General features: G+C 35.7%; 43 protein-coding genes and 1 tRNA gene (1 of these 44 running past the window's edge). 26 read left to right on the forward strand and 18 right to left on the reverse strand.

Annotated features, from left to right (window positions below):
* Both EGI24_RS14630 and EGI24_RS14635 read left to right on the forward strand, forming a co-directional pair.
* The coding region (locus EGI24_RS14630; protein WP_255049207.1) for a gliding motility-associated C-terminal domain-containing protein at positions 1-3,725 on the forward strand (3,725 nt) is incomplete at its 5' end.
* 55 nt (positions 3,726-3,780) lie between these two features.
* A complete protein-coding gene (locus tag EGI24_RS14635; RefSeq protein ID WP_255049209.1) occupies positions 3,781-5,850 on the forward strand; it encodes a gliding motility-associated C-terminal domain-containing protein in 2,070 nt (689 codons plus the stop codon).
* 353 nt (positions 5,851-6,203) lie between these two features.
* On the opposite strand, the gene EGI24_RS14640 is transcribed toward EGI24_RS14635, so the two are convergent.
* The 3 genes from EGI24_RS14640 to ileS all read right to left on the reverse strand — a co-directional run bounded on the left by EGI24_RS14640 (position 6,204) and on the right by ileS (position 14,800).
* Positions 6,204-10,388 carry a hybrid sensor histidine kinase/response regulator gene (locus tag EGI24_RS14640; protein WP_255049211.1) on the reverse strand — a complete coding sequence of 1,395 codons (4,185 nt, stop codon included), beginning with the start codon at positions 10,386-10,388 and terminating at the stop codon, positions 6,204-6,206.
* Positions 10,389-11,165: 777 nt separating this feature from the next.
* A tRNA-Asp gene (locus EGI24_RS14645) sits at positions 11,166-11,239 on the reverse strand.
* Positions 11,240-11,368: 129 nt separating this feature from the next.
* Entirely contained in the window at positions 11,369-14,800 is a 3,432-nt protein-coding gene (gene ileS / locus EGI24_RS14650; RefSeq protein ID WP_255049214.1) for an isoleucine--tRNA ligase, read from the reverse strand.
* Between the two features lie 159 nt (positions 14,801-14,959).
* Here ileS and EGI24_RS14655 point away from each other — a divergent pair, with 159 nt between their 5' ends.
* From EGI24_RS14655 to EGI24_RS14690, 8 genes are all read left to right on the forward strand, one after another.
* The gene (locus EGI24_RS14655; protein WP_255049215.1) at positions 14,960-15,565 is read left to right on the forward strand and encodes a trimeric intracellular cation channel family protein; all 606 of its coding nucleotides are present in this window, start codon (positions 14,960-14,962) and stop codon (positions 15,563-15,565) included.
* A gap of 27 nt (positions 15,566-15,592) precedes the next feature.
* Positions 15,593-16,849 (forward strand): 3-deoxy-D-manno-octulosonic acid transferase, encoded by a 1,257-nt coding sequence (locus EGI24_RS14660; protein ID WP_255049217.1) that lies wholly within the window; start codon positions 15,593-15,595, stop codon positions 16,847-16,849.
* A gap of 55 nt (positions 16,850-16,904) precedes the next feature.
* A complete protein-coding gene (locus EGI24_RS14665; RefSeq protein ID WP_255049218.1) occupies positions 16,905-17,699 on the forward strand; it encodes a Rossmann-like and DUF2520 domain-containing protein in 795 nt (264 codons plus the stop codon).
* Between the two features lie 379 nt (positions 17,700-18,078).
* Positions 18,079-18,576 (forward strand): hypothetical protein, encoded by a 498-nt coding sequence (locus EGI24_RS14670; protein ID WP_255049219.1) that lies wholly within the window; start codon positions 18,079-18,081, stop codon positions 18,574-18,576.
* A 207-nt stretch (positions 18,577-18,783) separates the two neighbouring features.
* Positions 18,784-19,275 (forward strand): hypothetical protein, encoded by a 492-nt coding sequence (locus tag EGI24_RS14675; protein ID WP_255049220.1) that lies wholly within the window; start codon positions 18,784-18,786, stop codon positions 19,273-19,275.
* 217 nt (positions 19,276-19,492) lie between these two features.
* Entirely contained in the window at positions 19,493-19,987 is a 495-nt protein-coding gene (locus EGI24_RS14680; RefSeq protein ID WP_255049222.1) for a hypothetical protein, read from the forward strand.
* A gap of 60 nt (positions 19,988-20,047) precedes the next feature.
* A complete protein-coding gene (locus EGI24_RS14685; RefSeq protein WP_255049223.1) occupies positions 20,048-20,542 on the forward strand; it encodes a hypothetical protein in 495 nt (164 codons plus the stop codon).
* A 59-nt stretch (positions 20,543-20,601) separates the two neighbouring features.
* Positions 20,602-23,334, forward strand: coding sequence for a hypothetical protein (locus tag EGI24_RS14690; protein WP_255049224.1), 2,733 nt, complete (start codon positions 20,602-20,604; stop codon positions 23,332-23,334).
* Positions 23,335-23,336: 2 nt separating this feature from the next.
* Here EGI24_RS14690 and EGI24_RS14695 read toward each other — a convergent pair whose 3' ends face one another.
* On the reverse strand, positions 23,337-23,843 hold the full coding sequence (locus tag EGI24_RS14695) for a hypothetical protein (protein WP_255049225.1): 507 nt from the start codon (positions 23,841-23,843) through the stop codon (positions 23,337-23,339).
* A gap of 4 nt (positions 23,844-23,847) precedes the next feature.
* Positions 23,848-24,294, reverse strand: a complete 447-nt coding sequence (locus tag EGI24_RS14700) for a hypothetical protein (RefSeq protein WP_255049226.1) — start codon at positions 24,292-24,294, stop codon at positions 23,848-23,850.
* A gap of 92 nt (positions 24,295-24,386) precedes the next feature.
* On the opposite strand from EGI24_RS14700, the gene EGI24_RS14705 reads away from it, so the two are divergent.
* Both EGI24_RS14705 and EGI24_RS14710 read left to right on the forward strand, forming a co-directional pair.
* Positions 24,387-25,190, forward strand: coding sequence for a molecular chaperone (locus EGI24_RS14705; RefSeq protein ID WP_255049227.1), 804 nt, complete (start codon positions 24,387-24,389; stop codon positions 25,188-25,190).
* 148 nt (positions 25,191-25,338) lie between these two features.
* The gene (locus EGI24_RS14710; RefSeq protein ID WP_255049228.1) at positions 25,339-26,124 is read left to right on the forward strand and encodes a ParA family protein; all 786 of its coding nucleotides are present in this window, start codon (positions 25,339-25,341) and stop codon (positions 26,122-26,124) included.
* A 10-nt stretch (positions 26,125-26,134) separates the two neighbouring features.
* Here the strand turns inward: EGI24_RS14710 and EGI24_RS14715 are convergent, their stop codons facing one another.
* The 6 genes from EGI24_RS14715 to mce form a co-directional block, all read right to left on the reverse strand.
* Positions 26,135-28,567 carry a DUF5686 family protein gene (locus EGI24_RS14715; RefSeq protein ID WP_255049229.1) on the reverse strand — a complete coding sequence of 811 codons (2,433 nt, stop codon included), beginning with the start codon at positions 28,565-28,567 and terminating at the stop codon, positions 26,135-26,137.
* A gap of 37 nt (positions 28,568-28,604) precedes the next feature.
* A complete protein-coding gene (locus EGI24_RS14720; protein WP_255049230.1) occupies positions 28,605-29,621 on the reverse strand; it encodes a glycosyltransferase in 1,017 nt (338 codons plus the stop codon).
* 1 nt (position 29,622) lies between these two features.
* Positions 29,623-30,501 carry a glycosyltransferase family 2 protein gene (locus EGI24_RS14725; protein WP_255049231.1) on the reverse strand — a complete coding sequence of 293 codons (879 nt, stop codon included), beginning with the start codon at positions 30,499-30,501 and terminating at the stop codon, positions 29,623-29,625.
* Positions 30,502-30,627: 126 nt separating this feature from the next.
* The gene (locus EGI24_RS14730) at positions 30,628-31,365 is read right to left on the reverse strand and encodes an FkbM family methyltransferase (protein WP_255049232.1); all 738 of its coding nucleotides are present in this window, start codon (positions 31,363-31,365) and stop codon (positions 30,628-30,630) included.
* The gene (locus EGI24_RS14735) at positions 31,362-32,444 is read right to left on the reverse strand and encodes a glycoside hydrolase family 99-like domain-containing protein (protein WP_255049233.1); all 1,083 of its coding nucleotides are present in this window, start codon (positions 32,442-32,444) and stop codon (positions 31,362-31,364) included. The genes EGI24_RS14730 and EGI24_RS14735 overlap by 4 nt, the downstream gene beginning before the upstream one ends.
* A gap of 76 nt (positions 32,445-32,520) precedes the next feature.
* Entirely contained in the window at positions 32,521-32,928 is a 408-nt protein-coding gene (gene mce / locus EGI24_RS14740) for a methylmalonyl-CoA epimerase (protein ID WP_255049234.1), read from the reverse strand.
* A gap of 102 nt (positions 32,929-33,030) precedes the next feature.
* Here mce and mutS point away from each other — a divergent pair, with 102 nt between their 5' ends.
* A complete protein-coding gene (gene mutS / locus EGI24_RS14745) occupies positions 33,031-35,646 on the forward strand; it encodes a DNA mismatch repair protein MutS (RefSeq protein ID WP_255049235.1) in 2,616 nt (871 codons plus the stop codon).
* Between the two features lie 266 nt (positions 35,647-35,912).
* On the opposite strand, the gene EGI24_RS14750 is transcribed toward mutS, so the two are convergent.
* The 4 genes from EGI24_RS14750 to EGI24_RS14765 form a co-directional block, all read right to left on the reverse strand.
* Positions 35,913-37,835 (reverse strand): M1 family aminopeptidase, encoded by a 1,923-nt coding sequence (locus EGI24_RS14750; protein WP_255049236.1) that lies wholly within the window; start codon positions 37,833-37,835, stop codon positions 35,913-35,915.
* Between the two features lie 252 nt (positions 37,836-38,087).
* Positions 38,088-38,648 (reverse strand): ribosome recycling factor, encoded by a 561-nt coding sequence (gene frr, locus EGI24_RS14755; protein ID WP_255049237.1) that lies wholly within the window; start codon positions 38,646-38,648, stop codon positions 38,088-38,090.
* 21 nt (positions 38,649-38,669) lie between these two features.
* A complete protein-coding gene (pyrH, locus tag EGI24_RS14760) occupies positions 38,670-39,380 on the reverse strand; it encodes a UMP kinase (RefSeq protein WP_255049238.1) in 711 nt (236 codons plus the stop codon).
* A 58-nt stretch (positions 39,381-39,438) separates the two neighbouring features.
* Positions 39,439-40,332: a DMT family transporter gene (locus tag EGI24_RS14765; protein WP_255049239.1), complete on the reverse strand. Its 894-nt coding sequence runs from the start codon at positions 40,330-40,332 to the stop codon at positions 39,439-39,441.
* Between the two features lie 83 nt (positions 40,333-40,415).
* Between EGI24_RS14765 and EGI24_RS14770 the strand changes: the two genes are divergently transcribed.
* On the forward strand, positions 40,416-41,522 hold the full coding sequence (locus EGI24_RS14770) for a redoxin family protein (protein ID WP_255049240.1): 1,107 nt from the start codon (positions 40,416-40,418) through the stop codon (positions 41,520-41,522).
* A 415-nt stretch (positions 41,523-41,937) separates the two neighbouring features.
* Here EGI24_RS14770 and EGI24_RS14775 read toward each other — a convergent pair whose 3' ends face one another.
* A complete protein-coding gene (locus EGI24_RS14775; protein ID WP_255049241.1) occupies positions 41,938-42,759 on the reverse strand; it encodes an alpha/beta hydrolase in 822 nt (273 codons plus the stop codon).
* 2 nt (positions 42,760-42,761) lie between these two features.
* Positions 42,762-43,325, reverse strand: a complete 564-nt coding sequence (locus EGI24_RS14780) for a thioredoxin family protein (protein WP_255049242.1) — start codon at positions 43,323-43,325, stop codon at positions 42,762-42,764.
* Positions 43,326-43,396: 71 nt separating this feature from the next.
* Between EGI24_RS14780 and EGI24_RS14785 the strand changes: the two genes are divergently transcribed.
* The 4 genes from EGI24_RS14785 to EGI24_RS14800 all read left to right on the forward strand — a co-directional run bounded on the left by EGI24_RS14785 (position 43,397) and on the right by EGI24_RS14800 (position 47,837).
* Positions 43,397-43,900, forward strand: a complete 504-nt coding sequence (locus EGI24_RS14785) for a mechanosensitive ion channel domain-containing protein (RefSeq protein WP_255049243.1) — start codon at positions 43,397-43,399, stop codon at positions 43,898-43,900.
* 58 nt (positions 43,901-43,958) lie between these two features.
* Positions 43,959-45,311: a methyltransferase RsmF C-terminal domain-like protein gene (locus tag EGI24_RS14790; RefSeq protein ID WP_255049244.1), complete on the forward strand. Its 1,353-nt coding sequence runs from the start codon at positions 43,959-43,961 to the stop codon at positions 45,309-45,311.
* 286 nt (positions 45,312-45,597) lie between these two features.
* Positions 45,598-46,593, forward strand: coding sequence for a glycosyl transferase (locus tag EGI24_RS14795; RefSeq protein WP_255049245.1), 996 nt, complete (start codon positions 45,598-45,600; stop codon positions 46,591-46,593).
* 5 nt (positions 46,594-46,598) lie between these two features.
* Positions 46,599-47,837, forward strand: coding sequence for a glycosyltransferase (locus EGI24_RS14800; protein ID WP_255049246.1), 1,239 nt, complete (start codon positions 46,599-46,601; stop codon positions 47,835-47,837).
* Here the strand turns inward: EGI24_RS14800 and EGI24_RS14805 are convergent.
* Positions 47,827-48,897, reverse strand: a complete 1,071-nt coding sequence (locus EGI24_RS14805; protein WP_255049247.1) for a glycoside hydrolase family 99-like domain-containing protein — start codon at positions 48,895-48,897, stop codon at positions 47,827-47,829. The genes EGI24_RS14800 and EGI24_RS14805 overlap by 11 nt on opposite strands.
* Positions 48,898-49,177: 280 nt before the next feature.
* On the opposite strand from EGI24_RS14805, the gene EGI24_RS14810 reads away from it, so the two are divergent.
* The 8 genes from EGI24_RS14810 to EGI24_RS14845 all read left to right on the forward strand — a co-directional run.
* The gene (locus EGI24_RS14810; RefSeq protein ID WP_255049248.1) at positions 49,178-50,332 is read left to right on the forward strand and encodes a thiolase family protein; all 1,155 of its coding nucleotides are present in this window, start codon (positions 49,178-49,180) and stop codon (positions 50,330-50,332) included.
* Position 50,333: 1 nt separating this feature from the next.
* The gene (locus EGI24_RS14815; RefSeq protein ID WP_255049249.1) at positions 50,334-51,641 is read left to right on the forward strand and encodes an AMP-binding protein; all 1,308 of its coding nucleotides are present in this window, start codon (positions 50,334-50,336) and stop codon (positions 51,639-51,641) included.
* A 45-nt stretch (positions 51,642-51,686) separates the two neighbouring features.
* Positions 51,687-53,597, forward strand: coding sequence for a TonB-dependent siderophore receptor (locus EGI24_RS14820; RefSeq protein ID WP_255049250.1), 1,911 nt, complete (start codon positions 51,687-51,689; stop codon positions 53,595-53,597).
* Between the two features lie 53 nt (positions 53,598-53,650).
* Positions 53,651-54,061, forward strand: coding sequence for a 6-carboxytetrahydropterin synthase (locus tag EGI24_RS14825; RefSeq protein WP_255049251.1), 411 nt, complete (start codon positions 53,651-53,653; stop codon positions 54,059-54,061).
* Positions 54,062-54,070: 9 nt separating this feature from the next.
* Positions 54,071-55,165 carry a lipid-A-disaccharide synthase gene (gene lpxB, locus EGI24_RS14830; protein WP_255049252.1) on the forward strand — a complete coding sequence of 365 codons (1,095 nt, stop codon included), beginning with the start codon at positions 54,071-54,073 and terminating at the stop codon, positions 55,163-55,165.
* An 8-nt stretch (positions 55,166-55,173) separates the two neighbouring features.
* A complete protein-coding gene (locus EGI24_RS14835) occupies positions 55,174-55,653 on the forward strand; it encodes a hypothetical protein (RefSeq protein WP_255049253.1) in 480 nt (159 codons plus the stop codon).
* A gap of 83 nt (positions 55,654-55,736) precedes the next feature.
* Complete coding sequence (gene sufB / locus EGI24_RS14840; RefSeq protein WP_255049254.1) at positions 55,737-57,182, forward strand: Fe-S cluster assembly protein SufB; 1,446 nt, start codon at positions 55,737-55,739, stop codon at positions 57,180-57,182.
* Positions 57,183-57,245: 63 nt separating this feature from the next.
* A protein-coding gene (locus EGI24_RS14845; protein ID WP_255049255.1) for a DUF5694 domain-containing protein crosses the window boundary here: on the forward strand, positions 57,246-57,671 show its beginning. It continues 441 nt past the right edge of the window; 426 of the gene's 867 nt are visible here — the first part of the coding sequence; the start codon lies at positions 57,246-57,248; the stop codon falls past the right edge of the window.

Here is a 57,671-nt window from a genome sequence, read left to right on the forward strand (position 1 = left end):
TCAGCAACGGCACAGCCCCAGCAGCCCCAGTAATTTCATCTAACAAAACGACTGTATGTGGAACTGATAAAGCGACACTTACAGCAACAGGTTGTGTTGGAGGAACGATTACATGGTCAGGTGGCGGAGTAGGCACAACCAAAGAAGTAGGAGCAGGAACATACACGGCAACGTGTACGACAAGCTGTGGAACATCTGGAAACTCAAACACGATAACAATCGGAACGAGTCCATCACCAGTAGCACCAGTGATTTCTGCTAACAAAACTGAGATTTGTGGAAATGAGGAAATCACTTTGACAGCTACCAACTGCTCAGGTACAGTTAAATGGTCTAACAATGCAACTGGTGCTTCAATAAAAATTACGCAAGCTGGAGATTATGCGGCTGTTTGCCAAAACTCATGTGGAGAAAGTCCAAACAGTAATATTGTTAAAATTACTATAGGAGGCGTTCCAAATGCTCCATTGATTACTACAGATAAAGTTACAGTTTGTGATACCGCAAAAGCAAGATTGGTTGCGGTTGGTTGTAATTCAACGGTAGAGTGGAGCAATGGATCAACTGGAAATGTGATATTCGTAGGTGTTGGTGCATATACCGCAAAATGTAAAAACTCTTGTGGTACTAGTTTAGCATCGAATTTTATTAATATAGAAATTGGCGTTTTACCAAAGGCTCCAGTTATTACTTCAAACAAGTTGACAGTTTGTGGAACGGATAAAGTTATTTTAACTGCATCAGTTTGCGAAGGAGGTACTATTACTTGGTCAATGGGGGGAACTGGTACTTCGAAAGAAGTTGGTACTGGAACTTACACCGCGACTTGTACCAACGCTTGTGGCACTTCAGGTAATTCAAATGTTATTATTATCCAAAATGGCTCAGCACCTGTAGCACCGCTCCTAACTTCAAATAAGTTGACGGTTTGTGGAACAGACAAAGCTACTTTAATTGCTGCAGGTTGTGAAAGTGGTACAATTACTTGGTCTGCAGGTGGAACCGGAACAACAATACAAGTTCATGCTGGAACTTACTCTGCAACTTGTACAAATGCTTGTGGGACATCTGGTAATTCAAATGTAATCTTGATCGTAGAAAAAGTAGCGGAAGCTCCAATAATTACAGCATCTAAAACACAAATTTGTAGTCCAGAAGATATAACACTAAAGGCTACAGGATGTTTAACTGGAGTTTTACAATGGTCAAACGGTAAAACTGGAAGACAAATTATAGTAAAACCTCAGTTTTCGACTATCTATTCTGCCATATGTATAGAAGAAGGTTCTTGCCAAAGTTCGGTTTCAAATTATCTTAATATAAGACTAATAGAGATTGATAAACCAATTGTTGCTTGTATAAAAAATATAATTTGTGAAGGTGAGAAGGTTACAATTTCTGTAGAAAATTGTATTGGAGAGGTAAAATGGTCCAATGGAATGGTAGGACATAGCATTAACATAGTACCATCTTCGAATACTGAATATACGGCAGTTTGTACCGAGGGAGAATGTGTAAGTGAAGTTTCTGAACCAATTTGTATAACCGTTGGCAGTCCAAATCAACCATTCGTTACATGTGCTAAAAACACAATATGTTTGGGTGAAACAACTACGCTTACTGCACAAGGATGCTTAGGCAATGTGATTTGGTCAAATGGGTTTTTAGGTTCGACATTAAAAGTATCTTCTCAAGAAGTAGGAACGTTCAACTATTCAGCAATTTGTAAATCAATTAGCGGGAATTGTCAAAGCCTTCCATCTAAAACAATAAAAGTTATTGTTGGTGGAATTGTAAGAACCCCAACTGTAATTTCTGAAATAAGTAATATTTGCCCGTTTGAAAGTTTGGATTTAAATAATTCAATTTTAGGTAATCCTAGTTCAGCCGGTGGCTCTTTTGAATTCCACATTAGTAATTCCCCTAATTCAGCGATAGTTACATCGCCTGGCTTGGTAACTGGTGGAGAATATTATTTATTCGAAAGAAGTAAAGAAGGCTGTTATAGTATTCCTGCAAAAGTTACAGCGAAAATTGTAAAATGTGGAGTAAATGGTATTATACCAGACTCCACGCATAAAGTTGATATTGAGGTGTCTAAAACTGCAAATCTTACCAATGCACTAATAGGTGGTTTTGTTTACTATAAGATTCAAGTTAAAAACAACAAGAATGTAAAAGCTACAAATTTGGTGATTAGGGACATCGTTCCTTCAGGTTTGCAAATCGATTCAATTAGTACAAATGCTAAAATTGAAAATGGAGTAATTTTCGCCAAAATTGATTCATTGAGTAAAAATGATGTGACTACAATAACTTATAAAGCTAAAGTGACTTCTACAGGCAAAATTGTAAATAAAGCTGAGGTATTATCGGTAGATCAAATGGATCCAATTCTTTCAAACAATGTGAGTTATTTTACAATAAATGACGACCTTTTTGAAAGAGAAAAGGTAATTGGTTTAAGTAAACACGTTGGTCAAATATTGAAATTAGATTCGAACAAATACGAAATACCATTTACATTTAATTTGAGTAATATGGGTACCACTAATTTAAATAGAATCCAATTAGAGGATGACTTGTTAGCCACATTTGGAATTGATGCGATTTTGCTTGATTCTACCATTCAAGTTGTAGCAGATAATGGTTTGGTTGTAAATCCTTTATTTACTGGAACAATTCCAAATACAAGTTTGTTGATTGATTCTTTAAGTAATATACCAGCGGGTGTATCAAAATCTGTGCGTATCAAAGTCAAAGTAAAGGCTACAAATGACCAAAAAGAATTTTTTAATTCCGCAACAGTATTTGTAGGATTAAACAAAACAATCACAGATATTTCAACAGATGGAACAGACGCTGATCCAGACAATAATGGGAATCCGAATGATAACAGCATTCCTACTAGCTTTAGACTGAACAATGATACCCTAACTTCGGCAATTGCCACTTCTCTTACAATAGTTGACTCTTCATTGGTGGATGATTTCACTTACAGAGTTAAGTACATGGTTTTGGTTAAAAATATTGGAAATACGATTTTAGAAAATGTTTATTTGACAGACAGCTTAAGCAAAATGTATCCTGCAAATATTGATTTCAAGGTTTCGGAAAAAGGAATCGTTTCAAGCCAAAGCAATTTAACTCCAAATGTGGTTTTCGATGGAATCGTAGACCATAGGTTGACATTGATGGATTCAACTAAAAAGTTGAAAGTGGGCGAAATAGATACCGTATACTTTACAGTGGATATTAAATACGGTAGCAATTATGGTCCTTATTTTAATAGCGTTAAAGCTTTTGGTAGCGATGATTTTGGAAATACGGTAACAGATATTTCTAATTCAGGAACAAAAATCATAGCCATCAAGTCAGATTCTACTGTGTTTTATATTCCAATAGATACCACAGAACTTAGTAAATTAGTATTGGTTCCAGGAGGATTCTCACCTAATGGTGACAACGTCAACGATGAATTTAAGATTGAAATTAAAGGAAGTGTTGAAGTTGAAAATATAATTATTGTAAATAGGTGGGGAGCTAGAGTATTTGAAGGAGATAACCTAGAAAGAAAAATGGAATTGATAGGTTGGAATGGTAAATCTAACCAAGGTATTAGGCTAGGGTCATCGGATGATGTCCCTGATGGTACTTATTTCTATATTCTGAAAATTAAAGGAGTCGAAAAACCTTTGGTAGACTTTATTACAATTATTAGATAATCAATTAGTTTTTGAGACCGAGAATTTTATCATTCTTGGTCTCATTTTTTTAATTATGATGAGTTTGTTTAAAACAATATGTGTCCTAGTTTTCTTTATATTTTTTGGAATTATTGATTCTGAAGCTCAAGGACTATGCGATCATAAAGCATTTGGAAATGACGGATTTGAACTAAGCTCAACGGATATATGCCTTCCAGAAGTATTGAATATTAAAGATAAGTCAGGGAATGACCATGTTAAATATGTTTATGATTACCAAGGTGAGAATTTGGAAAGTATTCTTTTAACGGCCACCAAGCAGTTGAGTTTCATTTATACAGATATTGGCAAACCGAAAAATTATACAATTCTTCAAGTTGGAGAAAAAAAAGGCAAGGTAGAAATTTCATGCAAAAATGTAAACGTCAGAGCAAATAATGAACCTATATACAGTTACACGGTTTGCGACTCTTTGGTTGAATTCAATATTCCTTTGCATAAAGTCAATAATTTTGATACTTATAAAATTGAATTCGGTTCTGGCATATCTTTAGTTAATATTCAGAGTACACAATTGCCTTATAGTTTTAGGAGAGTTGTATCCTTGCCTTATATTTTCAAAATTTCAGGAAATTATTCGGATCCATCCAAAAATTGCTCTAATACTTCTTCGGCTAAAGTTATTCCCTCAAAATCAATCATAACCGCTTTGCCTTATTCACCTAATATTGAGAAGGTAGAATTACTTGATTTAAAAAGAGTAAAATTAGACTATACTGGTCCTTATGTAAATGATCCAAGCTCCGGTCCAGTTTTGTACAGATATGAAAAAAACAACTTCAGCACAATTCAAGAAATACAAAAGGGAATTGTATCTGGACAATATGAATTTTCTATTCCCGATTCTAGTAAGGCTTATTGTTTTTATGTAAAAAGAAAAAGTATTTGCGGAAAGGAGGATGAAGAATCTGCTGAAATTTGTACTCATCCCATTATGAAGTTGTCTTTTAATCCCAATTTTATTCAAAATGAATTGTCATGGGACCAGTATCCAACACGTTTTAAAGGCCTAACATTATTGCCTTTCCCTTTGGCGATATTAAACGGTATTAGCTTCAATACATCACAGGTGCTTAAAGTTATTGTTGAAAATTTAAATCCAAGTTCAATTATGCTGTCCAGTTCTACTTTTAATTATTTTCATAAATCAGTTGACTGTAGTAAAAAATATTGTTACCAGACCGAACAGGTTATTTCTGGCACATACAAATATGTTTCATATTATGGTCGGAGTATTTCCAACAAGGTCTGCATAGATCAAAGTCAAACCATATTACCTCCAATAACGAACTTATTGGTAACTACAAACAAACAAAATTACGTTTATGTAGAAGATGACAAAAGTTGGCCATTGCGAAAAGAAAATTGGTTTTTGTATAAACAAACTGGATCCAATTTTACAAAAATAGATAGTACGTCAAATATTGCATTAGGACTAAAAGATAGCTCAATATTAAATAAATCTGAAAATTATAAGGTAGGATTTGTTGACCAATGTAATAGTAGGTCTGCTTTAAGCGATAGCGTAAGTTCAGTTTTTCTCAACTTTCAAGGCCAAAATACAATAAATTGGACACCTGGAAATCCTTTTTCTGCTGATTCAATAGGAGGATATGAACTATTTCTAAAAGATGAAAAAACGAAAGTACAATTGAAAGTTGAAGAATTGGATTCATCTAAAAGAAAAACAGAGGTGGATTTAGGGCCATTTGAAGAGTTTGCAACGTTTTATTTAAAGGCAAAAGCCAGCGGACATGGGATAAATAAATTCTCAAACTCAAATGATATCCTTTTGCCTATTTCTCCAGTAATTTATTTGCCAGATGTTTTTACTCCGAATAAGGATGGTGAAAATGATATCTTAAAAATAAATGGCAAGGTTCTCATGTTTAAAGATTTTCAAATGCAGATATTTAATAGATTCGGAGAGGTTGTTGCCAATTTCAATGATGTTAACGACACGTGGGATGGTGTTTATAAAAACAATGAAGTGGTTTCAGGATTATATATTTATAAAGTATCAGGTATTTTGAAAAACGGCGAGAAATTTTCAAATGCTGGTGTCTTAGAAATTATGCGATAGAAAGTTATTGTATGAATTAACAATAGAAGTCGTATCTTTTTAAAGGTTAATTGTAAACCATTTTTTATTAGTAAGATTGTGTGCAATAAATCATTTCATACTCTTGTTTATTTTCAATTATTGGCTTTGAATTAATTATCAAAAACCTGCAAAATTAGAAAAGGATAATTTTACAACATGGTTTATGGTGCCAAGCGGCACTAAATCCATTGGGTTAATTTGCAAAAAGAATATTTTTCCAAAAGACTGACTAATCTAAATTTATTTAGTGTTTATTTTAATAATTTAAAATTGAATGTTCTATTCAAGATTATAACGTTGGCCATTTCAAAGAGCTTGTGTATTCAGATAAGCTATTGATCCAATACTTCTACTTTATTTCTAGCCCATTTTTTTAGTTTTTTATGCAAATCATCCATCACAATTGGTTTACTGATATAATCATCCATGCCTGCATTTAAACAATCCTCTCTATCTCCTTGCATGGCGTTTGCAGTCATGGCAATTATAACTGGCTGTTTTATTGGTAGTTGTCTAATTTGTTTAGTGGCTTCAATGCCATCCATTTCTGGCATTTGCACGTCCATTAAGATAATGTCATAAACATCTTTTTGGATTTTTTCTATTGCTATAAGTCCATTTGTTGCCAGAGTTGGTTGAAAACCAAGAAGCTTTAATATTTTCTGAATGACCATTTGATTAATGAGATTGTCTTCAGCTATTAAAATATTGGCAGGATACTCACTGGCAAAATTTATATCAAAATTACTTTTCTCTTCAACTTTTTTCTCGTCATTTTGTAGGGGCAATGATGTTCTAAATTGCCCGAGAATTTCCTTGTACAGTTGATGTTGTTTTACCGGTTTTGTAAGACTTGCTGAGATTATTTGGCCATGTTCCTTGTATGACATATCTCCAAAAGAGCTCAATAGTATGATTGGTATTTTAGTGTTGAATTTTCTAATTTCTTTAGAAAGCGTTATCCCATCCATTTCTGGCATTTGGAAATCCGTAATCACCATGTCAAAATGCTTATTTTTTCGCATTATATCTAGGGCTTCTTTTCCTGATATCGCCAAAGTGGGCTCAACCTTCCAAGTTCTTAGTTGGGTTTCTAGTATCTGCCTATTGGTTTTATTATCATCTATTATTAAAATTTGTTTTCCTTCAATGGTATCTTCTTCAATTTTAAGTTGCGGATGTTCAATAAGGATACTCGGTTTAGTAATTATGGAGAAAAAGAAAGTGCTCCCTACGCCTAATTCAGAGTGAATACCAATTTCTCCACCCATCATTTCTGCCAATTTCTTACTTATAATTAAGCCGAGGCCTGTTCCCCCATACTTTCTGGTAATGGAAGAATCCACTTGAGAAAAAGCTTGGAAAAGTTTATTTCGCTTATCATCAGGAATTCCTATACCAGTATCCTTCACCTCAAAAAGAAGCTTTATTTGATTGCCATCCACCAATTCTGCGTAACTCACATTGACAAAAACCTCACCTTCTTCAGTAAACTTCAGGGCATTATTGATGAGGTTTAGGAGGATTTGTCTAAGCCTAACTGCATCTCCAACTATGTGAGCCGGAACATTGGAGTCCATCTGATAAATTAGATCCAATCCTTTTTCCAAAGCCTTGTTTGCAAAAACGTCTAAAACATCTTCAATGCACCCTCGAAGGTCAAAGTCACGTTCTTCTAGCTCTATTTTCTCAGATTCAATCTTAGAAAAATCTAAAATGTCATTGATTACAGTGAGCAAATTCTCTGCTGAAATACCAATAGATTCTACGTAACTTTTTTGTTCCTCGTCTAACTTAGTTTCTATTAAGAGGTTATTCATGCCTATCACACCATTCATGGGTGTGCGAATTTCATGACTCATTGTTGCCAAAAAACTACTTTTTGCTTTGTTGGCATGCTCCGCTTCTTTCATTGCCTTCTCCGCTTCAAATCGAGCATTTCTTTCCTGTATAGTAGATATTTCTAGTTCTTTGGTTCGCTCAATAACTAGTTTTTCAAATTTTTCTTTTTTTGCTGTTATGGCTTTGGTTCTTCTTAAATGAAAGGTAATGAACATACCCACGACAGTTAATATGGAAAGGACTGCAAACCACCAAGTTTTCCAAAATGGAGGGCTGATTATCAATTGTATTTTTTTTGTTTGAGTTGACCAGTCACCATTATTGTTTAAGCCTTTTACTTCAAATGTATAGGTGCCAGGATCTAAATTAGTATAGGTAGCCGCATGTGAATTATCCACTTCTTGCCAGTTTTTTTCAAACCCATCCATGCGGTATTTGTACCTCTTTTTTTTGTCAGAAACATAGTTCAATGAGGCAAAATCAAATGAAAAAACAGAGTTTTTGTAGGATAAAGTAATCTCGTTCGTAAGTAAGATGTTCTCTTTCAGTGGCGATAAGTCTTTCTCGTCTTTCGCCACATTGATATTTTTATTGAAAATTTGGAATCCTGTAATGTATACGGGTGGGTCAAACTTAACAGGTTTAATTTGTTCAGGCCAAAATGCATTTATACCATTATTGCCACCAAAATACATTTTTCCAGATTTCGTTTTTAAGGACGCCAATTCTTTAAACTCACCAAACTGAAGACCATCCGCTTCTGAAAAATTGCGGAATGATTTAGAGGCTAAGTCATAATTTGAAATTCCTTTATTGGTGCTTATCCATAAATTCCCCTTTGAGTCTTCTAAAATACCATGAACGATATCGCCACCCAGTCCGTCAGATTCTGAGTAATGAGTAAATTTTCTATTTTTTCTATTGAAATAATCTAAGCCTTTTTTTGTTGCTATCCAGAAATTCCCATATTTATCTTCTTTCACGACACCTACAGTATTGTCACTAATGCTATTTTGTCCTTCTGAGTTTAAAAAATATTCGAAAGACCTATTTTTCCTATCCATCTTGTTTAGGCCACTCCCATCAGTACCTATCCACAGAAATCCCGAAGTATCTTCATAAATTGAAAGTATTTTGCTGTTGTTAGTTCCCTTGGCTGAATTAAGGCCATAGGGGTAGCGGATAAAAGTATTGTTTCGGGGATTGTAGAGGTTGAGGCCTCCACCATAGGTGCCTATCCATATATTATTTTCTGAGTCTTGAAAAATTTTCCAGATATTATTGCTGCTCAAACTGGTATTTATCAACGAATTATGCTGGAAATGCCGAATTACTTTTCTGTTGGAATTTAGTACAGTTATACCTGCACCCCAAGTTCCAACCCATAACTCACCATTTTTCATCTCGCAAACACTCAAAACATGGTTGCCTGAAATGGTAGCAGTATTTCTAGGCTGGTTTAAGAGTTGTTTGAAAACGCCTGTGGCAGGATTGTATTGATTTAGCCCACCACCATCAGTGCCGATCCAAATAATTTCTTTTTTGTCTTCATAAATGGTAAGTATTTTGTTGCTTTTCAGGCTGTTATCATTAGATTTTCTTCTAAAATGTGTAAAATTGTCAGCATCGACATTAACTTGGTCAACCCCTTGATTAAAGGTGCCAATCCACATATTGTTTTTTATGTCTTTCAAAATAGAATACACCGAATTATTACTAAGGCTATACGTATCCAGCTCATCGTGGGTAAAAGTTTTAAAGGATCGTTTTTGTGGATTGAAAATTGAAAGTCCTCCATTCTCTGTCCCAATCCAAATATTTCCATGCCTATCCTCCTCAATTGCATAAATGACATCGGCATTTAATCCGTTTGAGCTTTGCATAGAAGCATTGAAGTGCTGAAATGTATTTTTCTTTTGATTGTAGGCTAAAAGGCCATTTCCGTTCGTGCCAATCCACAGCTGCCCTCTGCTATCTTCAAAAATGGATTTTACGCCGATGTCTTGGGTTTTTGCCTGAAGATGTTTGCCTAATACAAAAGGTATTAAAGCGTTGGTTTTGGTGTCAAACCAGAATAGGCCATCATGTCCAGTGCCAATCCAGATACGTTTTTTGCTATCTTGATAGATCGTTTCAATATAATCGTCGTTGGCATTTTTGTTGTTTTTTGTGGAGTAATGAGAGAATTTATTCAATTTAGGGTTGTAAAAGTCAATTCCCTTTCCATCTGAACCAATCCATATATTCCCTTCAGTATCTTCTAAAACGGTATTTAGAAAATTACTTGAAATGGAATTGTTGCTGTTTAAATTGTTTTTAAATTTCTCAAATTGATTTTTCCTTCTATTATAGCGATTAAGTCCACCTCCGAAAGTCGCTACCCACAAATCGCCATTTTTGCTCTCAAATATGTCATTTATTTGGTTGTTGCTTAGACTTTGAGGGTCTTGAGGGTTATTTTTAAACACCTCAAAAGAGTATCCATCGTACCTGTTTAAACCATTTCGTGTACCAACCCAAAGAAAGCCCAGTTGGTCTTGCAGCATGCATTTTGCAAAACTATGTGAAAGTCCTTTTTTTACATCCAAATTTTGAAATTTAAGAAAATCACTTTGGCTGTTGCTTTGAAAAGGGACAATTAGAATAGCCAAAAGGAACGAAAAATAGATCCTCATTTAATTCTATTATTTAGGTAATTCAGTAAATTCATATCCTAGTTTTTTTGGTCGGGTTTAAGGCAATTGGAAAGCAAAAATAGATTTGAACTAATAGGAATAAAAACAATGCCAAAAAGTGAAATAAATAATATATTTTACTAAAAATGTGTAATTTTTCTGGCTTTTGAGAAAGAAGCTAACTATTTAATTATTAAGCGGTAGTAAATTTATTTTGAGAGTTTTTAAAAAGTTTGTTGCCAAGGTTTTAAAGTCTAGACTAGATGGATTTTGAAACTAAATTATTGGCACAAACAAAATCTGAATTAGTGAATTTGGCTTTTATTAATTTGCTTTTTTCTTAACTAAATTCATGAAGTCGCGGCTATTGTTTTTTTCATTCAAGTTTATTCATATGGCCAAGCAAAATTCTTTGATTGTATAATGTGGATTTCTATTTGTGAGTTGCAAAAAAGTATAACAAGCTAAAATGGTGATTTCTGATCCTGCCGTTTTAACATGATTACTTTCCAAGCTTGGTAAGAAGATTAGTAAGTCGAATATTTTTTAAATAACAAGTTGTCTCAAATATACAATTTCGGTATCAAGTAATCTTAATATTTAAATTAACAAGCAGACTGATTCCTAATAAAGTTGGTTTCTCCAATTATTTTTTTTTTCGTGGAAGAATTATCAATTTCCGACATAAAATTATTTGAAATAAAAAAGAAATAAGATTTGTTACACATAGGCATAAAAAAAGCCCCATAATCTGTTGATTATGAGGCTTTTATTTCGCGGTCTGGACGGGACTCGAACCCGCGACCCCCTGCGTGACAGGCAGGTATTCTAACCAGCTGAACTACCAAACCGTTTGCGTTTCTCTTAAACGTGGTGCAAAGATAAGGGCTTAATTTTTATTGTCAATACTCTTTGTGAAAAAAAATTATGTATTTTTCTAAAGAATTTTCTAAGCTATTTAAAATTAAGCCCTTAGGATTTTACTTTTTTACAACAATTTTCAATTTTAGCTTTATTTCGTCCATTTCTACCTCAACGGCGTCCGAAACAGCTTCTATAATTTCTAATTTTAAAGCTTGTACTTCGGTAGAAATATAAGATTTGAAGTTTTCTACAGCTTCCGATACTTCCTCATTGTTGTTTTCCAAAAGAATTTCAATTTTGTCAGTTACTTCAAAACCACTTTCTTTTCTAAGGTTTTGTACTCGGTTTACAAAATCTCTCGCTATACCCTCTTGCTTTAGTTCCTCGTTGATTTTTATGTCCAAAGCTACTGTTATGCCGCCTTCTACGGCTACTAACCAGCCTGGGATGTCTTCAGTGAGGATTTCAACATCGCTCAATGCAAGTTCGAATCCATTGAGACTGATGCTGCCAGTTTTTTCTAGTGATTTGAGGTCTTCGGCACTCATGTTTTGAATGGTGTCCGCCACAGCTTTCATGTCTTTTCCAAACTTTGGACCTAGAGCTTTGAAATTGGCTTTTACTTTTTTCTTTAATATGCCGCTTTCATCATCCAAAAACTCCACGCTTTTTACATTTACTTCCGAAAGTATGATTGCAGTAATGTGTTCTATTTGAGCCATTACTTTTGCTGAAGTAGCCGGAATTAATATTTTTTGCAGTGGTTGACGAACTTTCAAACTACTTTTCTTTCTCAAAGCATGCACCATAGAACAGATGTTTTGAGCCAAAGTCATCGCTCCTTCAAGTTCTGAATCTACCCAGAACTCGTCATAGGTATGCCATTCTGTAAAATGCACCGATTCGTGTTTAAAAGGTGTATTTTTCTCAATAGATTCTTGCCTAACTTGGTCTGTAAGGTTTTTGTATAACCAATCGCCATAGAAGGGGGCTATAGGCGACATCAGCTGAGCCACAGCCGCCAAACAATGTTGTAAGGTTTGGTATGCGGCTCGTTTATCCTCTGTCATTTCACCTTGCCAAAAACGTCTTCTGTTGAGTCTTACGTACCAGTTCGATAAATCATCACAGACAAAATCTTGTATCAATCTACCGGCTTTGGTGGGATTATAGGCATCAAATTCTTCACCAACTTCTTTTACAAGTGTAAAGACTTTTGAAATAATCCACCTGTCTAGTTCTGAAAGTTTCTCTTTTGGAACTCTGTCAAATTGTTCAACTTGATAATTGTCCAAATTGGCATAAAGTGCAAAGAAATTATACGTGTTGGTTAAAGTACCAAAGAATTTCCTTTGTACTTCTTGAATACCGTCTGCATTAAATTTGAGATTATCCCAAGGTTCGGCATTGGTGATCATGTACCAACGTGTAGGGTCTGCACCGTATTTTTTTAACGTGTCAAATGGATCAACCGCATTGCCTAGTCTTTTCGACATTTTATTGCCGTTTTTATCTAAAACCAATCCAGTTGAAACCACATTTTTGAATGCAACAGAATCAAAAAGCAAACCCGCTATTGCATGAAGTGTAAAAAACCAACCACGGGTTTGGTCAACACCTTCGGAGATAAAGTCAGCAGGAAAAGTTGAATTTAGCCCTCCATTAGTGGTTTCAGGGCTGAATGGATAATGCCACTGTGCATAAGGCATTGCTCCGGAGTCAAACCAAACATCTATCAAATCCGCCTCACGTTGCATTACATTTCCAGAGGTTGAAACAAGGTATATTTCGTCAACATACGGTCGGTGGAGATCGAAATTTTCAGTATCAAGGTTGGATAAAAATGCCTTATTCTTCGCCAGCTGCTGCTCAGATAATTTTCCTGAAGAGTTAGCCATTGCCAAACTGTCTAAAAGCTCTTTTACAGAACCAATGCAGACTTCCTCGTCGTCTTCGCTTCTCCAAATTGGTAATGGAGTTCCCCAATATCTTGATCTCGAAAGATTCCAGTCTACCAAATTTTCCAACCAGTTGCCAAACCGTCCAGTTCCTGTACTTTCTGGCTGCCAGTTGATGGTTTTATTGAGTTCAACAAGCTTTTCTTTGGCTGCAGTTGTACGAATAAACCATGAATCTAAAGGATAATAAAGGACAGGTTTGTCTGTTCTCCAGCAATGCGGATAAGGGTGGTCAAACTTCTGAACGTTAAAGGCCTTAGTCTCGGTCTTTAATTTTATTGCTATTCTTTCATCGACAGACAGATACTTATCTCTATTCTGTTTTACTTTTTCTGCCGCTAATTCTTGCTCAGTGTAGTAGGCTTCTTTTACATATTCCAAAGCAAAATCTGTTACTTCGGCCACAAATCTTCCCTTTCGGTCTACCAAAGGCATTTCTTTTCCATTTTCATCCAAAACCATTATTGCTGGTATGCCGTGTTGTTGAGCCACTCTAAAGTCGTCGGCACCAAAAGTAGGTGCGGTATGAACCACACCAGTACCGTCTTCTGTAGTCACGAAGTCACCAATGATTACTCTAAAAGCTGAACTCTTAGGCTGTACATAGGGCATCAGTTGCTCATATTCTACGCCATCTATTTCAGAACCTTTGAAAGTGCTCAATATCTGCCAAGGGAAAGTCTTTTTGTCTGAATCCTCAAATCCTTCAAAATCACCATCTTTTCCTTTTTCTGTAAAATATTTGCCTATCAGGTCCTTTGCTAAAACTACACTTACAGGCAGAAATGTGTAGGGGTTAAAAGTCTTAACCAAAGCATATTCAATATTTTTGCCAATAGTCAAAGCTGAGTTGGAAGGCAAAGTCCAAGGTGTGGTCGTCCAAGCCAATATAAAAACTTCCACATTCTTAGCTGCCTCAAATAGAAACTCTGATTTTGAGTTTTTTATAACTTTAAATTGTGCAGTAAGAGAAGTGTCTTTTACATCTCTGTAACAGCCCGGCTGATTGAGTTCGTGCGAACTTAAGCCTGTTCCAGCAGCCGGTGAGTAAGGCTGAATGGTATAGCCTTTGTATAAAAGACCTTTGTCGTATAGCTTCTTAAGTAAGTGCCAAACGGATTCTATATAGTCATTTTTGTAGGTGATGTACGGATCTTCCATATCCACCCAGTAGCCCATTTTGTCGGTCATGTCTTGCCAAATGTCCGTAAAACGCATGACTGCTTCTCGACATTTTTGGTTGTATTCTGCTACGGATATTTTCTTGCCAATGTCGTCCTTGGTGATACCGAGTTCTTTTTCAACTTGCAACTCCACCGGAAGACCATGTGTATCCCAGCCGCCTTTACGCTTCACTTGGAAGCCTCGGAGGGTTTTGTATCTGCAAAAAATGTCTTTGATTGTACGGGCCATTACGTGGTGAATACCTGGTGTTCCGTTGGCAGAAGGTGGTCCTTCGTAAAAATTGAACGCTGGATGCCCCTCTCTGACTTCAATAGATTTTTCGAAAATTTCGTTTTCTTTCCAAAAATCTAATATCTCGTCCGCTATTTCAGCATAATTAACCGCCTTGTACTCTGGATATCTCATCGCCTAAAAATTGTACTTTACTGTTTGAAAAATTGGGTGCAAAGATACGAAAATTACTTTTAAGGAGAGAATGCATCTTGCCCAAAAAAGGATATTTATGGCATTCTTCCTTATCTATTCAAAATACTGTTCTAATTTTGTGAAATAATAACTGAAACATTGGAAATTTTCTCCTTCATTACCATTGGCGGAACCATCGCTTTTGCAGCCTCTGGAGCTTTGGCTGGAATCCGTAAAAATTTGGATATATTTGGTGTGGCTGTAATAGCTTTCGTGACCTCTTTGGGAGGAGGAACACTTCGAGATATTCTTTTAGGGCAATTTCCCGTAAAGTGGCTGTCTGATACCAAAATCGTGGTTTTGATTGTTAGTATTTCGGTTTTAACAGTTATTTTTAAAAATAGAATAAATAAACTCGATAAAACCTTAGTTTTTTTTGATACGCTTGGTCTTGGATTTTTTACTATTAAAGGTATTCAAGTTGGAGTAGGGGCTGGGCTGAGTTGGCCTTCTTGCATAATTTTGGGAACAATCACCGCTTGTTTTGGTGGGGTAATTCGGGATATTATTTTGAACGAAATTCCTACGCTTTTCAGAAAAGAAATTTATGCAACTGCTTGTATTTTAGGGGGTTTCCTTTATTTTTTCTTAGAAAATTTTGCTTTTCTTTCAAACTACACAGAAATTTTAGTGTTTTCTGTAATCGTATTAATTAGATTTTTGGCCATTCGATTAAATATTTCACTACCAAACATCAAAAGTTGATTTTGGGAAATTTAAACAGCAAACTTTTTGAAAATTATTGACACGTTAATTGGCTTTGGATATAATTTATTTATCTATTTGATAAGTAGACTTATTGGCCTGGCAAAGTTTTTTGGTCCCAAAGCTAAATTGTTTGTAGAGGGGCAAAGAGAAATTCCGAGTGTTTTAGCAAATATCAAAATTTGGAAAGAACAAAATCCAGATAAACAAATCATTTGGTTTCATTGTGCTTCTTTGGGAGAATTTGAACAAGGAAGGCCTGTCTTGGAGGTGTTTAAAAGTCAAAATCCTGAGTTTGGTGTTTTACTAACTTTCTTTTCACCTTCGGGCTATGAGATACGGAAAAACTACCCTTTGGCAGACTTTATTTGTTATTTGCCCATTGACACAAAAGTCAATGCAAAAGATTTTGTAGAGCTGGTAAATCCCAATATCGCCGTTTTTGTTAAGTACGAATTCTGGCCAAATATCATAAAAGCTCTCCAATCAAACAGTACAAAACTCATCGGCATATCGGTTATTTTAAGAGAAAGTCAATCTTTTTTTAAGCCTTGGGGAGGATATTTTAGAGAAGTATTGTTTTCGTTCGAATATCTTTTTGTGCAAAACCAGTCTACGTCCAATTTGTTAGAATCTATCGCTTATAAAAACCATACCGTGGCTGGTGATACTAGATTCGATAGGGTTTTGGATACATTATCCAAGATTCAGCCTGTCGCGGGTATTGCCGATTTTGTGGCTGAAAAGCAAGTTTTTGTAGTGGGCAGTGCATGGGCTGAGGACATGCAAGTACTGATTCCATTTGCATTAGATCATCCACATATCAAATTCATTATAGCACCGCACGAGTTGCATGAAACTCAAATAAACGGCTGGGCAAAAGAATTGAATGCCATTAAATACTCTGATTATAAAACTGTGGCTTTACCAGATACACAAGTTTTGATTATTGATAGTATTGGATTACTTTCTTCTTTGTATCAATATGCTCATTATGCTTTTGTCGGCGGAAGTTTCGGTAAAGGGCTACATAATATCTTAGAAGCAGCCGTTTTTGGTGTTCCTATATTTTTTGGCGATAAGCGTTTTGATAAATTTGAAGAAGCCAAGAATTTGATTAGCAGAAATGTGGCTTTTCCAGTAAAAAACATCAGTTCATTCAAAGAAGCTTTTGATAGCTTAGATGCTAAACGACTAAATGAAATAATTACTGAAACGGAAGATTATGTAAAATCTCAATCAGGGGCTACGGAAACTATTATAAAATTTTTAGCAAAAATCTGAAAGGTTGGGTATTTCTGATTTTGTGCGTATTTTGGGGAATTAAAATACGATCCAAATGAACATTTCTATAATAGGTACTGGCAATATGGCATGGCACTTAGCCAGAGTTTTTGAAAAGCAAGAAATCAGAGTAAACGAAATATATGGCAGAGAAATCAGTAAAGCTATTCTCCTTGCTGATGATTTATATGATACAAAAGCCACTGACGAACTAGATTTTTCAGATAGTGAGTCAGATGTATTTTTTATTTGTGTAAATGATGATGCCATTGAAGAAATATGTTCCAAAATTATTCTTCCTGAAAACGCAATATTAGTGCACACCTCTGGCTCAAAGCCAATGGAAATAATTATCCAAACGCTGGAGATCTATCATGACTTGAAAGTAAATGCTGGGGTTTTTTATCCTATAATGACCTTCACAAAAGGTAAAAATATAAGCTTTGAAGAAATTCCGATTTGTATTGAAGCTGAAAATGAAGAAACACAATTTACTTTGGTGGAGCTTGGTAAGTTGATTTCGAAAGAAATATATTTATTAAATTCGGCCGAGAGAGCAGTATTGCATATCGGAGCAGTCTTTTCTTGTAATTTTGCCAATCATCTTTGGGCCCTTTCAAAAGAAATCCTTGAAGCTGAGGACTTGGATTTTAATCTTCTTAAACCTTTGATTGCCGAAACCTTCAAAAAAGCCATGGAGGCCAAGCACCCCGCCGAAGTTCAAACAGGCCCAGCTGTTAGAAGAGATGATAATATTTTGAAGAATCAAATGGCCTATTTGGCAGATGATGAAGACTTAGCTCGGGTTTACAATGTTATTTCAAACAGTATAAAAGATTGGCACGCTTGATTTCTAAGCTGTTATTTCAGGAAAAATAATTTCTGTTAGTTTTCAACATTATTGCGAAATTATATTTTTAAAAGGTGTCTTTTTGTTTATAAGATATTCATTTATAGGGAATTATGAATAATTTACGCCTCACTATAATATAAATGTACTGCTGTTACCGCTTGATAATTTTTATAATCTACCTCTCTCGGATTTTTTTTCATTAACAATGGCATAAATTTTGGTTGTTGAAAATGTAGACAGTAGAACTATTCAAGGAAAAACTACCGTCTACTAATTAAATTATTTCAAAACTAGGATTTAGTGAATCAAACGGTTCCAAAAATTTGTCAGGAAAACCATTGTGGATCTAACCAAAAAACTTAAAAAATTATTATTTATGAAAAAGTCAATTTTGACATCACTCGCTCTCGTTTTGTTGGCATTTGCAGCTAATGCACAGTTATCAACCACTGCAGGCCACAATGTAAAAATTAACGCTGCCTCTGTTTTGGACATCGTTATGACTGTTACTACAGACGTTGAATTAGATTTTGAAGATTCGGATGATTATGAAAACGGAGTTACTGTTACTAATGCGGCCGAACTTAAAGTGAAATCTAACAAGGGTTGGCAAGTGGCAGTAACCACCTCTGCGACCAATTTTGAATCAGCATCAGGTAATAATGACACAGAATTAGCTGCCTCTGCATTGAAAGTTAGAAAAAATGGTACTGTGGATTATTCAGCAATCGATTCTGGTGATGCCATTGCAACTGGAACTAAAGGTGGTCATACTGGTGCTCGTGTTTTCAGTATAGATTATAAATTAAATCCGGGTTATTTCGCAGCTGATACTTATACGGTTCCTGTAACTTTCACTGTTAGCAATCCTTGATTAATACATTACATAGCTCATAATAAAAGAGGACAATAACTTGTCCTCTTTTGCCATTTTATTTCAATACTAACTAAATTTCTCAAATAAATATTTTTTTTGTTTCAATCTTTCTTTATGTTTGTGTTTATCAATTAGTATCCCTACTTGTAAAATTCCATATTTTATTGAGTTTGAGATGTTTTTAGGTAGCTAAACAGGAAAAAAATGAAAAAAATAATGTTTGTGACTGCATTTTTAATGCAGTTTGCGATTGCTGTATATAGTCAAAGCTCTGCCTCACATACAGTCAGAATTATAGCCCATCCAATTTTAGAACTAAAGCTCGACGAGCAGGTAAACAATACTGATTTTAGTTTTAATACCCTTTCAGATTATGAAAATGGTAAATCCAATATTCAAGCCGCAGGACTAAAAGTTCGTTCTAATAAAAATTGGGTATTGAATGTAAAATCGAACGCACCAAATTTTACCCCTTCATCTTCAGGTGATACTGATATAAAGTCCAGTGCTTTGTTGCTTAGAAAGACTGGTACAACCACTAATTATCCCTTAGAAACTTTTGAACAAGCAATTGCCTCGGGTAAAAATGGTGGTTTTGAGACCAATACCGTTTTTTTAGATTACATTGCGAATCCAGGTTATATAAAACCCGATTCCTATTCTATCGAAATAACCTACACGCTTTCTACACCGTGATTTAAAATTTAGTAATTCACTTTCTTAATTGCTTTTTTGTAAATATTTTACTCTTTAAAGTGCTGTTTTTTAGTTGTTTGAAAAGTTTTTGATACCATTAAATATTTTTTGGCATAGTTATTGAAATCTACTTCTCAGGCCTGAGGTTTCTAACCATGGTTGTTCAGATTTCCTATAACAAATAGTCTTTTAACAAGGCTTTTTAAATGCTTTTTTAATGAAAAAACTAGTTGCGACGGTAGCTGTGTGTCTATCAATTTTATTCAATGTATCAGCTCAAGGTACAACCAAAACACATACTGTAACTTACACCATTAATAACATCTTGGAGTTGGATTTTGATAATACTACGCAGAATCTTGCATTCACTTTTGCAACTGCAAATGATTTTGAAACCGGCAAAACAAATGCTTCTGCAGCTGGATTGAGAGTAAGATCAAATAAGGCATGGACAGTGAGCGTAAAAGCCAACACGGCAAATTTTGCGGCCACTTTGGGTGGAGATGCCAACGTTACGGCTAATAAGTTATCTATCAGAAAAAACGGTACTACTACATTTATACCCTTGACCACCGCTGATCAATCGCTCGCAACAGGGGCCAAAGGTGGATTTGGAACGAATACATTTTTAATAGACTACTTCGCCAATCCTGGATACATTGCACCAGCCACTTATACATTGGGGGTAACTTTTACAGTGACAGCTCCTTAAGAGTTCGAATTCCTAATAAGATCAATAATTGACTTAGGTCAAACATTAATTTCCTATAAAATGAAAAAAATACTATATGTACTCGTGATGGTGGTTGCGTGTAGCCAAAATAGTCTGGCCCAACTCAACTCCAAAACACACACGGTGACTTTATCAATCAATAACATTCTTGAACTTGACTTTGACAATACAACACAAGTACTTGGATTTACTTTTGCAAATGCCGCGGACTTTGAAAGTGGCAAAACCAATCTTTCTGCAGCAGGTCTCAGAGTGAGGTCAAACAAGCCTTGGACAGTAAGTGTAAAAGCCAATACGGCAAATTTCGCCACTTCTGGGGGGGGAGATGGAAATGTACTTTCAAGCACGCTTTCGGTGAGAAAGAATGGGACAACTTCAGCCATAGCACTTTCTACTACCGATCAAGCATTAGCTACGGGTGATCGAGGGGGATTTGGGGCCAATACATTTCAGATAGATTATATTGCCAACCCAGGTTATGTGACACCGGCTACTTATACCTTGGGAATTACCTTTACGGTAACTGCTCCTTAACGTTAAAAAAATAAACTGAATACGCTTTTCTATAATAAATAAGAAATTTTACCCATAAAATGCTAACCGTTCGAAACATATCGACTGTTGCTTTGCTTTGCCTTCTGCTATCTTGCCTACTCAATAACGTGGCATTTGGGCAGAAGAACATGGGTATGGAGAAGTTTTCGTTGCAGGTATTGAATGATACTGTTCTTATAAAAGCCAATCAGTTTGCTTTTAATTCCATCACCATAAACAACACTTCTACGCAAAATCTCAAACTCGGAGTTAGGTTTTCATTACCAGCAGGCTGGAACTTTGTCACCATTCCAAATCCAAGTGTAGAGGTAAAAAGGGGAGAATTTATCAGTATTCCTTTTCGAATAGCGGCATCAAAATCTGCTTTGGGAGATTTGAGCTATCCTATCACTGTTTTTATAAAAAATCCAATTTCAGGAAAAGAAGTTTCCGAGAGTTTTTATGTAAAAATAAAACAAAATACAAACTGGACGGCCAATCTCGTCAATTCCAATCTTTTCATTGAAGAAAAGGACAGCCTTTCGAAATTTCAGTTGAGGATAAAAAATAATGGAAATAAACGGGAGCTATTCGAGATTAGTATAAAAACGGATTTAAAATTAAGTTTAGCTTCAGAGGGGACTCAAGCCATGATTTGGCCAGGGAGAGACACCACAATCAATGTTTATGTAGCCTCTAGAGCCAAAACTTCTAATTCTAATTCGGTAGCATTTTTTGTAAAGGCCAAAAACGAGTCCAATATGCTTACAGGAAATGTGTATTTTACTTCAGCAATTATACAAGGAAATAAAAGCAAGTTTGGAACACTACCCATTGATTTTGAGTTTTTTGCCATAAATGCCTTTGGACAGAGTTCAGGGTATTTGTTTTTTGATATCAACGGAAGTTACAACATAAATAAGAAAAAGTCGATAACATTTCGAGCGAGAACTAATTCGTTCAATGCCGACTATTCTATCAATACCCATTATTATTCATTGAATTATAAAACCAAGAGATTTGATTTGAGTTTGGGTAGTCAAAATATGTTTTTTAATTATCAAATTAATGGTTATGGTGCAAAAATGGCCTTCAAAACAGATACCAGAAAAGAATATGAAATTTATGGTATCAAGAGCCAAATGAGCAACGCAAACATTATCGGATTCAGACAAGATAATCAGAAAAAAGAACAGAGAACACTATCAAGTGATATACTTTTTGTTCAAGATTTGGACAAAAAAGAGTTGACTTTATTTGGTTTGCATAATTACGAAAAAAGACACTCTTCGAGCAAATTGTTTGCCTTGTCGGGTGGTTATAGCACCGAAAAAAAGATGGAAACGGATAGTTTTAAACTTGGATACATGGGTGGATATAGGTTGGAGACCAAAATAAAATTTGCCCATATTCAGTCTACATTTCAATATTACAGCAGTAAATTTTCGGGCATTTTGAAGGGTGTCCAATATGGAAGTCATGAAATAAAAATGGGAGCTAAAGGTACTTCATTTGCTTTGTTTTCAGAGTCGAACTCTAGAAATCCTTTCAGTGAAGAAAATTTAGTGGGTGGTATTCAAGTAAATTTTAAAACTACGGAGCATGGGGTCAGGTTTGAGGCATCTAAACTTTCAATAAGGTCAACACTTGCAATTTCGTTTTTGGAGCAATATCAAAAAAATAATTTTTTGAGTAAAATGGATGGTTATAAATCCTCGCTAGATTTTTCGATAAATAAAGGAAAATTTGTACAATCCACCACAGTTAGTTATATGAAAAGTAAGGTTAAAGAGATTGATGATAATAGATTAAGGGACTCATACAGTGCATTTTATCAATTAAAATACAAAGCTTTTGGTATAAATGCAAATTATTCCTTGGGGCCAAATTTTTACTATGATTATTTAAGTTTTGTGTCAGCAAACGTTGAACCCACCACGCATAATGTCTCCGTTTTTTTTGAATTGAAAAACAAGAAACATACTTTTTTTGACAGAATAAATCTCACCAACAACAGCAATTCAGTGTTTTCAAAGCCAGCAACAGTATTGCGGAATGAAATTTATTTTGAGTTTCCAAAAGCCAATGCAAGCGTAAATATTTTTGCGAATGTCAATGTTTTAGAACCCAAATTGGCACCTTCTCTCAATGTTTCATTGAAAAAGACCATAAATGTGCCATTGATTTTTAAACAGAAATATTATTCTGCCAGCGTATTTCTTTTCAAAGATGCCAATAACAATGATTTGTTTGACAAAGGAGAGGAACCTATTCATGATGCTACTTTAAATGTCAATGGTCAGCCGCTGAAAACCAATAAAAAAGGAATGATATATCTTAAAAATATGGAAAGGGATGATTATGTACTTGATTATCGAAAAATTCAAAATCTTAAGGGATGGGTTGTAAAAGAGGGTAGCGTAGATACTTTGGTTTTGGATAGAAATATTTCTATTGGAGTTCCATTTAAACAGAGTAGAATGGTGGCAGGAAAGGTGAGTTTTGAAATAGAAAACTCCAATAGAGAGGTCAAGGAAAGCTTAACTGGGATTATGGTGGTTGCAGTCAATAGAAAAGGTGAAATGTTCAGATCTACCACCAATGAAAGGGGAGAGTTTTATATAAATCTAAGTGAAGATATTTATAATATTCAGATTCCAACCAATATTTTTGGGGAAGGTTTTAGAGTGGACAGGTCTATTTTAACGGTTGATTTGACTAAGGAAAAATATTCAGAGATTGAATTTAAAGTTATTCAGAAAAAGAGAGCAATAAATATCAAGAAAGATTAAAATTACTGAACACTGAGCGTGAAAATCAATACAATGGCATAAGAACCACCATTAAATGTATAGCCAGGTGTCGCTTTTATATCCAGTTTAAATTGATTATTCGCGGAGGTTTGATCACCTCTATAGCCAAAACAAACCATATTGGGGTTATGATTTAATGGAATAAAGGCGTTTGAGGTATTTTTCTTGATACTCAATATGTCTGGGGGCATTTGTGTACTGGCTTGAGGGCCTATAGCCAAGAAATTTGAAGTCAATGTAGAAACATTCAGTATCCAGTTGATATTGGATATCACATTGACATTAAACTTGTTATTGAGGGTTACGCCATCTAACAACTGTTGATTGTTGTTGAATTTAAAATCTAATGGACCATTGGAGGTTACATCAAATGACATATAAGAAAACACATTCATATTGGCATTCGCAGTTCTGGAAATAGAGACTTGAGCCAAAACTATATTTGGAAATAAAAGGAGGAAAAATATTATGGTTTTGTTGTTTGACATTTAACTAGTATTCAGTTACTGTAAAAATAAAACTATAGTTGTAATTGTCTGGGCCAAAATCAAAACTCAAAGGGTTTAAAATAAGGTCGTAAAAAATGGTATCTGTCTTTCGGGCTCTACCGGTGACATTTCCTACTAGCACATCAGACAATCCCAATATGGTCGAATTATAGTAAGAACTGGTTATGGTAAAATTCGCACTATTGACTTTAATTGAAAATAAATTGAGAGGAATATTTCCAAAGTTCTCATTGCTATTGGAAACAATTTTACAAAAAATATTGTATTTTCCTCGATTTGAATTTCGGATATTGAGTGTGAAAGCTTTTGGAATTGTTCTGGGTGTGGTGAAATTACTTAAAGTCGAATAGTCAAAAGACAAAGCCGCTGACTGAAGATCGTAGGAAAAAGACTGTGCCTGGGTTTTATCTAATGAAAGAAAAACAAACAAAATGAAGACTAAAGTTTTTTTTTGTAGGTTCAATTTCGATTTTTAGAGATAGTTTTGTAAAAATAAAGTAAAAATTAAATTAAATATTATAAATGAGACGTCTTTTTTTCTTGTTCATTATTTCTGTTTCTTTTATTGATTTAAGTGCCCAGCAAATAAATATCAATCCATCCATCGTTGAGTTTCATCTTCAAAATATTGGTTCATCTGAAACTCAGGTGATTACCATCACCAACAATTCTAGTAAAACGCAGTCTTTTGAAGTAAGTCTAGGAGATTGGAATAGAAAAGTGGACGGAGCTCATGATTATTTCAAACCCAACTCCATGCCTTATTCGTGTGCTTCTTGGCTAACTTTTGATAAGAATTTCATAGAAATTCCGGCTGGAAAATCTGGAGAAATTACGCTCACCATGCAAGCTCCTAACAATGCTCAAGCGTTGGAGTCCATGAAGTGGGCAATGCTATTTGTTCAAGGTGCTAATCTTAAAAAGCCCATAACAAATGGACCAAATGAAGCGAAAGCGAGTATTCAGGAAATAATTAGAATGGGCATACATGTTTATCAAACGCCACCTAGTTTAAACGAGCCTTCTGCAAAGGCGGTTAGTCTATTACCTGTGAAAGAAAACAAAAGATTGTATAATTTTGAAGTAGAAAATACTGGTAAAATCATGATTACTGGTAGAAGTCATCTGGAAATCACCAATCTTGCTAATTCTCAAGAAACCATAACAGAAGCTAAAGAATTTCCAGTATTCCCTGGTGGAAAAAGAATTATTCCATTAGAAATTCCAGCTACAATTAAGCCAGGGAAATACTCTATTTTAGCTGTCTTGGATTATGGCGAAAATGCCTCTCTGGAGGCCATAGAAAAGACTATTGAAATAAAATAAAACGGAAAGCCGCTGAAAAGCGGCTTTTTTTGTAAGAGTTTCTGATAATTTTGAATACTATCATAAAACTTTCGTTTTAAAATTAATAGGGGTTTTGTCATTACTATGAATAATTAACCTCTTAATTTGTAGTCCAATAATATTATAGATGCTTCCTAAAGTAATTGCCATTTCAAATCAAAAGGGTGGAGTTGGAAAAACCACCTCTGCTGTCAATATTTCCGCTGGTTTGGCTGCTCGTGGTTATAAAGTTTTGTTGATCGATACCGACCATCAAGCAAGCTGCACGGTGGCTTTCGGACTTAAGTCAGCATACGACAACAAAAGTATTTATGCAGCTTTGGTGAGCCTAAGCCCTATTCAAGATTGTATTATTCGGACAGGTTATCCTAACTTAGACCTTATTCCCTCCACGCCTCATTTGGTTGGAGCGGAGATTGAATTGGTGAATTTTACTGAGCGAGAATACATTCTAACCGAAAAACTGGAACCTATTAAACCACTTTACGATTTCATTTTTATAGATTGTCCACCCTCTTTAGGTATTGTGCCTATCAACAGTCTTATGGCTTCCGACTCAGTGATTATACCGCTTCAATGTGAATATTTCGGTATTGAAGGTTTGGAGTTGATTTTAGGAACGTTAAAAATTATTCAAAAACGACTAAAACCCGAGTTATATGTGGAGGGTATTTTACTCACCATGCACGATGAAGACAACGACCTTTCTAACCAAATACTAGGCTTAATGAGAGAGAATTTCAAAGACCAGGTTTTTGATACCTATATTCCTCGTGATATGGCTTTTATAGACTCCACCGCCAAACAAGTTCCAGTAATTCTTTCTAAAAAGAAATCTATTGGGGCTCTTGCTTATGACAGAATGATTCTGGAGTTTTTGGAAAAATATAACTTGAGAAAGAATAAAAGATAAATTGGTTTTTCTAAAACAAAACCGGCATTATGAAAGGTCTTATTCCAAATCTGCTCGAGCCAAAGCTGTCTGGAGAATAATCATAGACTAAATTCACCCCTAAGCCAATTCCAAAACCTTTGATTTTAACTTTTAAGATATTTCTAATACTCATCGAAGCCTCAAAAACTCCCTGATGAATATCTTTCAAAGGTTTATTATTCACCAAGGGTGCTCCTTGAGTTAATCTTCCAATAGCTAACTTATTACCTACCATAAATTCAGGTTGAAACCAAGCATTGTTTAGCCTCCATAAGTTTTTTTCAAAATCATGAAAAATTGATAAGGATAGATAGTTGTTATAGCCAAGTTGAGCTGTGCTCAGCATTTGGAAGCCTTCTTTATTGTTGCTTCCCCAAATATTAAGAGGAACCGATAGGTTATTGAAAAGATATTGAAAGGGAAGGTTCCCCCAAGAATTTCCAGCCGATATATTGGTCATAGTTTTACCTACTTTCTTTGTTCTGATTTGATGACTGACCACAATATTTGCTTTCCAAAAGTTGCTGTGGTAGGCATTGTTGCTATTAAAATGACTGACGTTTAATCTGATAATTGGGTAGTAGGGATTGGTAACTGTTTCAAAATACCCGGTTCTCATCAATGTTTCTTTACGAGCAAACCTGATGCTCAAACCTGCATGATTATAGTCGCTCACAATATTTTCGGCCAGCTTATAGCTTAAAGGTTCTCTAGTTTCTTTTTCATAAAACACTTTAAATTGTGTCCAATTAAATGGTTTTAAAAAGACCGACAAGCCTATTTTTTTATAATTATCTAATAAATACGCTCCGCTTCCAAGGTTTAATCCAAATCTTTGAGGTAAGAAATAGTTAGGTAAGAGTATTGGGTTTTGGCCTGGTCTCTGTATATCATTACCCCCGTAAATCTCTATTTTGTTGTATCGGTCTTTGGTGAGGTGATAGCTTAATATGCCTTCATATTTTACTTTTTTATCTTCAAGTCCATAAGCACTTCCAGCATATATTCGCCATCTTGGTCTTTTTTGAATGTCATTTTGGATGCCAATTCCAAGTCTTATATTTTCGTGTTGATTATAATCAAATTGATTATAAAGAAGGAAAAATGGACCTAGCATTAATCCGTTGTTCATGGCTGTTTTGACAATGGACATGCCAGGAACTATAACTTTCTGAAAAAGCGGTTTTTTGTTGATTATTTCAGATTTATTGTAAAGTTGTTGATCTCTTAAAAGAAGTTCAACAGAACGAAGTTTATCGAAACTACGCCGAGAAATGGTATCAGCCTTAGGCAGAATTTGCCGATATGTACCATCAAAGTAGACTTCTTTGGCGTCAAATGTTTGGGTAAAATTAGACAAATAATCTTCTATGGAAAAAATGAATTTAATTTCTTTATTTTCTTGTTTGAGCAAATATTCCAAACTCAATGTCCTAATATATGGATACCACTGAGCCTCGCTTTTTTGATAGTTCTGATGAATCTTAAAATTTAACGTCTGCAGTGAATCCGCATTTTTTGCAGACACTTCCTGAATCGCATAACCATGAGAGTTTATTTTCATTATACCCACCAAAGCATTGAAAGAAATGCCTTTTTTGGGCCTATATAGAATAGTAAAAACACTGTCTGTTGGGTTTACTAAAGTATCTAAAAGTTGAAAATCATACTGAGAAAAAGTCTTTGCGTTGATAGGATTTACATAAAATCTCTGATTCTGTAAGGCATTATTGCTTGGAAGAGCTGTCAGTTGATTTAAGTTTACTTGAATTAAAGGTTCGTAAAATCCTGATGGATTTATTTGGTTGTTCGTAAATATATTTACAGGATAGTTTTTTGGGAAATTGCTAATCGTAAATTTTACAATATCTTTTTGTTTCTTGTTTTTTTGATAAAAGTCACCTAGGTTTTCAACAATAAATAGGCCTCTGTCGATTTTATTAACTGAGTCTGTTGTGCTTTTTTTAAAGTAGGTTAATATTTCACCATTTAGACCAATTTTTGAATAATGATTGGCTTTAAATTGGAGTATTTTGTCGGGATTATTTTTTTCAGAATTGGCCAAAACCCTTCTGATTATTTCAAATGCAGGGTTTTCTTTTGGTTTTATCGTCACCTCATCCAGTGTGCTAACTAAAGGAGTTAGTCTAATGACCACAAAAGACTCTGGATTGACGTGTATTGAAGTGTTTTCATAACCCACACAACTTATGGTAAGTAAGGTGTTTTTGGATGAAATAGGTAACCTAAATTTTCCCAAGGAATCTGAGGTTATTCCTATAGATTTGGATTTATCCTGAATATTGGCATATTCAATTGGACGAGAGCTGGTTTTAGAAATGACCACTCCATCAATAAAAATTGTTTGTGCAAAAGCTGTTTTGCAAATTAATATCAAAAATACTGGTACGTATTTGAACAATATTTTCAAAGGTGAGTATTTAATTTAACGAAGCTCTTTAGTGATGCGTATCTCTTTCGGAAATAAGTCTTAAATATTCAAAACTTTTCTCAAATTTCACTCTTTCTTTCCAAATGGTATTGCAAAAGGATCTGTTTCTGATTCTATTCAGTTCTTTTTGAGAAAAATCTGGTGCTGGTAGAAATTGGAAGGGGTCTTTAATCCATAAAGCTACTTTTTTTCCGATCCAATTAAACCACCAGTTTTTCCGCAGTTTGTTCAGCAAAGACCTGTTGCCTTTCGATTCTTCGTATAAAATTTTGTAAGGTAAAGTAAATACATCGGCTTCTCCAAAGCCCTCAAACATACGTGTTAAACGGTCCCAGGTGATTCGGTGTGAAGCGGTGAAGTGTTTGAATGTTAATAAGTTAGAATAGAATATTTTATAACCCAATAATCGCGTAATGTAACACATTTCGCTATCTGCACCTGCCGATTGTTTGTTACCCACTCTTCCTTCAAGAAAAGGTTTCCAGTCAAGTTTGAAAAGGTTGTCATAGATTTTTCTTCTTACACAAAGTCCAGCTCCTGGCACGATGGCACTGTCGGTAATATCCACAAAATCGCCTTCATAGAGTTTTCCAATTGCGAATGCGTGCTGATTTCTAAAGAACCAATCTGGTGGTGTTGACTCAAACTCGCCAGTTCCTGCACAACCTATCAACCCAATTTCAGGGTTCTCAAAGTAGCTATTTATCTTGAAAATCCAATCCTCATCCACCCAATTGTCATCATCAACGATGCTCAAAATGGCATATTTGGCTGCTTGAATACCTCTTTTACGGGCATGAGCTTCTCCTATAGTTTCTTCTAATAAAACATTGAGTGGCACGATTGGTTTTTCGGCCCAAGTTTTGTTTGCAACAGCTGAGGTTTGGTCAGTAGAGTTATTGTCAACGAGTATTACTTCCCAAGCAATATTCTCAGTATGTTTCTGATTTTGAAGATGCTTAAGCGTGGTGGAAATTACTTTTTCACTGTTGAAGCAAGCAATTATGACAGAAATACCATTCATATTATTTGCCAAAAAGTTTGAAAAAAGCAAAATAGGCTTTCACTTCAAACGGCATTTTTTGTAACACCGTCTCTTTGTCAACGTTTTCAGAAAGGAAAAGCTTTTTAGTCCAAAAGAGCATAGTTTTTCTCTTTTTTGTCCATGATATTGGATAGTTTTTGAAAATAGTTAGGGCAATTTTTATGCCTTCTATAAATTGTAAACCGTCCCTCTCAGATTTAAACGATACGTTGTTTGGGTGCCTTCTGAAGAAATTTAATCGTTTTCCAATCCGCTTTACCTGAACATTTGAGATGATCTGTACCCAGAATAGCCAATCTCCAGTATATTTGAACTGACTAATTTGTGAAAAATTCACTTTTTTTATCAATTCTTTTCTAAAAACTGCAGAGCTTGCATTATAAATTAAGTTTCCTGCCAGAAATTCGTTTTGAATCAGTTGGTTACCTTGCCAAAAATCCTCCTCTGATTCATGTTCGGGTTCTAGTATTTTATTTCCTTTCTCGTCTATCCAAAATGAAGGACAGAAAGCCACACCCACTTTGGAGTCATTGTCTAAAATTGCGATGAGTTCAGTCAGGAAACGCTTGTCTGCAATGTCATCACTTTCTGCAATCCAAACATATTCTCCTTTTGCCCTTTGTAAACCTTTTTCCCACTGAATAAATGTCGAGCCAGAGTTCTGGTCATTAATGACAAATTCTTTTATACGTGAATCTGTTAGGAATTTTCTAATGTTTTCTGGGCTTTTGTCCTTCGAAGCATCGTCAAGAATAATGAGTTCAAAGTCTCTAAAGTCTTGATTAAGAATACTTTCTATTCTTTCCTCTATGTAGTCTTGGTGGTTATAGTTGGGAAGTATTACGGTTACTTTTGGCATTAATTCTGGTTTTTATACTCCTTTATTATAAAATCATGAAATAAGAATTCCAGATTTTTAATTATTTACAAAAATATACAATAATGTTTGATTAAAAAATGAAAACACAAATGCTAATTGACCAGTTTACCAGCCTTGATTGAATCGTAATGGACTGTTTTCTAACACAAAACATATATCAAGTTGTCCAAGAGCTTTATCCATAGGTCGGTTTGCAAAGCCAGCAAAATCGTAAATAACGTATCCGTGTTTGACCATAAAATCAATGATTTCATGCAATAATGGCTGATTGGGAGAAAATCTAAACAGTGATGCCTCCAAAATAAAAATATCGGTTTTCCCTAGTATTTTTTTTGCTCCTTTAAGTACTTCAATTTCAAAGCCTTGAACATCTATTTTGCAAATATTCGGTATTGGCATTTTTTTGCTTTCTATCAAAGAATCTACCGTGTAAATGGGTACTTTTCTTTGCTTTTTGCCACTTTCTTCGCCTTCAGGTAAAAGAAAAGATGAGCCTGCAAAGTCGTCCCAAACACTTAATGTTAATTCGCCATTTTCGGCACCTGCACCACCCTGAAACCATGCCCCTTTGTGGTTTTTCAAAAAGTTTTCGATGTAGGGCTTCATTTCGTCTTGTGGTTCTATCATATAGTACGTAGCCTCAGGAAAAATATCAGAAGTCATCAGACTCCAATCGGCCTTATGAGCACCAATATCTAAAATATTATTTACTAAGGCACCTCTGTTTTTGATTCCTTTTAGGAAAAGAATCATATCGCCTGAAATGCTATTTTTGCTCAGTACGTGGTACCCAAATTTATGGGCTAGGTTCTGTACAAGGTCTTTTATTTTTTTCGCAATCATTTATAAATGCTTAAAATGTCTTTTGTTTTTTCTAAAAATGCCCGTTTCCATTTTCTGTCGGGCTCTAAGTGATTTCCTTCAGCCCACTCGTTCCATGCGTTGATGAACAAGAAATTCTCTTCATCAGAATAGACTTCTGCTTTTACACAAGTATCTTTTAACCAATCTCCATATAGTTCGGGGGTGGCGTCGGTCATGATGAAAGCATTATTTTTCCTCCTTGCACTGTTGTCCCATCCCGGAACTACACAATGAAAATGCTTATTTGGCGGGCATTTTTTCGCTTTCATCCGTTTCGTAACTTCTTTGAAGTCAATCTTCCTGTAAGTTTTCCCCAAAGAAAATTTATTCTTGATTCTGTCCCACAAATTCGGAACAATTTCTAAGTTTTTCCAGTCCGGTTGCCATTCAATCACCACATCAAACCCTAATTCCTCAGCATCCGGTATATAATTTGAGGAGGTTTTGATTCCGCCCAAATAAATATCTTTGAAACCATGTTTTTTTACTTCGTTTCTCCAAATCTGAATCGTTTCTTTCAAATCAGGAATAATGTGGGCATTGTAAAATAGGAAAAATGGTTTTCCGTCAATTTTTATATATCTGTCGTCTTTGAATTCGTTCTCGCAAAGATATTTTGCATGGGCTGCATGATCCTCTGCATTATACTTTTGCTCTATCAATACCTCTTTGTCTTGCCCATCCCAACGCCTCGACCAATTTTCGTTTGCCCAAGCCAACATAAAAGGGAAGTTGGGTTTTTGGCTTGTAAGTATCTTATTTATAGGGGTCTCTAGTAGCCTTTTGCCATTAAACCAATAATGGTAAAAACAGAAACCAGAAATGTTGTGTTCCTCTGCCAGGTTGGCTTGGTCTATCAAAGTTTGAAGCAAACGCATGTCATAAAAACCCAAATCTGCTGGCAAATGTGGCTGATAATGTCCTTTAAAACTTGGTCGTGCTTTGGTCACGTTGGTCCATTCTGTAAAACCTTTTCCCCACCATAAATCGTTCTCAGGAAATGGGTGAAACTGGGGTAAAACTACGGCTAAGGCTCTTAATTTTTTCTTTGCTGACACACGAAATGGTTTATGGTCTCTCTTCCAAAATACAAATTTAAGATAAAACGTCTTATAAACTTTTGATTTGGACCAATTAGGCTTTGTTTTTTTCTTGACAGAGCTCTATTAGCACACTGTTGGTGGTTTTTGGATGTAAAAAACACACTAGTTTATTGTCTGCTCCGTTTTTGGGTTCGGTATTTAATAATGTAAAACCTTCAGCTTCTAGTCTTTTCATTTCTGCCCAAATATCTTCCACCTCAAATGCAATATGGTGGATTCCTTCTCCTTTTTTATCTATAAATTTGGCAATGGGACTTTCAGTATGCGTTGCTTCGAGTAATTCTATTTTGGAGTCTGCCAATTGGAAAAAGGAAGTTTTTACGCCTTCTGAAACTACTTCTTCTTCTTTGTAGTGTGGTTTATTAAATATTTTGCTAAATATTTCATTAGAAATTTCGAGGTTTTTCACTGCAATACCAATATGTTCTATTTTTAGCATATTTGATTATTATTTTCGGTGTTTAAGGTCTATTTTCGAACAAATTTATATAATTTTGAGGTGAGTAAATCTATCTATAAGTATTATATTTTGTAAAAAAACATGGCAAAACCCGCCGCCCCAAAAGAAACTCCACTCTCAAAACAGTACAACCAGATAAAAGTTAAATACCCTGGAGCGATGCTGCTTTTCCGGGTAGGTGATTTTTACGAAACTTTTGGTGAGGATGCAATCAAGGCTTCAAAAATTTTGGGGATTGTTCTTACTAGAAGAAACAACGGTGGAGCTCATGAAGAGTTGGCTGGTTTTCCACATCATTCACTGGATAATTATTTACCGAAACTCGTAAGGGCTGGTCAACGGGTAGCCATTTGTGACCAACTCGAAGACCCAAGTCAAGCAAAAGGAATTGTAAAAAGAGGAGTGACAGAATTGGTAACTCCAGGAGTTTCGTACAACGATAATGTACTCGATTTGAAGCATAATAATTATTTAGCTTCTGTTCATTTTGCTGCTGAAGACTACATGGGCGTGGCTTTTTTGGATATTTCTACAGGAGAATTTTTTACTACTGAAGGCTCAGTGGCTTACATTGATAAGCTCATTCAAGGTTTTAGTCCAGCTGAGATTTTATATTGTAAAAAACACAAATTGAAATTTGAAGCCTTATTTGGCGACAAATACAATACCTATACTTTTGACGATTGGGCGTATTCTTTTGACTTCGCTCACAACCTTTTGACTGGACATTTCAAAACCAACTCATTAAAAGGGTTTGGGATAGAAAATCTCAAAGAAGGTGTAACTGCAGCCGGAGTTATTTTGCAATATTTGGCTGATACAGAACACCGTGATATCAACCATGTAAGTAGTTTAACCCGATTAGATGAAGAAAAATATGTGTGGTTGGACAGATTTACCATTAGAAATTTAGAATTAATTTATGCCCAGTTTGAAGGTGGCGTGCCTTTGATTGATATTTTAGATTATACGTATACGCCGATGGGAGCTAGGCTCCTCCGTAAATGGATGGTGTTGCCGCTTAAAGAGAAGAAGCCTATAGAAGAGCGGCTCGATACGGTAGAAATGTTTCTCAAAGACGAGGATATTTTGACAGATTTGAGCCAAGTACTCAAGCCAATTGGCGATTTAGAGCGTTTGGTGTCTAAGGTTGCGGTAAGAAGAATCAGTCCTAGGGAATTGGTTCAACTCAAAAGAGCATTGTTGCAAATAGAACCTATAAAGGAGCTTTTGGGTAAAAAGACACATGAAAATAAAGTCTTAGAGAAGTATATTAACCAGTTGAGCGATTGTAAGTTTTTGATAGAAAAAATTACAACAGAACTTAGAGATGATGCCCCAAATTTGAGCAATCAGGGTGGCATGATTTGTACGGGAGTTGATGATGCTTTGGACGAACTACACAAAATTGCATTTTCGGGAAAAGACTATTTGGTGGATTTGCAGAATCGTGAGTCTGAACGGACGGGTATTCCTTCTTTGAAAATTGCTTTTAACAAGGTATTTGGGTATTATTTGGAAGTGTCCAATGCCCATAAGAATAAAGTGCCTATCGAATGGATTCGTAAACAGACCCTGGTAAATGCCGAAAGATATATAACGGAGGAGCTCAAGATTTACGAAGAGAAAATATTAACTGCTGAGAGTAAAATATTTGAGATTGAATTCAAGATTTTTAATGATTTGGTCATAACGGCCTCTGAATTTGTGGCACAGATTCAGCAAAATGCAAGGGTGATTTCCACCATAGATGCTTTGCTGTCTTTTGCTCACGTGGCCAAGAAAAACAAATATTGTAAGCCAAAAGTGACTGAGGATAAGGCCATTGATATAAAAGATGGCAGGCATCCTGTTATTGAGCAACAGCTCCCATTGGGCGAAAGCTATGTGCCGAATGATATTTTCTTGGATGACCAAGACCAGCAAATTATAATCATCACCGGCCCCAATATGGCGGGTAAATCTGCACTTTTGCGTCAAACAGCCCTGATAGTTTTGATGACCCAAATCGGTTCTTATGTTCCTGCTTCTTCGGCAGAGATCGGACTTGTAGATAAGATTTTTACCAGAGTGGGGGCAAGCGATAACCTTTCAAGAGGCGAAAGTACTTTCATGGTTGAGATGATTGAAACGTCCTCCATTTTGAATAATCTCAGCGATAGAAGTTTGGTCATTATGGACGAAATTGGCCGTGGTACCAGTACCTATGATGGTGTAAGTATAGCCTGGAGTATTGCCGAATACCTGCACAATCATGCCAAATTTAAGCCTTGGACCCTTTTTGCAACGCATTATCACGAGCTCAACCAATTGACGGAAGATTTTAAACGCATCAAGAATTTCAATGTTTCAGTTAAAGAATTAAATGGGAAAGTGGTGTTTTTGAGGAAACTTAAAGAAGGTGGCAGCGAGCATAGTTTTGGTATTCACGTAGCTCAGATAGCGGGTATGCCGCAGTCGGTGGTTTTGAGGGCCAACGAAATTCTGCATCACCTCGAAAAAGACCATATCAAAGAAAAAAATAAGGAAAAGATTAAAGAAGCACCCAAAAACAACTTTCAGTTGAGCTTTTTTGATCCTGTAGATCCAATAGGAGAGGAATTGAAAACAAAATTGACGGAGCTGGATGTGGACACCATGTCGCCAATAGAAGCTTTATTGAAATTGAATGAGTTGCGAAGAATGTTGGTGAAATAATAGAGCCTCATTTATATATAATGAGTTTGAGGAAAATTTTATTTGTCCTCTAAAGAATCATATTCTGAATCTTCATAATCCGAAAAGTCGAAATCTTCGGGACTTAACATTTCGTCTTGGTATTCTACATAATTCATTGAATTATGATTTGACTGATTTTGCATAATAGCTTTGTATGTTTTATTATACAAATTTCAGCATAAGATTGCATATCAACCTTAAAAGCCCAATTATCAAATTGTTAAATATATTTTATAAGCTAATGTCTAGTTTTTTATAAAAGCCAATGTTTTACTTTCATTCTCTCCAATTAGTTTCAAAAAGTAAGTACCAGAAGTCAAAAACTTAATGTCTAATTTTGTTGAACTTGGTGAAATTTCTTTAATTTTTTGCCCATTTAAAGTCAAGATTTCAATACTTTTCAGGTTTTTAAGGTTGTGTTTTATTTCAATAAATTCTGTGGAAGGATTTGGGAAAATTTGCAGATTTTCAGTATTAAATTCATTTGCCGTTATGCCCCCCATATTTATTAAGTCTTTCATTATGAAGTTGTTTGGGTCAAATATTACATTTTTTACTTTTTCCTTTAAGTTAAGGATTTCAAACGACTGAGTAATTTCATTTTGAAAGAAAGTCTGCATCATTTCTTTGCCAGATTCCAATATTATTTTAAACTCAATTGGCATTTTAAAAAATGTTGGATTGGTATTGAGTTTCTGTTGACTGATGTTAATTTTTAGTCTGTCAGATTGTGTTTGGGTATAATCAAAAGTATACCTTGGATAAGAGATCCCATAAATCCATTCGTCAAAAAAGTATTTCAGGTCTTGACTGCTGGTTTTTTCTGCAATCTTTTTGAAATCATCTATTGTGGCAGCCTTATGTGCAAACTCTGAATTTTGGTAATTTTTCAATGATTGGAAGAAAAGTGAATCGCCCATTACACCCCGCAACATGTGTAACACCACAGCTCCTTTGCCATAAGTAAGTCCATAATCAAAAATTAGATTTTCATTCAACGGGTTGGAAATATAAATGGGCTCTGTGATTTTTTTTGCCCTTGTCACATGATCATTGATGTTTTCAAAATAGGCATCTTTTCCATATTTATGTTCCTGAAAAAGTGCTTCAGCGTAAGAGGCAAAGGCTTCATTTACAAAAATATCTGACCAAGTTTTGCAAGTAATTTTATCGCCAAACCACTGGTGTGCGAGTTCATGGGCTATCAAATCTTCCGAAAAGCCGCCCATGGAACTTACTGTTTGGTGTTCCATACCACCCCCAAAGTTGCACATGGCATGACCGTATTTTTCATCCATAAATGGATATTCTCCAAACAAATCAGAAAAGAACTTGAGGATGTCTGTAGTCTGATCCAGTTGATTTTTTACAGCTGTGCTAAGCGATTCAGGATAGATATAATGATCAACAGGCATTTTTTTTCCATTATAACTAAAGCTGCTTTGGTAAAGCTGGTAATTTGAACAAGCAATCGAAATCAGGTAATGAGCAATGGGATGAGCGTTTTTCCATTGATAGGTTTTTGTACCATCCGCATGGGCTATTGTGCCTTTTTGAAGGCCATTGGACACTGAAACGAAACTTGCAGGTAATGTAATCCAAACCTCAGTGCTATCAATTTTGTCGGCTGGGTCGTCTTTGCATGGCCACCAGTCTGGTGCCCCGTAGGGTTCACTCAAAGTCCACACCACCGGTGATTTGGCGTTTCCATGTGTAGAAATGCTAAAACTTCCGAACGCAGAGCTGCGTGGAGTACCTCTGTAAAATATCTCTAAATTTTGTGAATCCCCTATTTTAAGCGACTTATCTAAGCTTATATTTACTTTATTAGATATTTGGCTAAATGTCAATTTCTTATTTGAAGCAATTACGGAATCTACTTTCATGCTATTGTTGAGGTCGAAACTGCAGGTGTTTATATTAGTTAGTGCTTTAAAACTTGTTTCCACGCTTCCCGACAAAAATCTGGTATTGTGGTTAATATTTAGTTTTATTCTGTGAAAAGTGACATCTATATTTTGGTCTCCAGGATAGGTAAATCTTGCTTGGCTCTTTGCGTTTTTTAGACTAGTTTTTTTATAAAAAGAGCAAGACTCTCCATTCATTTTTTGACCGAAAGACTCCAAAATTATAAAGAAAATTAGGTGGACTAAGATTACTTTTTTCATTTGTTTGTTACATAATCAACAAATATAAGGTGTCAATGACTTTTGTAGTTAATTTATGAAATTGAATTTGTTGGAAAAATCGTATTTACCTTAAATTTAAAGAATAGGATCAATTCTAAAAGAAGTTTGTCGGTGGAAACTTTGTTCATGCATATGACTTAATTTTTCTATTTAATTGAAAATAATTTTAATCTTATACAAAAAAAGCCCGTTTTTTAATCGGGCTTTTTAACGAGGTCATATTTGTTAAAACTATACCTGCATAATATCTGTTTCTTTTGCGGCAAACATCTGGTCGGTTTTGTCTATAAACTGGTTGGTGAGTTTTTGAACTTTTTCTTCCCCCATTTTTATGGCGTCTTCAGACACACCGTCGTTTTTAAGTTTCTTCAGGTCGTCGTTGGTTTCTTGACGCACCTTTCTGATATTGACTTTGGCCACTTCTATTTCTTGTTTTACTTTCTTTACCAAATCTCTACGACGCTCTTCAGTAAGTGGCGGTACGTTTAATCTGATGGTTTCCCCGTCATTGGCAGGATTCAGGCCCACGTTGGAGTTGATAATCGCTCTTTCGATGTCGCCAATGGTTTTTCTTTCGAAAGGTTTTAATTGAATGGTACGTGCATCAGGCGTGGTGATAGACGACACTTGGGCGATGGGTGTCATGATGCCGTAATATTCTACTTGGATGCCGTCTAGCATGTTTGTACTTGCCTTGCCAGCACGTATTTTCGATAATTCTATTTGGGTGTGTTTCATGGCTCTTTCCATCGAATCCTGAGCCATATCCAACAATAAATCTATTTCTTCCATTTTCTACAAGTAAATTATTTCTTATTTCACCAATGTTCCTATTTTTTCGCCATTTACCAGGTTAAGGAGGTTGTTTTCTTGGTTCATATCAAATACTATGATGGGCAACTTATTTTCTTTACACAGCGTAAAGGCCGTCATGTCCATCACTTTAAGTCCTTTTCCTATCACTTCGTCAAACGAAATTTCATCGTATTTTGTTGCTTCAGGATTTTTCCTCGGATCGTCAGAATAGACCCCATCCACGCTGGTTCCTTTTAATAAAACATCTGCTCCAATTTCAACGGCCCTCAATGCTCCGCCCGAGTCGGTAGAGAAATAAGGATTACCCGTTCCTGCTCCAAATATCACCACTCTGCCTTTTTCTAGGTGACGGATGGCTCTTCTACGTATAAAAGGTTCAGCAATTTGTTCCATTTTAATAGCCGATAGCAAGCGGGTTTTTACGCCTTCACTTTCTAAAGCACTTTGTATGGCCATTCCGTTGATAACCGTAGCCAACATACCCATGTAGTCACCTTGTGATCGATCGATGCCTGATTTTTGAGCAGCACCTCTATAAATGTTGCCTCCACCTATCACAATAGCCACCTCACAGCCAGTTTCTACCACTGTTTTTACGGCTTTTGCATATTGTTCTAAAATGTCTGGATTAATCACTTGACTTTTATCGCCTCCATTGAGGGCTTCACCACTAAGTTTAAGGAGAATTCTTTTGTATTTGAGGGCCATGAATATTGATTTTATGCAAAGATAAATTCTAAATTATGAAAATTAAAATTGGAGTATGCTATTTCTTTTTGTTTAAAAGATAAATACCTACCAATATGATGGCCATACCTACATAAAGCCAGATACTTATGGATTCTCCATCAAACAAACCAGCCAGTGTGGCCACAATCGGAATCAGATAAGTGACTGAAGAAGCAAAGACTGGACTCGATATTTGTAAAACGTAATTGTACAATACTGCGGCCAAGCCAGAGTTTATTGCACCCAATAGGATGAAATACAATAACAAAAGGTGGTTTTCTGGTAAAAATATTTTTTGAAAAAAATCAGTAAATAGCAAAATGACGAAGGCAATTAAACCCACAAATAGTAAAGAGAACGAACTGATAATGATGGGCTTAACCGAACTCAAGTGCGTACCTACCAGATTGGCGTTGGTGCCATACATAATGGTGGCGGCAATAATTAAAAGAGCGTAAGGGTTGTTAAAATCCAAAGTATGACTTCCGCCACTCAAAATCAATATTAAGCTACCAATAAATCCGATGACAATGCCTGTAATCTGGAATTTTTCAATTTTTCTAGAAAAGAACAAAGCACCCATCACCAACACAAACAAAGGTGTTGTGGCGTTGAGCGTACCTGCTAACGAACTGTTGAGTTTACTACCCGCCAAGCCAAAAATGACTGCCGGAATTAAATAGCCTAATAATCCAGAGAATAAAAGAGGTAAAGTTTTTTCTTGAGGGAAATTCCTAAAGTTTTTAAATGCCCATGGAGACAAGCACAAGCCTGCAATGAAAATCCTGCCAGCCCCAAGTTCAACAGCTGAAAAATTAACCACCACTTTCTTGACAAGAATAAAGGATAAACCCCATACAAATGCTAGAAAAAGCAAAAGAATCCAAGAAATAAGGGTTTTGTCTTCGTTGGCGAGGGCTTTCTTTATCAATATAGTTTTTTTGTCAAAATTACCGTTTTTTAAATAATTATCTAAATTAATTGTAACTTTAACCACAATTCAACCTTATTAAAATGAAAAAAGTAGTTTATCTGTTGTTGTTTCTAGTAGCGTTTTTAAAAGCCCAAGCCGAGGATTTTAAGACATTGGAAATTGGGGCTAAGGCTCCAGATTTTTCTTTGAAAAGTACCGATGGTAAAATGTACAATTTGGCCAGCTTCAAATCTTCTGAATTATTAGTAATTATTTTTAGCTGCAATCATTGCCCAACTGCTCAGGCTTATGAAGACAGAATGATTGCTTTCCAAGAAAAATATGCTGCTAGAAATGTAAAACTCGTAGTAATAAGTCCCAACGATGACAAGGCAGTTAGGTTTGATGAGCTGGGTTATTCTGACCTGAGCGACAGCTACCCAGAAATGGTGTTGAGAGCCAAACAAAAAAAATATAATTTCCCTTATTTATACGATGGAGCTACGCAATCTACTTCGCAAGCGTATGGCCCCACCACCACGCCTCATGCATTTGTATTTGACAAAAACCGAACGCTGCAATATGTAGGAAGAATTGACGACGAAGAGCATATTGGCAGGGCTAAAGTTTTTGATTTAGAAAATGCGGTGGAAGATTTGTTGGCCAAAAGGCCCGTTGCTACCCCTGTTACCAAAACTTTTGGTTGCTCTGTAAAATGGAAGTCTAAGTCGGACTGGAAACTTAAAGAAGTGGAATCTTGGAAAGCTGAGCCAGTAAGCCTAGAGAAAATTGATGTGGAAGGGATGAAGAATCTAATAGGCAAATCAGACGGCAGATTTAAATTGATAAATTTTTGGGCCACCTGGTGTGGACCATGCGTGGCGGAATTTTCGGCTTTGGTAGAAACCGACAAAATGTATAGAAACCGTGACTTTGACTTTATCACCGTTTCTATGGATGATTTCAAAGTTCAAGAAAAAGCACTGACTTTTTTGAAGAAAAAATACGCCTCCAACATAAACTTCATTTACGGGAGTGAAAAGAAATATGATCTCATAGATGCCGTAGATCCCAAATGGCAAGGTGCTTTGCCCTACACCATATTGGTTTCACCTGAAGGCAAAATCATGTTCCGACAAAGCGGAATCATTGATATTGTGGCATTGAGAACCGCTATTGTTGAAAAAATCGGTAGGTATTATCCTTGAGGTATTGGTTATTGGTGGATTGGTTATTAGTTACTGGTTGATTGGTTACTGGTTGATTGGCCACTGAGCGGAGCCGAAGTGGGTTACTGGTACTAGACACTGGCCACTGAGCGAAGTGGGTTATTGTTTGATTGGTTATTGGTTGACTGGTTATTGGTTGTCCCGATAGCTATCGGGAGGTTTTGGTACTAGTCACTGGCCATTGAGCACAATGAAATTCAGAAGATAGTCTGAATGAAATTGCGATCGATAGATCTTGAAGTGGGTTATTAGTTGACTTGTTATTGGTTGACTTGTTATTGTTAATTGGGTTCTTAGCGTTTATCTAAGGAAAGTAGCAATTTGCATTTAATTTACTTTTTCAAGCTTAATGCGATAAAGCGGTCAGTTTGATTTGCTATAAATTTTCTCAAATTTAATGCCGCTTCATCCAATCCAATACGTATTCCAAAACCTGCTCTTTTTCAAATTCGTTGTGGATTTCGTGGTATAATTTAGGCCAGCTTTTGAACGCAATGTCATTTTTCTCACAGAAAGATTTGCTTGCTTGAAAGTTGGTTAGAATATCTTCTTCTCCATGCATCACCAGGAGTGGAACAGGGCTTGTTTTTACACCCTCCAATAACCACTCTCCCCACTCAATGATGCCGATACCCACTACACCCGAAACCATATTATGCACCAATGGGTCATTTATATAGGCATCAATAATGGCTTTGTCATGAGATAAGTTATTTAATTCCAATCCATTGGGTTGTGTAAAGGCAGGCATAAATTTTCTTCCAAATTTGCCAATCAATAATTTCAGCTTTGGAATATCAAAGCCGGGTTTTATGGCAGGTGCAGATGCAATCACCCCAGCTAAATTGGGTTTGTTTTTGTACAAATAATTCAATACCAAACAAGCACCCATACTGTGGCCATATAGAAATGTAGGTACATTTGGGGCAAAAGTTTTGGTGGTATTTACCAGATAGTCTATTTGCCATAAATAATCTTCCATCTTGGGTGTATGTCCTTTTTTGCCTTCGGTTTGGCCATGTCCAAAAGTATCCACAGCTAATACATTTATATTATTAGCGGTAAAGAAGCGGGCGAAGTTTTCATATCTACCGCTGTGTTCGCCCAGCCCATGTACCAAAGCGATATTGGCCACAGGCTCCCCATCGGCCAACCATTGATTGAAAAACATTTTGCGGCCATCAAAGGCCTCTTGGTAGAAGGTTAGGTTTTTCATAGTTATTCTTTCCATTTAATGTTACAGCCCATGCTTGGAAACTGGATTTCAGAAACCATTTGTTTGGCTAAGATGGCATTTAAAGCTCCTCTTAAATCTTTGCCGGTGAGCGGTTGTGGATGCTCTTCCCTTGGTCTAGATTCATCTAATCTTCCTCTATATTTTAGTTTGAGGTCTTCTGAGAAAATATAAAAATCAGGCGTGCAAGCCGCATCATAAGCTTTGGCTACGGCTTGGCTTTCGTCAAAAAGATATGGAATGCTTAACTTCCATTCCTCCATAAATTCTTTCATTGCTTCTGGGCCATCTTGTGGATATTTTACGATGTCATTTGAACTGATGGCTACAAAAGCGACCCCTTTTGAAGCGTATTCTATCACAATTCTTACAATTTCGGGCATTACATGTATCACATAAGGGCAATGATTGCAAATAAACATCATCACTGTGGCCTTTTCTCCTTTGATTTTGTCTAAGGAGAGATTTTTTCCAGAAAGCGTATCAAATAAATTAAAGTCGGGTGCCAATGTACCCAAATTGATCATGTTGGAAGGCGTTAGGGCCATAAATTGAATGTTTGAATTCTCAAATATATCTTTTTGCAAGGTATTTTCGATACTTTTGTAAAAAAGTTTAGATGGAATTAATGTTTGAGTCGAAATATTTTGAAATTGTGGCGAGTGTGGTGGTATTAATACTGCTGCTGATTGTTCGGGCTATTTTTCGTTCTATTATCCGCAAACACGCCCATAAATATGACTTGGATATTGGTCAACGAAAATATGCCAACAAATTCTTTAATTTCGTTTTGGCCATTTTGCTTTTTGTTTGTTTGGGTATCATTTGGGACGTTTCTGTCAAAGGTCTTTCCATCTATTTTGCCTCCATTTTCACCATCGTAGGGGTGGCTTTGTTTGCCAACTGGTCTATTTTGAGCAATATCACCTCCGCCATTATCATGTTTTTTAATTCGCCTTATAAAATCGGGACCAAGATTCAAATCATGGACAAAGATGACTCCGTGACGGGTACTGTTATGGATATTACGCTTTTTTCTATACAAATTCAGACTGCCGAGGGCGACATCGTTTCATATCCAAACAATATCGCGATTCAGAAGCCCATTAAGCAATTAAAATAGTAATTTTTCAAAACCAAATAACTTCTCGTTCGCAAAAACCGAAAAGCAAACATCATTCATGAATCTTCCCGAAGCGTTTCAAACAAATATCTCTCAAATTTTGGGAGCAGAACTTCCAGATTTTTTAACGACATTAGACAAGTCAGCTCCAATAAGTGTACGTTTGAATCCCAAAAAGAAAACAGCATTACCCGCTCTCGAAATAGAAGAAAACGTACTTTGGGCAAAAGATGGTAGGTACTTAATAAAGAGGCCCGTTTTTACCGAAGATCCAGCGTTCCATGCTGGAGCTTATGGTGTTCAAGATGCATCAGCAATGTTTTTAGGGCATGTTTTGGAGCAAGTAGTTGATCGAAGTAGACCTATTCGGGTATTAGATTTATGTGCATCAAAAGGAGAGCAGACTACGCTTTTAGCATCGATATTGGGTGAAAAAGATCTTTTGGTAGCCAACGAAATTGTAAAAAGTCAATTGTCTATTTTGAAAGAAAATCTTTTGAAATGGGGCTTTAGTAATGTTATCGTAAGTAATCAAGATCCGGAAACTTTTGCAGATTTGGAAGGTTTTTTTGATGTTGTATTGGTAGATGCTCCTAGCTCAGGCGAAGGGCTTTTTAGAACGAAAAGTGGTGCAGTTAGCGAATGGTCAGAAGCAAATGTGCAAATGCATGCTACTCGTCAAAAACGATTACTGAGTGCTGCGGCCATGTTGGTAGCTCCAAAAGGGGTGCTGATTTATACCACTAACACCTATAATTCTACTGAAAATCAGGAAAATGTAAAGTGGCTCAATAGAACATTGGATTTCGAAACTATAGATTTGGAAGTTCCTGAAACTTGGGGAATTACTAAGCATGAAAATTGCCTTCAGTTTTTTCCTCATAAAACCAAAGGCGAAGGGTTTTTCATAGCTGCTATGAAAAATCTCAGCAGAGATGCCAAGTTTGTAAAAGGGAAACCAGACTTGAACAGACTTCGAAGAGAACAAAGAGCAATTCTGAAAGATTGGTTCAAACCTGAGCTATTTGATGAGTTAGAGTTTTTGTACAAAAATGATGGCAATATTGTTGCTATAAGAACTTCTTTATTGTCAGATTATGGTTCAGTTTTAAGAGCTTTGGCTAAGAGATCATCTGGTATTGAAATCGGGATTTTCAAAGGTAAGGATTTTGTACCTTCTCATGCTTTTGCATTGTCTGATATGATTTCAGACACAGTGGAGCGACTAGAAGTGCCATCAAATGAAGCCCTTAACTTTTTAAGAAAACAAAATTTTGAGTTTTCTACAGGAAAAGACGGTTGGTTGTTAATCACTTATGGTGGCCTTGCGTTAGGATGGGTAAAAAAAATCGGTGACAGAATTAATAACTATTTGCCAACGGAATGGAGAATTCGAGAAGATTTAGTTTAATTGGTTAGTGGTTGATCGGTTATTCATAGTTTAGTAACTTGAACACTGAGCGTAGTCGAAGTGTGGTTACTAGATGATTGGTTACTGGTATGTTGGAACTGGTTGCTAGTTGATTGGATATTTAGGAGGTGTTTATGGCCAAATTACTTTGATTTAATTAAAAGTCAACTAATAACCAATAACTAATAACCAATACACCAATTACTAATACACCAATTACCAATTCCAGCCATTACCAATTTCAAAATAAATCCCTTATTTTTGCTTTTTCAATAAACAAAACCCAATGTCTCAAAAGTTTGCTTTTACCATTTGCTCCATCAATTATTTAGCCCAAGCAAGGGTACTGGCCGATTCTCTAAAAAAAACCAATCCAGATTATGAATTTGTGATTGGCCTTTGTGATAAAATTGATGGCAGTGGTGTGGATGTTAGCAAGTTGCAGGGTTTTAATCTGCTTGAAATTCACGAAATCGGCATAGAAGGTTTCGACGAAATGTGTGATAGATACGACATTACCGAACTCAATACGGCCATCAAGCCTTTCTACATTGACTATTTTTTCAGAACCAGAAAAGACATTGATTCGGTTATTTATTTCGATCCAGATATTGAGATTTTTGATAAACTGACGGGTTTGGAAGAAGGATTGGCTGAAAACAACATTATTCTTACGCCTCATTTCTATACGCCTATTTTCGATAAAAAGTCCCGTACCGAGCAGCAAATGTTTGTGAATGGTATCTATAATTTGGGATTTTTGGCTGTGAGTCGCTCCGAGGAGACAAATAAATTTATGCACTGGTGGATGACCAAGCTTAAGACGGAGTGCTACATGGATATCCAAAACGGCATGTTTGTAGATCAGCTGTATTGCAACATGGTGCCTTTGTATTTTGAAGGCGTGAAAATCGACAAATATCCAGGTTACAATATCTCTTACTGGAATTTGCACGAGCGTAATTTTACTTTCGAAAACGGCAAGTATTTTGTAAATGGTAAACCTTTGGTGTTTTATCATTACAGTGGTATTAATATCAAAGACCCTCAGAATATTTCGCGGTGGCAAGATAGGTTTGACCTCAATAACAGGCCTGATTTAGTGGAAATATTTAAAAGTTACAGAACACAGTTGGCTGCTAACGAGAACGATTATTTCAAATCGATCCGTTGTTATTATCTTAAACCTATTCCTGAAATACCCAAAAAGAGTATTTTGAAAAGGATTTTAACTTCAATAACCTTTAGGATTTATCATTTCTTTGAAAAATTACCTATTTAAAAGTTATGAATATTTTATTAGTCACGGTGGTTTTTCCATATCCTATCAACGATGGGGGAAGAAGTGGTACGTTTAAACTAATCGAATATCTTAGGTTTGAGCACAACATTACTTTGGTTTGCCCCTCTTGTAATCAAACAAACTACAAAAAACTGCAGGAGCTTTGGCCAAATGTAAACATTCTGACTTTCGATAGTCCCAAAAACATAAGTGAAGGATTTAATCTCAAAGGATTTATCAAGAAAACCATAGTTGGTCAAAAAAAGCCATCAAAAAGTGAGATTTTTAAAAGCAATATGGTGCTCAATAGCACAGATTTGGTGAAGTATTATTTTTCGAATTTGATTCAATTGGTTCAAAATGAGTTGAATACAAATTCTTATGATTTAATTCAAGTAGATTTTATTGAGCTCGCTCCTTTGATACATTTTTTACCAAAAAACATAAAGAAGGTTTTTGTTCATCACGAACTACGGTATAAAAGAATGGCCTTGGAATATGCTACGTTGGGCTATAAAGATGCAGCTGAGGAATGGAAAATTGCCAATACAAAGCTTCTGGAAGTCGGTCTTTTGAATGCTTTTGACACAGTGATTTGTCTAACAGAAATTGACAAAAAGACCCTTGAATTAGATGGAGTAATCGAGCGTAAATTGGAGGTGTCACCCTTACCTGTTGATTTGTCAGAACATCCTATCAATCAGCCTTTTGTATTTAGTAAAAGATTGGTTTTTCTGGGTCCGGAAGTTCATTTTCCTAACCTAGATGGCGTGGATTGGTTTTTGAATAATTGTTGGAATAAACTTCTTAAAAGTGACCCGAAACTACGCTTAAGTATTTTGGGTAAGTGGTCTGAAGAGGCAAAAATAATGTTTTCTGAATTCAGAAATATCACTTTCGAGGGTTTTGTAGAAGACCTCTCTTCTATAATGAAAGGGTCCATAATGATAGTGCCACTGAGAATAGGAAGTGGTATGAGGATGAAAATACTCGAAGGAGCCGCATGGCATGTGCCTATGGTGAGCACATCTATCGGAGCTGAAGGCTTACCCATGAAAAATATGGAAAACTGCATACTGGCAGACACCTCAAGCGAATTTATAGAAGGAATTCTAGCTTTAGCAGCCGATTCAGATCTTCAAAATATGTTTGTAAAGCATGCGAAGAATATTATAAAATTGGGCTACTCAGTGGAGGAATGCGGACAATTAAGAAATGAGATTTACCAAAAAGTCACTTCTTAAAAACATCTTTTACAGCTTCCAAAAACTTAGTGCCATGTCTTTGGCAAGGTTCCAAATGATTTCCTTCGGCCCATTCGTTCCAGGCGTTTATAAACACGATTTGTTCCTCCTCAGGGAAGTTTTTTACATCGTTTTTGGCATCAATTAGCGAGTTTTTAAAATCTCCAACGTTTTGATTTCTAAGTATCACTGCATTTTTCTTCTTTCGAGCGGTATTGTCAAATCCCACCAAAACGCAGGGAAATCCTTTGTAATTAATCTTGAATTTTTTAGCTCTTTCTTTGTATTGCTTGTAGTCATAAACTTTCAGACTTGCACTGAAGATTCCTTGTAAGATATTCCTAATGAGCTTTTTAGGAGTAGGGCCGGTTGTCCAGAATTCTGATAAAAGACTTTGTCTAGCCTCAAAATGCAGAGCCATGTCAAATCCCAATTCATAGGGATTTATATCACCATTATGGGAATTTGAGGCCACAAAATAGGGTTTTTCAATACCATTGGCCTTGCAAACTTCTTCAAAAATGGCAAAAGTTTGCTTTGGATCTGGTAAATCAAAAGGCTTATAAATTAGAAAAAGAGGTCTATTGTTTATTTTGATATATCGTTCGTCCTTAAAAGAATTTACCAACCATTCAGCATGTGCTCGGTCATCTTCAAAGCTATATTTCTGATCCATTAATACTTTGGATTCATCGCCTTCCCATCGTCTCGACCAAGTCTCGTTTGCCCAAAAATAACAGAATGGAAAATCTGGTTTTTTGCTTTCCAGCATGGCATCAATGGGTTCTGTCATTAGCCTTTTGCCATCGAACCAATAGTGATAAAAACAAAAGCCATCAATGCCAAAAGCTTTTGCCAAATCAGCCTGAGCTATTCTAGATTCTTCCAATCGGAGGTCATAAAAACCCAAATCTGCTGGTAAATGTGGCTGCTCATGGCCTGAAAAGAGTTTTTCAGCAGAAGTTACGTTTGTCCATTCGGTGAATCCTTTGCCCCACCATTCGTCATTTTCAGGAAACGGATGGAACTGCGGCAAGTGGATGGCTAATACTTTGGGCATTTTTATTTTTTACGGTTATCGGCAAATTAGGACTAACAAATTGGTAATTTGAAACCATATTTTATTCATTCCTAAAGCATTTTCAAAAATTACAAGGTAGATTTTCCAGATACCTTTTTATTTTGGTGCAAAGATACCGCATTTGCCTAAATATATAAAGGATCATCTTTTAAATGAGTTTTACAATTTTCATTTTATGAGATTAATGACTATTCATTGATAGGTTAATTTACCCATCTAAGAAATCCTATTTGGCAATCGACCGCAGCGTCGTCAGATTATGTTAGAACTTCAAAATATTATATATTGCAAGAAAAAAACAATCGAAGATTCCGTTTACATATACGATGCCTTAAGAGTGCCGATTGGTAAAGCCAATGGGATTTACAAAAATATCCTTCCTGAAAATCTTGCAGCTTTTTTGATTCAAAAATTGATTGAAAGAAACAAATTAGATCCCGATGAGATTGAAGAAGTTATTTTTGCCAACGCATTTGGAACTGGTGGCAATATGACGCGTTATGCCTTACTTTCAGCGGGTTTGCCTGAAAGTATTTCAGCTTTTACAATCGATTCTCAATGTTCTGGAGGGCTGAAAGCTGTAGATTTGGGTTTTACATTACTGAAATCAATTCAACAAAAATTGATGATTGTGGGTGGAATGGAGAGTAAATCGTTGGCCCCTAAAAAAGCCTATCAATCTCATGATGAGCGTTTTGACTCAAATAAAACTTTTTTTACAACGGCAAAATTTAGCCCCAATCAGCTAGGAGAATTTCCTCTTTTGGCGGCAGCTAAAAATGTGGCATTAAAATATGGCATTACAAAAACCGAAATGTTGACATGGGCAAATGCATCTCATGAAAAGGCATTTTTAGCTCAAGAAAATGAATTCTTGAAGGCATTCGTAGAGAAAATCGATAAGAACCATACAGACCAATCGATTAGACCTCAAATAGATTTGTTTAAATTTTCAACTAAGGATTTGATTGACAGAGCAGTTTCGGCACATTACAATGATGCTTCTGCCTGTTTGTTGATAGGAAATACCCATGGCGAACTTAAACCTTTAGCAAAAATTATTGCCACTGCCTCTGTGGGTTGTAGTCCTGAATATGCTCCTGAGGGCGTAATTTTTGCTACAAAAAAGCTTTTTGAAAATTCCGAAATCGGTATAGAGAAAATAGAACTTTTCGAAATAAATGAATCATTTGCCTTGATACCACTTATTTTTGCAAAAGTTTTTGAAGTTGATTCGACTAAGATCAATGTGCTAGGTGGAAATTTGGCCTATGGACATCCGTTTGGAGCATCGGGAACCATAAACTTGATTCACTTGATAGCAAGTTTGAAGTTTAAAAAACTAAAATACGGTTTGACAGTAATTCCAGCGGCAGGCGGACAAGCTACGGCAGTTTTGATAGAAAATATCTAAAATGTTTTTTGAAAAAATACAAAATGTTGATTCCGAAAAAATAGCCATATTGGCTGATGGTAAGTCTATTACCTTTGGAGATATTTTGACTATATCAAAAAAAAGAGCTGTATTTTTTGAAAACAAAAAAGAGTGCTTTCTTCTTTGTCACACTTCTGAACTAGAGAACTTATTCAATTTCTTTGCCATAATTGCAGTTGGTGGTAGAGCCATTTTTGGTGGTAAAAACCTCTCAGAGGAGCAAAAAAATAGTATTTCTGTTATTCACAATGCCACAATATTAGACTTTATTCCGGAATCTGAAAAAGACATTCGAGCATTTTGTTCTGTTTCAAAAAGTGATTATTTTTTAGGTGTTTTAAGTTCTGGTTCCACAGGTCAATCCAAACTCATTTGGAAGGATTATCAGTCTTGGTTTTCTGCATTTCCGCATCAATCTAAAATTTTTGGGATTACAGAACAAGATCGAGTTTTTGTGTTAGATGCCTTGGCTTATTCAGCTAACCTCAATACCCTTTTGCATACTTTATGGCAGGGTGCTACAGTAATTTTAGGGAAGCTGGTAGAAGCTTCGTTATGGCCTAAAATTTTTAATAATCAGGGAGTTACATCCGCTTTCTTGGTTCCTTCACACATAAGATTATTAAGTGCTAACGAGCATTTTGGAAATATAAAACTGAAGTCATTGGTGTCGGCAGGAGAGAAATTGGACGTCAAACTTGCCCAATTAGTTTTAGGCTCTATTCCCAATATTTTGCTTACCGAATATTATGGTGCTGCAGAGTTGGGCCATGTGTCTTATGCTCAAAATCAGGATATTGTGGACCATCCAACTTCAGTTGGAAAAGCATTTTCCGAGGTTGAAATTGTGATTAAGGAAGATAAAATTTATGTAGAAAGCCCCTATGTTTCACCTGAATATAGAAGCATTAGAACCGTTTTCGACTTTGGTTTTCTTGATGTTAATGGCCATTTATGTGTTTTCGGTCGGCAAGGTCGAATGTTCAATAGGAGAGGACTCAATATTTTTGCAGAAGAAATTGAACAGGCTGCAATTTTGCACCCTTTTGTGAAAGAGGCGGTTTTGGTGGCGAATACGCATAAGTCATATATATTGGAGCTAATTGTTGTAGTAAAGCAAGAAATTTCTAAATCTCAATTACAAGATTTTCTACTTAAAAAAATCACAAAGGACAAACTACCCAACAAGATTATTTTTTCTTTAGACCTTCCGCGTAACGATGCTGGGAAAGTGGATTTCAAGGTAATGTCCAAAAAACCAGTGGACGAAGAGAATTTGGTGGGATAGTTTAAAGCTTTCTCAAAAAATATTTTTAACCAAATTTTCAATTGAATGAAATTTCATTTAACCATTATTCTTTTTTGTGTTTTCCAAGCTTCCTTTTCGCAAGATTCTACCTCAATTGATCTATCCGAATTAAGTGTGACAGCCAATATCATCAATACTGAAATCAAAAATGCAGGTCGAAATATCACGGTAATCGACCGTAAGATGATTGAAAACTCTCCAGTAAAAACTTTGGATGGTGTTTTGCAATATGCTTTAAATGTGGATGTTAGATCTCGTTCTGCATTTGGTGTTCAGGCGGATATCAGCATTAGAGGAGGACATTATGACCAAACCTTGATTCTGGTGGATGGCATCAAAGTGAATGACCCGCAAACTGGCCACCACAGTTTAAATATTCCTGTGCCTTTTTCGATGATTGACAGAATTGAAATATTACAAGGCGGTACTTCTCGTGTTTTTGGACCTAGTGCGTTTTCCGGAGTTATCAATATCATTACCAAGAAAATAAGTAAAAACTTGGTTTCGGCGAATTTGGGAATGGGTTCTTATGGTTCAAAAAATGCGGCAATTAATACTGGTTTAATTTTTAAGCAAAATACAGCTTCAGTTTCTTTGGAACATTTGGATAGTGATGGCTATATCAAAAATACGGCTTTCAAGAAACAATCTATTTCTGCAACCTTAGGTCGAATTTATAGCAAAGGATCATTGGATTTGAATTTTGGTGCCATGGCCAATCAGTTTGGAGCATCTAATTTTTATCACCCGAAGTTCTATAAACAATACGAAGAAGTGGACAGTCGATTAGTTAATCTGTCTTGGAAGCATAAGTTTGGCAGAAAACTGAGTGGGATTTTGATGGTAAACCAAAGAACGCACCATGATCTATATGATTTTGATGATTATTTGGGTTCTAAAAAATTCAGCTCAGTAAATTTTCATAAAACCTCGGTTTTTGATGCTGAATGGAAATTTAAACTGGATAATAATTTTGGTCAAACAGCCTTTGGTGCAGAATATCGAATAGAAAAAGTACTTTCAAATCGATTGGGAGATAATCTTGCTGAACCACAAGTTGTGGATGCTGAATTATTTCCCAATGTTTTTTACAATAAATCAAAAACAAGGGACAATTTTAGTTTTTTTGGAGAACATCAAAAACGATGGAATAAATTTAACCTTTCGGCAGGAACATTGGCCAATTATAACTCTCAATTTGGATTGGCTTTTTATCCTGGTATTGACCTTAGTTATTTTTCTAGTCAAAATGCATCCTTTTATGCCTCGGCCAATCGGTCTTTAAGATATCCTACTTTTACTGAGCTTTATCTCAATACTTCTACAGTAAAAGCTGACCCAAATCTGAAACCTGAAAAAGCCATGAGTTTTGAGATAGGTCATAAATATCAGTCAAAAATGTATTCGAGTGTATTTTCGGTTTTTTATAGAAAGACCACAGATGCTATTGATAAGGTAAAACGACCCGAATTGAATGTGCCCACCATGGAAAATATTGATGACATAAATATGTTTGGTATAGAACTAAGTCAGCAAATTTTGTTAGACAATTATGTGAAGTTTCTAAAAAAACTGAGCTTTAACTATGCATTTCTGAAAGCTGATAGAAATGAGGACGGGTTTCAATCGTTTTACACACTTAATTATTTGAAGCAAAAGTTTTCAGCAGGATTGTTTTTACAACCCATTAAAAATTCAAGCTTGGCCATTTGGTACACGCATAAAAACCGTGCGGGCAATTATCAGTGGGATGCCACATCTCCTTTATTGGCCTATCCAAAGGTTAATTTATTGGATATTAGGCTTTCACAGCAAATAGGCAAAATGGCTCTTTTTGTGGACGCCAACAATGTTTTTGATAGAAATTATTTTGAACATGGCTTTGTGCAATTGCCTGGAAGATGGATAACCGCAGGAATAAAAGCTGATTTTTAATTTAATTTTAAGATTTTGATGGTAATTTTGCATCGTGAACAATACTTATAAGGATGATTCAGGTCACTAGAAGAGAGACTTTCAATGCAGCACATAGACTTTATAATCCAAAATGGAGTAAAGAAAAGAACTTTGAGATATTTGGGCCATGCTCTCGTGTTCATGGTCACAATTGGGAACTTTTTGTGACTGTGGAGGGAGAGGTAGAGGAAGATACTGGTTTTGTGATCGATTTAAAGATACTCAGGGATGTTATGCGTGCGTATATTGTGGATAAAGTAGATCATACTTATCTTAACGAGGATGTAGATTTTTTGCTTGGGCAACTCCCAAGTACAGAAAATTTTGCAATCGCCATTTGGAAGATTTTGCAGCCAATTTTGAAAAATAATCATGGTGTTGAATTGTGCAAAATCAAACTGACTGAAACAGACAATCATTTCGTAGAATATTATGGTAAATAAGTATTTCTCATGAAATATTTTATTGTTGCTGGCGAAAAATCTGGTGATATGCATGCCGCTAACCTTTGTTTGGAATTGGCAAAATCAAGTCCAAACGTCGAAATGATGGGCTGGGGTGGTGAAAAGATGGAAGCTGCGGGTGTAAAAATCCTAAAAAATTATAGAGAACTTGCCTTTATGGGTTTTTGGGAAGTTATCAAAAACCTGGCAACCATTTTCGGTTTTTTGAAATTAGCCAAAAAGCAAATTCTTGATTTTAATCCCGATGTCTTAATTTTAGTAGATTACGCAGGTTTTAATCTCAAACTTGCCAAATGGGCAAAAAACCAAGGATTTAAAGTAGTTTATTATATCGCACCGAAAGCCTGGGCTTGGAGAGCTTCCAGAGCCGAAACCATAAGAAAGTACGTCGATTTATTGTTGGTCATTTTTCCTTTTGAAAAAGCTTTTTTTGAAAAATATGGTATAAATACCCGATTTGTAGGCAATCCGCTTTTTGATGAAATTGCCAAATTTGAAACTAATCCATTTTTTAAAAAAGAAAATGGATTAACTGATAAACCGATTGTGGCTTTGCTTCCAGGAAGTAGAAAGCAGGAAATTGAAGGTATGCTACAATTGATGGCAAATTTGACCAAAGAATATGCTGATATACAGTGGGTAGTGGCGGGAGTTTCTAGTTTTGATATGGGTTTTTATACGGTCTATGGTGGAGAGTTTAATGTCATTTTTGACAAGACTTATGATTTGCTCTCTGTAGCAGATGCAGCTGTAGTTACTTCAGGAACAGCTACTTTGGAAACGGCTCTTTTTAAAGTACCTCAGGTGGTGGTTTACAAAACGAGTAATTTTAGTTACCAAATAGCCAAAAGACTTGTGCAAATTAAATATATATCGTTGGTCAATTTGGTTGCACAAAAAGAAGTTGTAAAGGAGCTTATTCAGAGAGAATATTCTTTAGAAAATACCAAAAAAGAATTGGAAAAAGTACTTTTTGATAATAAAGTTAGGGATAATCAGTTAATGGAATACAATGGCATTATACAAACTTTGGGCGTAGTAAAAGCCTCAGAGAATGCCGCTTTAGAAATACTTAAATTGTAAAAACAAGCATGAAGAAATTATTGGTTTTGGTTTTTGGATTGGTTTTGGTTTTTGGTTGCAAAAAAGATGAAGTAGCGGTGGAAAAGACCACCCTAGAATATTTAACAGGAACTACTTCTAAGAAATGGAAAGTGACAGAAGGTATGGTAAAATTGGGTGAACAATCGGTCAATTTGATATCTAACCAACCCCCTTGTATTACGGACAATATTTTGGTTTTAAATAACAATAAAACCTATGAATTGAACGAAGGTGCCTCAAAATGTGATCCTGCCAAAGACCCAGATTTGATTATTAAAGCTAACTGGACATTGGTAGAAGAACCAAAAGCTATCACCATCGATAAATTCATTTTTTTAAATTATACCCTTCAAAATTCGAAATTTTTAATTTCAAGTATAAACGATAATCAATTTGTTGGACAAACTGAGATTAGCTTAAACGGAAAGACTTATCAAGCTAACATTACTTTTTCGGTAGTCAATTAAAATCATTAATTAATATTTGTTCTAAATAACCGAACACAATTGCTTAATTTTGTGTTAGAAATACAAACTGAACGATCTTTTAGATGAGCAAAGACATGGATTTGTTGGAAGAATTGACCACTTCTGACTATAAATATGGTTTTTATACGGACATTGAAGCTGACGAAGCCCCTCCAGGACTAAGTGAGGATATTGTTAGATTCATTTCTGCAAAAAAGAAAGAACCAGAATGGATGCTTGAATGGAGATTGCAAGCTTACAGAGAATGGATTAAGATGACCGAGCCATCTTGGCCTAACGTATATTATACCAAGCCTGACTTTCAGGCCATTAAATATTATTCTGCACCAAAGCAAAAAATAACTATTAACAGTTTGGATGAAATCGATCCAGAATTGCGTAGAACTTTTGAACGTTTAGGGATTTCTTTAAAAGAACAAGAGCGTTTGAGCGGTGTAGCGGTTGATGCCGTAATAGATTCGGTTTCTGTAGCAACTACTTTTCGTGCAAAATTATTGGAGATGGGCATAATTTTCTGCTCAATTTCAGAAGCAGTTCATAATTATCCTGACCTTATCAAAAAATACATTGGATCAGTAGTGCCGGTAAAAGATAATTTTTATGCTGCCTTAAATTCTGCAGTTTTTTCGGATGGATCTTTCTGTTACATTCCCAAGGGCGTTCGTTGCCCGATGGAGCTTTCTACTTATTTTAGAATAAATGCAGCTGGAACAGGCCAATTCGAAAGAACACTTATTATTGCAGATGAAGGTGCTTATGTAAGTTATTTGGAAGGTTGCACAGCACCAAGTAGAAATGAAAATCAGCTGCATGCTGCGGTTGTGGAAATTTTTACACATGAAAACGCCGAGGTGAAATACTCAACTGTACAAAACTGGTACCCTGGAGATAAAGAAGGTAAAGGTGGAGTTTACAATTTTGTAACCAAAAGAGGTATTTGTTTTGGTGACAATTCAAAAATATCTTGGACACAGGTAGAAACTGGTTCAGCTGTCACTTGGAAATATCCTTCAGTAATTCTTAAAGGCGACAATTCAATAGGTGAGTTTTATTCTGTGGCGGTTACAAACAACTACCAGCAGGCTGATACAGGTACAAAAATGATTCACTTGGGAAAAAATACCAAAAGTAGAATCGTTTCAAAAGGTATTTCGGCGGGAAGAAGTCAAAACTCTTATAGAGGATTGGTGGAAATATCAAAAAGAGCCACAAACGCTAGAAATTATTCTCAGTGTGATTCCATGCTTTTGGGAGATAGATGCGGGGCTCATACATTTCCATATATTGAGTGTAACAACTCAACAGCTACGGTGGAACACGAGGCAACCACATCGAAAATTGGAGAGGATCAACTATTTTATTGCAACCAGCGTGGTATAGATTCTGAAACCGCTGTAGCTTTGATTATCAACGGTTATGCCAAAGAAGTTTTGAATCAGTTGCCTATGGAATTTGCTGTGGAAGCACAAAAACTTCTAGCGATTTCACTTGAAGGTTCTGTAGGTTAATATAACTTATAATTCATTTTATAAAAGCTGTCTTTTTGGCAGCTTTTTTGTTTTATACCTTTCATGAAATCAATCTTTGGTTTTTTTGTATTCTTCTTTTCTATCCAAATTTCACTTGGTCAGCAACAAAATCGCATCCAAGTAGCGGTTTTGGGTACTTTTCATTTTGGAGAGAGCTCAGACTATGCAAGTATTTCTAGAAAGGATATCATGTCTCGCAAGAGCTTGAAAGAAATAAATAAGTTAGTTTCTGATTTGGCGACGTTTTATCCAAACAAAATTTTTGTAGAAAACACCCCAGATACCCAAGGCCTTTGGGATGGTGTTTATGCAGACTATAGAAAAGGTTTGGAGCCTAAGAATCCTTCTATTTTAGTCAATGAAGTATTTCAAATTGGAATAAAACTAGCAAAGCAAATCAATGATCCCTTTGGTGTTATTTGCGTAAATTACACTCATCCCGAACAAAATGGTGGCCTAAAGCAAGCA

It is taken from the genome of Lacihabitans sp. CS3-21 (assembly GCF_024343675.1).
In the GTDB taxonomy this organism is placed as follows: Bacteria; Bacteroidota; Bacteroidia; order Cytophagales; family Spirosomataceae; genus Leadbetterella.

What these genes read in the sequence shown, in the direction of transcription:
- EGI24_RS14710 (WP_255049228.1), top strand. Translation starts at nt 25,339, where the DNA reads ATGCTTCCTAAAGTAATTGCCATTTCAAATCAAAAGGGTGGAGTTGGA.
- EGI24_RS14820 (WP_255049250.1), top strand. Translation starts at nt 51,687, where the DNA reads ATGAAATTTCATTTAACCATTATTCTTTTTTGTGTTTTCCAAGCTTCC.
- EGI24_RS14815 (WP_255049249.1), top strand. Translation starts at nt 50,334, where the DNA reads ATGTTTTTTGAAAAAATACAAAATGTTGATTCCGAAAAAATAGCCATA.
- EGI24_RS14705 (WP_255049227.1), top strand. Translation starts at nt 24,387, where the DNA reads ATGAGACGTCTTTTTTTCTTGTTCATTATTTCTGTTTCTTTTATTGAT.
- EGI24_RS14750 (WP_255049236.1), bottom strand. Translation starts at nt 37,835, where the DNA reads ATGAAAAAAGTAATCTTAGTCCACCTAATTTTCTTTATAATTTTGGAG.
- frr (WP_255049237.1), bottom strand. Translation starts at nt 38,648, where the DNA reads ATGGAAGAAATAGATTTATTGTTGGATATGGCTCAGGATTCGATGGAA.
- EGI24_RS14780 (WP_255049242.1), bottom strand. Translation starts at nt 43,325, where the DNA reads ATGGCCCTAACGCCTTCCAACATGATCAATTTGGGTACATTGGCACCC.
- EGI24_RS14670 (WP_255049219.1), top strand. Translation starts at nt 18,079, where the DNA reads ATGAAAAAGTCAATTTTGACATCACTCGCTCTCGTTTTGTTGGCATTT.
- EGI24_RS14730 (WP_255049232.1), bottom strand. Translation starts at nt 31,365, where the DNA reads ATGATTGCGAAAAAAATAAAAGACCTTGTACAGAACCTAGCCCATAAA.
- EGI24_RS14725 (WP_255049231.1), bottom strand. Translation starts at nt 30,501, where the DNA reads ATGCCAAAAGTAACCGTAATACTTCCCAACTATAACCACCAAGACTAC.
- ileS (WP_255049214.1), bottom strand. Translation starts at nt 14,800, where the DNA reads ATGAGATATCCAGAGTACAAGGCGGTTAATTATGCTGAAATAGCGGAC.
- EGI24_RS14805 (WP_255049247.1), bottom strand. Translation starts at nt 48,897, where the DNA reads ATGCCCAAAGTATTAGCCATCCACTTGCCGCAGTTCCATCCGTTTCCT.
- pyrH (WP_255049238.1), bottom strand. Translation starts at nt 39,380, where the DNA reads ATGGCCCTCAAATACAAAAGAATTCTCCTTAAACTTAGTGGTGAAGCC.
- mce (WP_255049234.1), bottom strand. Translation starts at nt 32,928, where the DNA reads ATGCTAAAAATAGAACATATTGGTATTGCAGTGAAAAACCTCGAAATT.
- EGI24_RS14680 (WP_255049222.1), top strand. Translation starts at nt 19,493, where the DNA reads ATGAAAAAACTAGTTGCGACGGTAGCTGTGTGTCTATCAATTTTATTC.
- EGI24_RS14835 (WP_255049253.1), top strand. Translation starts at nt 55,174, where the DNA reads ATGAAGAAATTATTGGTTTTGGTTTTTGGATTGGTTTTGGTTTTTGGT.
- EGI24_RS14795 (WP_255049245.1), top strand. Translation starts at nt 45,598, where the DNA reads ATGTCTCAAAAGTTTGCTTTTACCATTTGCTCCATCAATTATTTAGCC.
- EGI24_RS14825 (WP_255049251.1), top strand. Translation starts at nt 53,651, where the DNA reads ATGATTCAGGTCACTAGAAGAGAGACTTTCAATGCAGCACATAGACTT.
- EGI24_RS14775 (WP_255049241.1), bottom strand. Translation starts at nt 42,759, where the DNA reads ATGAAAAACCTAACCTTCTACCAAGAGGCCTTTGATGGCCGCAAAATG.
- EGI24_RS14810 (WP_255049248.1), top strand. Translation starts at nt 49,178, where the DNA reads ATGTTAGAACTTCAAAATATTATATATTGCAAGAAAAAAACAATCGAA.
- sufB (WP_255049254.1), top strand. Translation starts at nt 55,737, where the DNA reads ATGAGCAAAGACATGGATTTGTTGGAAGAATTGACCACTTCTGACTAT.
- EGI24_RS14665 (WP_255049218.1), top strand. Translation starts at nt 16,905, where the DNA reads ATGAACATTTCTATAATAGGTACTGGCAATATGGCATGGCACTTAGCC.
- lpxB (WP_255049252.1), top strand. Translation starts at nt 54,071, where the DNA reads ATGAAATATTTTATTGTTGCTGGCGAAAAATCTGGTGATATGCATGCC.
- EGI24_RS14640 (WP_255049211.1), bottom strand. Translation starts at nt 10,388, where the DNA reads ATGAGGATCTATTTTTCGTTCCTTTTGGCTATTCTAATTGTCCCTTTT.
- EGI24_RS14720 (WP_255049230.1), bottom strand. Translation starts at nt 29,621, where the DNA reads ATGAATGGTATTTCTGTCATAATTGCTTGCTTCAACAGTGAAAAAGTA.
- EGI24_RS14785 (WP_255049243.1), top strand. Translation starts at nt 43,397, where the DNA reads ATGGAATTAATGTTTGAGTCGAAATATTTTGAAATTGTGGCGAGTGTG.
- EGI24_RS14675 (WP_255049220.1), top strand. Translation starts at nt 18,784, where the DNA reads ATGAAAAAAATAATGTTTGTGACTGCATTTTTAATGCAGTTTGCGATT.
- EGI24_RS14690 (WP_255049224.1), top strand. Translation starts at nt 20,602, where the DNA reads ATGCTAACCGTTCGAAACATATCGACTGTTGCTTTGCTTTGCCTTCTG.
- mutS (WP_255049235.1), top strand. Translation starts at nt 33,031, where the DNA reads ATGGCAAAACCCGCCGCCCCAAAAGAAACTCCACTCTCAAAACAGTAC.
- EGI24_RS14685 (WP_255049223.1), top strand. Translation starts at nt 20,048, where the DNA reads ATGAAAAAAATACTATATGTACTCGTGATGGTGGTTGCGTGTAGCCAA.
- EGI24_RS14800 (WP_255049246.1), top strand. Translation starts at nt 46,599, where the DNA reads ATGAATATTTTATTAGTCACGGTGGTTTTTCCATATCCTATCAACGAT.
- EGI24_RS14790 (WP_255049244.1), top strand. Translation starts at nt 43,959, where the DNA reads ATGAATCTTCCCGAAGCGTTTCAAACAAATATCTCTCAAATTTTGGGA.
- EGI24_RS14770 (WP_255049240.1), top strand. Translation starts at nt 40,416, where the DNA reads ATGAAAAAAGTAGTTTATCTGTTGTTGTTTCTAGTAGCGTTTTTAAAA.
- EGI24_RS14695 (WP_255049225.1), bottom strand. Translation starts at nt 23,843, where the DNA reads ATGTCAAACAACAAAACCATAATATTTTTCCTCCTTTTATTTCCAAAT.
- EGI24_RS14635 (WP_255049209.1), top strand. Translation starts at nt 3,781, where the DNA reads ATGATGAGTTTGTTTAAAACAATATGTGTCCTAGTTTTCTTTATATTT.